The organism is Haloactinopolyspora sp. (assembly GCF_027324685.1).
Lineage (GTDB): Bacteria > Actinomycetota > Actinomycetes > Jiangellales > Jiangellaceae > Haloactinopolyspora.
Map to the genome: position 1 here is coordinate 1 of NZ_DAHVSH010000146.1, position 57671 is coordinate 57671.

Annotated in this window: 43 protein-coding genes and 1 other RNA gene (1 of these 44 running past the window's edge); 15 read left to right on the forward strand and 29 right to left on the reverse strand. The window is 69.3% G+C overall.

What is annotated here, in order from left to right:
* Positions 1-240: 240 nt before the first annotated feature.
* On the forward strand, positions 241-1662 hold the full coding sequence (locus M6444_RS16065) for an MFS transporter (RefSeq protein WP_298329550.1): 1422 nt from the start codon (positions 241-243) through the stop codon (positions 1660-1662).
* A 39-nt stretch (positions 1663-1701) separates the two neighbouring features.
* On the opposite strand, the gene M6444_RS16070 is transcribed toward M6444_RS16065, so the two are convergent.
* A complete protein-coding gene (locus M6444_RS16070; protein ID WP_298329552.1) occupies positions 1702-3528 on the reverse strand; it encodes a hypothetical protein in 1827 nt (608 codons plus the stop codon).
* A 181-nt stretch (positions 3529-3709) separates the two neighbouring features.
* Here M6444_RS16070 and M6444_RS16075 point away from each other — a divergent pair, with 181 nt between their 5' ends.
* From M6444_RS16075 to M6444_RS16085, 3 genes are read left to right on the forward strand one after another with little or no spacing between them, the layout of a single operon-like run.
* Positions 3710-4270 (forward strand): hypothetical protein, encoded by a 561-nt coding sequence (locus tag M6444_RS16075; RefSeq protein ID WP_298329555.1) that lies wholly within the window; start codon positions 3710-3712, stop codon positions 4268-4270.
* Positions 4216-6942 (forward strand): AAA family ATPase, encoded by a 2727-nt coding sequence (locus M6444_RS16080; protein ID WP_298329557.1) that lies wholly within the window; start codon positions 4216-4218, stop codon positions 6940-6942. Before M6444_RS16075 ends, M6444_RS16080 begins: the two co-directional genes overlap by 55 nt.
* A gap of 45 nt (positions 6943-6987) precedes the next feature.
* Positions 6988-7521 (forward strand): hypothetical protein, encoded by a 534-nt coding sequence (locus tag M6444_RS16085; protein WP_298329560.1) that lies wholly within the window; start codon positions 6988-6990, stop codon positions 7519-7521.
* Positions 7522-7595: 74 nt separating this feature from the next.
* Here M6444_RS16085 and ssrA read toward each other — a convergent pair.
* Positions 7596-7967: a transfer-messenger RNA gene (ssrA, locus tag M6444_RS16090) on the reverse strand.
* Between the two features lie 213 nt (positions 7968-8180).
* Between ssrA and M6444_RS16095 the strand changes: the two genes are divergently transcribed.
* Complete coding sequence (locus M6444_RS16095) at positions 8181-10139, forward strand: acyl-CoA dehydrogenase family protein (protein WP_298329563.1); 1959 nt, start codon at positions 8181-8183, stop codon at positions 10137-10139.
* Positions 10140-10186: 47 nt separating this feature from the next.
* Here M6444_RS16095 and smpB read toward each other — a convergent pair whose 3' ends face one another.
* The 6 genes from smpB to M6444_RS16125 form a co-directional block, all read right to left on the reverse strand.
* Positions 10187-10657, reverse strand: a complete 471-nt coding sequence (gene smpB / locus M6444_RS16100; protein ID WP_298329568.1) for an SsrA-binding protein SmpB — start codon at positions 10655-10657, stop codon at positions 10187-10189.
* Positions 10658-10766: 109 nt separating this feature from the next.
* Positions 10767-12218, reverse strand: a complete 1452-nt coding sequence (locus M6444_RS16105) for a peptidoglycan DD-metalloendopeptidase family protein (RefSeq protein ID WP_298329571.1) — start codon at positions 12216-12218, stop codon at positions 10767-10769.
* Between the two features lie 316 nt (positions 12219-12534).
* A complete protein-coding gene (gene ftsX / locus M6444_RS16110) occupies positions 12535-13437 on the reverse strand; it encodes a permease-like cell division protein FtsX (RefSeq protein WP_298329573.1) in 903 nt (300 codons plus the stop codon).
* Positions 13438-13488: 51 nt separating this feature from the next.
* Positions 13489-14178 carry a cell division ATP-binding protein FtsE gene (gene ftsE, locus M6444_RS16115; protein ID WP_298329576.1) on the reverse strand — a complete coding sequence of 230 codons (690 nt, stop codon included), beginning with the start codon at positions 14176-14178 and terminating at the stop codon, positions 13489-13491.
* Between the two features lie 111 nt (positions 14179-14289).
* Positions 14290-15411, reverse strand: a complete 1122-nt coding sequence (gene prfB, locus M6444_RS16120) for a peptide chain release factor 2 (protein ID WP_298329579.1) — start codon at positions 15409-15411, stop codon at positions 14290-14292.
* 123 nt (positions 15412-15534) lie between these two features.
* A complete protein-coding gene (locus M6444_RS16125) occupies positions 15535-16311 on the reverse strand; it encodes a TetR/AcrR family transcriptional regulator (protein WP_298329582.1) in 777 nt (258 codons plus the stop codon).
* 144 nt (positions 16312-16455) lie between these two features.
* On the opposite strand from M6444_RS16125, the gene M6444_RS16130 reads away from it, so the two are divergent.
* Complete coding sequence (locus tag M6444_RS16130; RefSeq protein ID WP_298329586.1) at positions 16456-18720, forward strand: MMPL family transporter; 2265 nt, start codon at positions 16456-16458, stop codon at positions 18718-18720.
* 116 nt (positions 18721-18836) lie between these two features.
* Here M6444_RS16130 and M6444_RS16135 read toward each other — a convergent pair whose 3' ends face one another.
* Together M6444_RS16135 and M6444_RS16140 are read right to left on the reverse strand one after the other, a co-directional pair.
* Entirely contained in the window at positions 18837-23753 is a 4917-nt protein-coding gene (locus M6444_RS16135; protein ID WP_298329589.1) for an NAD-glutamate dehydrogenase, read from the reverse strand.
* Between the two features lie 94 nt (positions 23754-23847).
* The gene (locus tag M6444_RS16140) at positions 23848-24642 is read right to left on the reverse strand and encodes a tryptophan 2,3-dioxygenase family protein (protein WP_298329592.1); all 795 of its coding nucleotides are present in this window, start codon (positions 24640-24642) and stop codon (positions 23848-23850) included.
* 55 nt (positions 24643-24697) lie between these two features.
* Here M6444_RS16140 and M6444_RS16145 point away from each other — a divergent pair, with 55 nt between their 5' ends.
* Positions 24698-25192 carry a DUF2505 domain-containing protein gene (locus M6444_RS16145; RefSeq protein ID WP_298329595.1) on the forward strand — a complete coding sequence of 165 codons (495 nt, stop codon included), beginning with the start codon at positions 24698-24700 and terminating at the stop codon, positions 25190-25192.
* Here the strand turns inward: M6444_RS16145 and M6444_RS16150 are convergent.
* The 4 genes from M6444_RS16150 to M6444_RS16165 form a co-directional block, all read right to left on the reverse strand.
* Entirely contained in the window at positions 25189-25680 is a 492-nt protein-coding gene (locus M6444_RS16150; RefSeq protein ID WP_298329598.1) for a hypothetical protein, read from the reverse strand. The two genes, M6444_RS16145 and M6444_RS16150, sit on opposite strands and share 4 nt — an antisense overlap.
* 133 nt (positions 25681-25813) lie before the next feature.
* Positions 25814-27475 carry an L-glutamate gamma-semialdehyde dehydrogenase gene (gene pruA, locus M6444_RS16155; RefSeq protein ID WP_298329601.1) on the reverse strand — a complete coding sequence of 554 codons (1662 nt, stop codon included), beginning with the start codon at positions 27473-27475 and terminating at the stop codon, positions 25814-25816.
* Between the two features lie 108 nt (positions 27476-27583).
* A complete protein-coding gene (locus tag M6444_RS16160) occupies positions 27584-28564 on the reverse strand; it encodes a patatin-like phospholipase family protein (RefSeq protein ID WP_298329604.1) in 981 nt (326 codons plus the stop codon).
* Positions 28565-28623: 59 nt separating this feature from the next.
* On the reverse strand, positions 28624-31161 hold the full coding sequence (locus M6444_RS16165) for an FAD-dependent oxidoreductase (protein ID WP_298329607.1): 2538 nt from the start codon (positions 31159-31161) through the stop codon (positions 28624-28626).
* A 310-nt stretch (positions 31162-31471) separates the two neighbouring features.
* Here M6444_RS16165 and M6444_RS16170 point away from each other — a divergent pair, with 310 nt between their 5' ends.
* Positions 31472-32104, forward strand: a complete 633-nt coding sequence (locus M6444_RS16170) for an Rv3235 family protein (protein WP_298329609.1) — start codon at positions 31472-31474, stop codon at positions 32102-32104.
* Here M6444_RS16170 and M6444_RS16175 read toward each other — a convergent pair.
* Together M6444_RS16175 and secA are read right to left on the reverse strand one after the other, a co-directional pair.
* Positions 32094-33023, reverse strand: a complete 930-nt coding sequence (locus tag M6444_RS16175; RefSeq protein ID WP_298329611.1) for an SGNH/GDSL hydrolase family protein — start codon at positions 33021-33023, stop codon at positions 32094-32096. The genes M6444_RS16170 and M6444_RS16175 overlap by 11 nt on opposite strands.
* Positions 33024-33302: 279 nt before the next feature.
* Positions 33303-36146, reverse strand: coding sequence for a preprotein translocase subunit SecA (gene secA, locus M6444_RS16180; RefSeq protein ID WP_298329612.1), 2844 nt, complete (start codon positions 36144-36146; stop codon positions 33303-33305).
* A 154-nt stretch (positions 36147-36300) separates the two neighbouring features.
* On the opposite strand from secA, the gene M6444_RS16185 reads away from it, so the two are divergent.
* Positions 36301-37419: a GNAT family N-acetyltransferase gene (locus tag M6444_RS16185; RefSeq protein ID WP_298329708.1), complete on the forward strand. Its 1119-nt coding sequence runs from the start codon at positions 36301-36303 to the stop codon at positions 37417-37419.
* Positions 37420-37686: 267 nt separating this feature from the next.
* On the opposite strand, the gene M6444_RS16190 is transcribed toward M6444_RS16185, so the two are convergent.
* The 6 genes from M6444_RS16190 to mtrA all read right to left on the reverse strand — a co-directional run bounded on the left by M6444_RS16190 (position 37687) and on the right by mtrA (position 44777).
* Positions 37687-38901, reverse strand: coding sequence for a crosslink repair DNA glycosylase YcaQ family protein (locus M6444_RS16190; protein ID WP_298329614.1), 1215 nt, complete (start codon positions 38899-38901; stop codon positions 37687-37689).
* Between the two features lie 77 nt (positions 38902-38978).
* A complete protein-coding gene (raiA, locus tag M6444_RS16195) occupies positions 38979-39626 on the reverse strand; it encodes a ribosome-associated translation inhibitor RaiA (protein WP_298329617.1) in 648 nt (215 codons plus the stop codon).
* A 164-nt stretch (positions 39627-39790) separates the two neighbouring features.
* Positions 39791-40495, reverse strand: coding sequence for a phosphoribosyltransferase family protein (locus M6444_RS16200; protein ID WP_298329620.1), 705 nt, complete (start codon positions 40493-40495; stop codon positions 39791-39793).
* Between the two features lie 124 nt (positions 40496-40619).
* On the reverse strand, positions 40620-42338 hold the full coding sequence (locus M6444_RS16205) for an LpqB family beta-propeller domain-containing protein (RefSeq protein ID WP_298329622.1): 1719 nt from the start codon (positions 42336-42338) through the stop codon (positions 40620-40622).
* Positions 42331-44010: an MtrAB system histidine kinase MtrB gene (gene mtrB / locus M6444_RS16210; RefSeq protein ID WP_363326399.1), complete on the reverse strand. Its 1680-nt coding sequence runs from the start codon at positions 44008-44010 to the stop codon at positions 42331-42333. The genes M6444_RS16205 and mtrB overlap by 8 nt, the downstream gene beginning before the upstream one ends.
* A gap of 89 nt (positions 44011-44099) precedes the next feature.
* Positions 44100-44777 carry an MtrAB system response regulator MtrA gene (mtrA, locus tag M6444_RS16215; RefSeq protein WP_298329627.1) on the reverse strand — a complete coding sequence of 226 codons (678 nt, stop codon included), beginning with the start codon at positions 44775-44777 and terminating at the stop codon, positions 44100-44102.
* A 211-nt stretch (positions 44778-44988) separates the two neighbouring features.
* Between mtrA and M6444_RS16220 the strand changes: the two genes are divergently transcribed.
* The 5 genes from M6444_RS16220 to M6444_RS16240 are packed head-to-tail and all read left to right on the forward strand — an operon-like array spanning position 44989 to position 50555.
* Positions 44989-46296, forward strand: a complete 1308-nt coding sequence (locus M6444_RS16220) for a hypothetical protein (RefSeq protein ID WP_298329629.1) — start codon at positions 44989-44991, stop codon at positions 46294-46296.
* 38 nt (positions 46297-46334) lie between these two features.
* A complete protein-coding gene (locus tag M6444_RS16225; protein ID WP_298329631.1) occupies positions 46335-47000 on the forward strand; it encodes a DUF4129 domain-containing protein in 666 nt (221 codons plus the stop codon).
* The gene (locus M6444_RS16230) at positions 46997-48247 is read left to right on the forward strand and encodes a DUF4350 domain-containing protein (protein WP_298329633.1); all 1251 of its coding nucleotides are present in this window, start codon (positions 46997-46999) and stop codon (positions 48245-48247) included. The genes M6444_RS16225 and M6444_RS16230 overlap by 4 nt, the downstream gene beginning before the upstream one ends.
* Positions 48244-49218, forward strand: a complete 975-nt coding sequence (locus tag M6444_RS16235) for a MoxR family ATPase (RefSeq protein ID WP_298329636.1) — start codon at positions 48244-48246, stop codon at positions 49216-49218. The genes M6444_RS16230 and M6444_RS16235 overlap by 4 nt, the downstream gene beginning before the upstream one ends.
* The gene (locus M6444_RS16240) at positions 49218-50555 is read left to right on the forward strand and encodes a DUF58 domain-containing protein (protein ID WP_298329639.1); all 1338 of its coding nucleotides are present in this window, start codon (positions 49218-49220) and stop codon (positions 50553-50555) included. The genes M6444_RS16235 and M6444_RS16240 overlap by 1 nt, the downstream gene beginning before the upstream one ends.
* Before the next feature lie 9 nt (positions 50556-50564).
* On the opposite strand, the gene M6444_RS16245 is transcribed toward M6444_RS16240, so the two are convergent.
* Positions 50565-51566 carry a stage II sporulation protein M gene (locus M6444_RS16245; RefSeq protein ID WP_298329642.1) on the reverse strand — a complete coding sequence of 334 codons (1002 nt, stop codon included), beginning with the start codon at positions 51564-51566 and terminating at the stop codon, positions 50565-50567.
* Positions 51567-51730: 164 nt separating this feature from the next.
* Here M6444_RS16245 and M6444_RS16250 point away from each other — a divergent pair, with 164 nt between their 5' ends.
* A complete protein-coding gene (locus M6444_RS16250; RefSeq protein ID WP_298329645.1) occupies positions 51731-52675 on the forward strand; it encodes an RDD family protein in 945 nt (314 codons plus the stop codon).
* 309 nt (positions 52676-52984) lie between these two features.
* On the opposite strand, the gene M6444_RS16255 is transcribed toward M6444_RS16250, so the two are convergent.
* From M6444_RS16255 to M6444_RS16280, 6 genes are all read right to left on the reverse strand, one after another.
* A complete protein-coding gene (locus M6444_RS16255; protein WP_298329647.1) occupies positions 52985-53935 on the reverse strand; it encodes a cation diffusion facilitator family transporter in 951 nt (316 codons plus the stop codon).
* A 5-nt stretch (positions 53936-53940) separates the two neighbouring features.
* Complete coding sequence (gene manA, locus M6444_RS16260; RefSeq protein ID WP_298329651.1) at positions 53941-55152, reverse strand: mannose-6-phosphate isomerase, class I; 1212 nt, start codon at positions 55150-55152, stop codon at positions 53941-53943.
* A 53-nt stretch (positions 55153-55205) separates the two neighbouring features.
* On the reverse strand, positions 55206-56243 hold the full coding sequence (locus tag M6444_RS16265) for a S66 peptidase family protein (protein ID WP_298329653.1): 1038 nt from the start codon (positions 56241-56243) through the stop codon (positions 55206-55208).
* A 155-nt stretch (positions 56244-56398) separates the two neighbouring features.
* Positions 56399-57415 carry an SIS domain-containing protein gene (locus M6444_RS16270; protein WP_298329656.1) on the reverse strand — a complete coding sequence of 339 codons (1017 nt, stop codon included), beginning with the start codon at positions 57413-57415 and terminating at the stop codon, positions 56399-56401.
* A gap of 6 nt (positions 57416-57421) precedes the next feature.
* Entirely contained in the window at positions 57422-57598 is a 177-nt protein-coding gene (locus M6444_RS16275) for a Trm112 family protein (protein ID WP_298329660.1), read from the reverse strand.
* An 11-nt stretch (positions 57599-57609) separates the two neighbouring features.
* A protein-coding gene (locus M6444_RS16280) for a phosphomannomutase/phosphoglucomutase (RefSeq protein ID WP_298329664.1) crosses the window boundary here: on the reverse strand, positions 57610-57671 show its 3' portion. Its footprint extends 1351 nt past the window's final position; only the last 62 of its 1413 coding nucleotides appear in the window; the start codon falls outside the window, past its right edge; it ends in the stop codon at positions 57610-57612.

Consider the following 57671-nt stretch of genomic DNA (forward strand, 5'->3'; position numbering starts at 1 on the left):
ATCGGCGTCGAGTAACCGCAATCCGACCTCGACGATCACGTCCTGGGTCAGTCGATCCCGCCGGCGTCGGCTCGTGCGCTGCGGCACCCGCTGCCACGGCGGCGCCGGAATGCCGTCTGATCCGTTCTGCTCCGCGCTCATACGAACACCGTACTACTCACGAACAGTGTTTGACTGACTTCATCACGATGCTAGAACAGTGTTCGATAGCGAACGGTGTTCGTGTAACGAGGAGATGTCATGAACGGCGTACAGAAACCATGGGCAGCCGCGCTCGTCATGATCGCAGCGGTGCTCATGGACATGATCGACATCACGATCGTGAACGTCGCCCTGCCGACCATCGGCATTGATCTCGGCGCGAGTGGATCCGAGCTGCAGTGGGTGATCTCGGCCTACCTGTTGGCCTTCGCCGCAGGGCTCATCACCTTCGGCCGGGTCGGTGACCTGCTCGGCCGCAAACGGGTCTTCGTCGTCGGCGTCGCCGTGTTCGGGTTGACCAGTCTTGCGGCCGGGCTCGCCCAGGACCCGGCCCAGCTGATCGGCGCACGGGTCGTCCAGGGTCTGGCGGCCGCCGCCATGGTCCCCCAGGTCCTGGGAACCTTCCGGGCGATGTTCTCGGGTCCGGAACGGGGCAAGGCCTTCGGCATCTACGGCGCGATTCTCGGCTTCGCCTCGGCGCTCGGCCTGGTCCTGGGCGGCGTGCTCACCGACGCCGACCTGTTCGGATGGAGCTGGCGGCCGATCTTCCTGATCAACGTCCCGATCGCGCTGGTGGCAACGGTCGCCACGATCCGCGTCGTCCCCGAGACTCGGGAACGCTCGGCGGCGCGCCCGGACGTGCTGGGAGCCACGGTGCTGGCGACGAGCCTGGTGGCGATCGCCTACGCACTACTCGAGGGCCGCGAACACTCCTGGCCGGTATGGATCTGGGCGTTGCTGGGCAGCGGGCTGCTCGGGCTCGTCATGCTCGGCGCTGTCGAGTCGCGGCGCCGCCGCACCGACCAGATCGCGCCCCTGCTGATGCCCAGCATGTTGCGCATCCCCGCCTTCTCGGCGGGGTTGGTGGTGATGACGGCGTTCGCCGCCGGCATGCAGGGCTTCTTCATCGCCTTCGCGCTGTGGATCCAGCTGGGCCAGGGGTTCTCGCCACTGGCGGCCGGCTTGGTCACCACCGCCTTCAGCGTCGGCGGCTTCCTGCTCGCGCCGATGGCCGCGTCGGTGGCCCAGCGGTTCGGCCGGACGATCCTCAGCCTCGGCGGGATCATGATGGCCGGCGGTACGGCCTGGGTCGGATCGGCGGCATCGACGATCGGCACCGACGGGCACCACTGGTGGCCCATCGCACCCGGGCTCGTCATCGCCGGCGCCGGCCTGTCCTTGCTGGTGATTCCCCTGGTCAACGTCGTGTTGGCAGCCGTTCCGGCCGACGTGGCCGGTGGTGCCGGCGGGCAGTTCTCCACCGCCCAGCAACTCGGTGGAGCACTCGGCGTCGCCGCCGTCGGCACAGTGTTCTTCTCGGCGCTGGAATCGCGCGGTGACTACACCGACGCCTTCACCGCGGCGATGCCGGTCAGCATCGGCCTGTTCGTGGTCGCGGCGGCCTTGTCCCTGGTCCTGCCGAAGACCGCCGTTTCCGAAGAGGAAGCCATCGCCGTGTGACCGCTGCCGCGTCGACGACCGACGAGCCTGGGGGCGTCCTCAGCCGTGGGCGCGTGCGCGGTGCCGGACGATCATCACCGCGCCGATGATCGTCAGCAGCATCCCGGCGACCAGCCCGACCAGTTCAGCTGATCCCGTGGTGGGAAGCGTCTCGTGGCCGGACTCGTCGGGGGCGCCGGTCTCGGCGTCCGGATCGCTCGACGACGGATCGTCCGGGTCGGTCGTCGGGTCCTCCGGATCGGTCGTCGGGTCTTCCGGGTCGGTCACCGACGGGTCATCGCTCGTCAGGCAGGTCAGCGGAAGGGAGAACCGGGTGATCACCTCCATGACGTGACGGTCGTCGGTGAAGATCGCCACGGACAGCAGGTAGCCGTCCGGGCCGGCGATCGCCCGGTCAGCGTGATCGGCCAGATCGAACCGCCAGGTGCCGTTCGAGCCGGTCGGCGCATGGTTGGACGTGATGACCTCGCCCTCCACGAGCGGTGTCGCGGCCGAGGGGTCACTGCTGAGGGTGTCGCCGGAGACGATGTCGATCTCGGCGGTCCCAGCGCCGATGTCGAACGTCTCGAACGTCAGCACGCAGGTGTCCAGGGGGTGCACCGTCGTGTCGCCGGGGCCGGTGTAGGCGTAGGACGCGAGGTCCTCGCCGTTGACCTCGAATCGCGGCCTGGTCGGAATCCCATCACCGCCACGGTCGACGGTGAACGTCCACGCCGGCGACTCGACCGTCTCGTCCGGAGAGGTGGGTGTGCGGAAGAAGGTCAGCACGACCTTCCAGTACCAGGTGGCATCCGCTGCCGCGGCGAACGACTCGGGCAAGGCGAGGGAGTCGCCGGTGGGGGCGAAGGTGACCGGGGTCGCGCTGAAGTCCGCGCTCGTCGACAGCACCACCTCGGTGCGAGCGACGGTGAAACCGGGATCGATCGAGGTGGCCCAGGTCAGGGTCGGCGTGGCCTCGTTGGTGACGGTTCCGTCGGCGGGTGCGGTCAAGGTGACCGTCGGCTCGTCCGGCGGCGTCACGTGGTCGGTGACGACGACGTCGTCGATGGCGACCACCGCCGTGCTCTCGTCGTCGCAGCTGGCCACCGGCGCTGTCGTCGCGGGCGCGCCGTTGCCGAGCCGATCGATCGCGGTCACGCACAGGTCGTAGGTGCCCGGTGGCAGGGCGCTGAAGTCCTCGATCGAGGTGAACGGCTCCTGGGCGGCGGTGTTGATGTCGGTGTCGTGCCAGTCGTACGGACCACTCGAGGCCCCGTCGCGGACGTAGAAGGCCACCCGCAGCACCCCGGCCCCAGGATCGGAGGCCGTGTAGGTGGCGGTGAAGCCGCCGGCGTACGTGCCGCCGCTGACCGGATTGGCGACGGTCAGGATCGGTGGCGTGCTGTCGTCAGGCACGGGGCCGTTGCTGGCGTTGCGAGTGACGTCGGTCCCGGAGCGGATCTCCCACTCGGTGCTGCCGTCAAAGGTCCGGGCATACGACTCGCCGGGGCCAAGCGGCGGGTAGGTCACGGTGTCGAGGTCACCCGAGGTGCCGCGCAGGGTGATGGTGTCGCCGTCGTCGTCGAGGAAGTCCGGGTCGATCACGTAGGTCACGAAGTCACCGGTCATCGTGCCGCAGCCGCTGGTCTCGTTCCCTGCGGCGTCGACGATCCCGCAGATGGACGCTCCGCTGGTCGGGTCGTAGATCTCCACCCAGGCACTCCCCGTGAGGGGGTTGGCGACGACCTCGTTGATCACCGCGTGGCCGGTGATGATCCCGCCGGAGGCCGGCGTGGCGATCGCGCCCAGCGAAGCCGAGACGGCCAGCACGGCGATCGTCGCCGCGCGCCCCAGGGCGCGCAGCCGAGTCAGGGGGATTCGTCGCATGGGTGTAGCGCTCCTCGCAGCCAAGAACCAGGCAAAAGACCAGGTCACGGTACGGTGACCGGCCCGGGCCGCGTATCCGTGACGACCACCGGGATGTACGGCGCTGGGCTCGCGGAGCCGTTACCGTTCGCCTCGTGGACGTCATGCTCGTCGTGCTCCTGGTGATCATGTCCGTGCCGGCATGGCCTGGATCCACCGTCGCCAGAGCGGCGCGGGGTTCGTCGCCAGGGCGCTGACCCGGGCGACGGCCGCGACGGTCGATTCGGCCTCGGGCCGAGCCGGGACGTCAGTGGCGTTGACCGGGGTCGTACGTGCCGGTGCGGTCGTGCCGGTCAGTGCGGCGACCGGGCGGGCCTACGTGGCCCGAGACCTGCGGTTGCGGCCCTTCGACGGCGCCAGCGCGTCGTCGACCCGCTCGGCGTGTGAAGCAGTCGACTTCCTGCTCGAGGACGACACCGGGGTGGCGTTCGTGCGGGCCGGGCAGGCGATGGTGGTGCTGCCACGCGATGTGCAGGCGCCGACGACCACGCTCGACCAGGCACCGTGGGCCATGGAGCTTTTGCGGCAGACCGGGTATCACACCGGTTCGCCGCAGCAGTGTCGCGTGCCGTCCGGATCGCCATCGTTCCAGGTCAGGGCGGTACGGTCTGCCTACGCCGCGCCACGTCTCGTCCCTAGAATCAGGTCGTGGCACCACCATTGGCTGGCGAGGATGCCTTCGCCGTACTCCAGGATCGCCTGACCCAGGCCGCGGCCGGTCGGGCCCACGTGGTCACGGTGTCCGGACCGCCTGGGATCGGCAAGAGCCATCTGCTGCGCCGGCTGGCGAAAGTCGCCAACGAAACCGCGCTCGTGTTGACCTGCTCACCGCACCCTGCCCAACGCGGCGTGGCCTTCGCCGGGCTGGTGCACCTGCTTCAACGCGCCCGGCCCTGGATGCGGCGACTACCCGAGCCGTACCGGCGCGTGCTGGGGGCGGTACTGCGCGGCGGTGGCATCGGGGCGGACCCGCTCGCTGTCGGGGTGGCCGTACACGCCGTCCTGGCCACTGCCGCCGCGGACCGGCCGGTCCTGATGCTGGTCGACGACCTGCCGTGGCTCGACGATGCGTCGCAGCCGGCTCTCTCGTTCGCCGTGCAGCGCCTGGAAGCCGACAGCGTGCTGACCGTTGGCGCGACCGACCAGGCGGCGTCGCCGCTCGGCGGGGAGAGCATCGTCCTGGCCGGGATGGACGACGACGCTGCTCGGGCGCTGCTGCGGACCACCAGCCCGGATCTCATCACCGCGGTCGCCGAACGGATCATCGCCGACGCCGACGGACTTCCACTGGCACTGGTGGACATGGCTCGTGCCCTGACCCCGGCCCAACGCTCGGGCCGAGCGCCGCTGCCCAGGTTTCTCGACGCCGGGCCCGTCCTGCGCCACGAACAGTTCCACCGCGTCACGGCGTTGCCCCCATCGGCCCAACAAGCGCTGTGCGTCGTCGCACTGGACCGGCTGAGCACCGGCGAACTGCTCGACGCTCTGGGCCGGTTGGGTCTGGACGAGCATGCGCTGACCCCGGCCGAGCGGGCAGGCCTGGTCGCCTGGGACGGCGACCGGGTCGACGTCTCGCATCCGACCCTGCGAGGCGTGGTCGTCGATGCCGTGGGCATCGCTCCACGGCTGCGCGCCCATCAAGTACTGGCTCAAGTGGTCGCCCCGGACCCGTCGCGGGCGGCGCACCATCTTGAGCTGGTGACCGCGGGTGCGGACGAACTGGTGGCGCAGACGTCGATCGCCGCTGCCGAAGCCGCCGAAGCCCGCGGCGCGCTCCCGGTGGCCGGTCAGCACTGGCACGCCGCCGCTCGTCGCCAGCACGGCTCGTCGGCTCGCGCATCGCTGCTGAGAGCAGCTCAGGCGTACTTCCGGGCCGGTACCGGCGAGGCGCTCATGGACGCGCTGTCCGCCCTGGAACACGACCCGTCGTCCGGTCCGGAGGAACGAGCCCACGCCTTGGCGCTGCGGCTGGCCTCCGGCAGTGAGGTGGCCGACCCCCGAGTGCTGCGGGCCCGCCTGGAGGATCTGTCACCTGTCCTTTCGTCGTCGGAGAGCAGTCGCCTGTGGACCCTCTACGGGCTGGTGCTCGGCATGTGTGGTTACCTCGTCGAAGCGGTCGAGGCCGTGGATCGGGCCGCTGCGCTGCACCCGGACCTGGACCCGGCCGCCCGGTTCACGGCCGACGGGCTGCGTCTGCTGGCCGGACGGCCCGGCGCCGGGGAGCTCATCGTGCAGCACGCTCACCAGCTCACGGCCGAAGACACCGTGCTCCAGGCCGACCTACCGGTCTCCCCTGCCGTGACCCATCTGGCCTGGCTCGACGCCGCACCCACCGCGCTGCGCCTGCTGCTGCCGCAACGGCAACGGCTCGAACAGCAGCTTCGTCCCACCGCGCTGGCCCTGTCCTGGGCCCAAGAGGCGGTGGTCCTGGAGATCCTCGGGCGATGGGATGCCGCGGATGCCGCCTTCAGCCGCACGCGTGAGCTGGCCCACACCACGACGCTGCTCGCACTGGCGCCGATGCGGGTGCGTCAGGCCCGTATCTTCGCCGCCCGTGGTCAACGCGAGCGGGTCGAAGCGCTGCTCGCCGACGAGTCGATCACGGCCGCGGCCACCACGCCGATGTATCAGTACCTGGTGCACAGCGCCCGGGGTCTGCTCGAACTCGGCGCCGGAGATCCCGGCCGCGCCCTGGAGCACCTCCAGGCCGCCGAGAAGCAGCGCCAGAGCATGTCGCTGCAGGAATGGGCCTTCGGCGATCACCTGGGCGACCTGTACGAGGCCGCGCACCGCCTCGGCCGGCGAGCCGAAGCACGCGAGATGTTGGAAGAAGCTCGCCGAGACGCCGCCGCGACCGGCCGGGCGAGCACCCTGGCCGTGGTGGCTCGCTGTACAGCACTGGACACCGGCTCGGATGAAGACTTCGAGAAGGCTGTTCAGCACCATCAGGAAGCGCCCCGCGCATTCGAGATGGCGCGCACGTACCTGGCCTGGGGGCAGGCCCGGCGCAGAAACCGTCGCAAGAACGCCGCCCGCGATCCCCTGCACCAGGCACGAGATATCTTCACCCGCCTGCAAGCACAGCCCTGGATCGAGCGGACCGAGCAGGAACTGGCCGCCTGCGGCGAACGGAGGCCGGCCACGACAACGGCGCCACTGGCCCGTCTCACTCCGCGCGAAGTCGACGTCGTCCTCCACGCCGCGCACGACGCCACCAATGCCGAGATCGCCGCTCAGCTCTACCTGTCGCGCCGCACCGTGGAGTACCACCTCGCCAACGCCTATCAGAAGCTCGGCATCGCCTCGCGCCGAGAACTGGCCGCCCTGCTGGCGAACGCAGGACACGATTCCGACCCGCCCGGCACACCCCGGTAGGCCACACGGATACCGATCAGCACCACGACCCCTAGCCTCAGCGCTGTGAGCATTCGTTCCGCACGGGGGTTCCGGCTGCCCCGGATCGCCGCCGCCTGTGTCGGGATCGTCCTCCTGGCCGGGTGCTCCAGCCAGGACCCCGACAGCGACGCTGAGCCACCACCCGAACAGAGCGGCGAGCAGACGCCGGCCAGCGAGCAGAGTCCCGCGAACCAGGACGACCCCGCCGGCGGCGATCACGACACGTCCTCCGGGCCGCCCGACGACGTCCAGATCGGTACCGACCTTCCAGCCGGGTTCCCCGCCGACGACGTGCCCCTGGTCGAGGGGGAGATCGTGAGCGCCGGCGGCACCGAGGCCGAAGGGATCTGGGTCGTGATGGTCCGAACCGCAGAACCCGCGGACGCGGTGGAAGGCCAGGCCATCTCGCTGCTCACCGCAGCCGGCTACGCCGAGTCCGAGGAACTGCCCGGCATGAACGCCTACGTCAACGGCGACCTCAGCGTCACCGTCCGCGCCGGCCAGGCGGAAACAGGCGACGCAACCGTCGTCAACTACACCATCAACCGGCTGACCTGACCTCGGCTGCGCCCGCGTCGAGGTGATCAGACGCAAAGAGCCGTCCCCACCATGGTGGGGACGGCTCTTGACTCGAGTGGAGGTGCCGGGAATCGAACCCGGGTCCTTCGACGCTTCTCCAGGGCTTCTCCGGGCGCAGCCTGCTATGTCTCTACTCGGCTCCGGTGATCACGCAGGCGAGTACACCGTGACGAGCCCAGCCGCGTACATGTCCCTGCCGGTCCCGCGACCGTACCGACAGGTGAGCCTCCTCAATGATGCCGAGCACCGGGTCGGAAGCAACCCCGGGTCGACAGACTTCTAGTCCCTAGCCTCAGGCGGCGAGGGCGAAGTCAGTGCGCTTTTCGTTGGCACTTGTAACGTTGCCGCGAGCGTTTGCGAGATGACGCGACATCCTCGGCCCGCTTCCCCTGGTTCGACGATCGAAGTCGAAACCGCTCACCCCCTCTTGAATTGTCAACACCCGGACCAGCGCTCAGCAAGCCCAAGGCTGACCCAGGATACCTGGTACAACGCCGCATCGGCGAGAGAGATTCCGACCGCATGCCCGCCCACGTCTCCGCGCGGGTGGGCCCGGCGGCTCTCGCCCGTTCAATCATCAGGCGACGAGAAGGCTACTTACGAGTAACATGGAGGTACGCCGACGATGGAGAGGCGCCATGACGGACCTGAAAGACAGCCCCGACCCCCACAACATCGGCGAACGTGAGGCGCGTCAAGTCGCCGAAGCCGCCCGTGAGACCAGGTGGGACAAGCCGTCGTTCGCCAAGGAGCTCTACCTCGGGCGGTTCCGGCTCGATCTGATCCACCCGCACCCGCGCCCCGCGCCCGACGACGCCGCGCGATCCCAGGCCTTCCTCGACCGCCTACGCGCGGTGTGTGAAACCGAACTGGACGGCACCGTCATCGAGCGCGAGGCCCGCATCCCGGACGAGTACGTCAAGGCGCTGGCCCGCATCGGCGTGTTCGGCATGAAGATCCCCGAAGCCTACGGCGGCGCGGGCCTCACCCAGGTCGCCTACAACCGTGCGCTCATGCTGCTCGGCGACGTGCACCCCAGCCTGGGAGCACTGGTTTCCGCGCACCAGTCCATCGGTGTGCCTGAGCCGGTCAAACAGTTCGGCAGCGAAGAACAGAAGCAGCGTTTCCTCCCCCGCTGCGCCGCGGGAGCGATCACCGCCTTCCTGCTCACCGAGCCCGACGTCGGCTCCGACCCGGCGCGGTTGGCCGCTTCGGCGATCCCCGTCGACGACGGCGAGGCGTACGAGATCGACGGCGTCAAGCTCTGGACCACCAACGGCGTCATCGCCGAACTGCTGGTGGTCATGGCCCGCGTGCCCGCGCACGACGGCGGACGCGGCGGCGTCACGGCGTTCGTCGTCGAAGCCGACTCGCCGGGCATCACGGTCGAGAACCGCAACGCGTTCATGGGGTTGCGCGGCATCGAGAACGGGCTGACCCGCTTCGATCGGGTCCGCGTCCCGGCGGCCAACCGCATCGGCCGTGAAGGCGACGGCCTGAAGATCGCGCTGACCACGCTCAACACCGGCCGGCTGTCCATTCCGGCCCTGTGTACCGCGGCGTCGAAATGGAGTTTGAAGATCGCCCGCGAATGGTCCGGGCACCGCGTGCAGTGGGGCCGCCCCGTCGGCCGGCATGCGGCCGTCGCGCACAAGATCTCGTTCATCGCTGCGTCGGCGTTCGCCCAGGAGGCCGTGCTCGACCTGACCGCCCACATGGCCGACCAGGGCCGCCGCGACATCCGCATCGAGGCCGCCCTGGCCAAGCTGTGGTGCAGCGAGACCGCCTGGCAGGTGGCCGACGAACTCGTCCAGATCCGCGGCGGCCGCGGCTACGAGACCGCCGAGTCGCTGCGGGCGCGCGGCGAACGCGCCGTCCCCGCCGAGCAGATCTTGCGTGACCTGCGCATCAACCGCATCTTCGAAGGCTCCACCGAGATCATGCACCTGCTGATCGCCCGCGAGGCGGTCGATGCCCACCTGCAGGCCGCCGGCGACGTCATCGACCCCGACGTCGACCTGCCCGGCAAGGCTCGTGCCGCCGCCAAAGCCACCGGCTTCTACGCCCGCTGGCTGCCACAGCTCGTCGCCGGGAGCGGACATCTGCCAGCGTCGTACGGCGACTTCGGCGAACTCGCCCCGCACGTGCGCTACGTCGAGCGCACGTCGCGCCGGCTGGCCCGCCAGACCTTCTACGGGATGGCCCGCTGGCAGGGCAAGCTGGAGCACAAGCAGGGCTTCTTGGCCAGAGTCGTCGACATCGGCGCCGAGCTGTTCGCCATCTCCGCCTGTTGTGTGCGTGCGCGCATGCTGGTCGACGACGGCGATCCCGACAGCGCCCACGCCGTCCGGCTCGCCGACGTGTTCGCGCGCCAGGCGCGCGTGCGCATCGAGCGGCTGTTCGACGCGCTGTGGCGCAACACCGATGCCGCTGACGAAGCCCTCGCCAAGGGCGTCCTCGATGGCGACTTCACGTGGGTCGAGGCCGGCGTCATCGACATCAGTGAAGGAACCGGGCCCTGGGTGGCCGAACCTGCGCCGTCGGCGAAGACCGAGAACCTCGCGCGGCGCGTGCTTCCGCCGACGACGGCATCGTGACCGCGGGCCTGGGTCGCCGCTGATCGCGCACCGGGATCACCCGGTCCTCAGCGGCGGCGCGCCTGCGCCATCGCGCGCTCGGCCTCGCGCTTGGCTTCTCGCTCGGCGATGGCTTGCCGCTTGTCGTGAGTCTTCTTGCCGCGGGCGAGCGCGATCTCGACCTTGGCGTAGCCATCCTTGAAGTACAGCGACAGCGGCACCAGGGTGACGCCGGTCTCCCGGGTCTTACCGATCAGTCGGCTGATCTCGTCGCGGCGCAACAGGAGCTTGCGCGAGCGCCGGGGCTCGTGGTTGGTCCACGTGCCCGGGTCGTACTCGGGAATGTGGACGTTACGCAGCCACACCTCGCCGTCACGGACTTCGGCGTAGCCGTCGGCCAACGACGCCTTCCCGGCCCGCAGCGACTTGACCTCGGTGCCGGTCAGCACGATCCCGGCTTCGTAGGTGGCGTCGATGTGGTAGTCGTAGCGCGCCTTACGGTTCTGGGCGACCAGGGTCCGCCCGCGTTCTCGTGCCATGCCCCTAGGATTTCATGCCACCTAGGCCACTGACGACTCCGTTTCGTCGGTGATCGTTGGCGCCCAGTGGTGGTCAGGGAAACCAGAACCCGCCAACGATCACCGAACATCAGAGGTAGTTCATCGGATTCGTGAGCGAGCCGCCGACGTAGAGCATGAAATGCAAGTGGCACGCCGTCGAACTGCCGGTGGTGCCGGAGTAGCCGATGGTCTCGCCCTGCGCGACCCACTCCCCCGGGCTAGCGGCGAACCTGGACAGGTGACTGTAGGTCGTCACCATGCCACCGTGGCTGACGGCGACCTGGTTGCCGTAACCAGTGCGGTAGTGCGCCCACTGCACCGTCCCGGCCGCCGCGGCACGAATCGGCGTGCCGCAGTACGCCCTGAAGTCGGTGCCGTCGTGCAGCTTGTACACGCCGGTGACCGGGTGTACCCGCATCCCGTACGGCGACGTGATGTAGGGGTTGGACACCGGGTAGTTCAGCCCGCTGGAGTCGTTGCCGGAGTCGTCGGAGTCCGAATCACTGTCGGAGTCGCTGTCTCCGGAGTCGTCCCTGTCCTTCTCCTTCTCCCGTTCCTTCTCCCGTTCCTTCTCGCGCTCTTGGCGCTCGCGCTCCTCGCGTTCGCGCCGTTCGCGCTCTTCGCGCTCGCGCCGCTCGATCTCGTTGATCTCGGCTTGGATCTTGTCGCGCTCGGCGGCCCATGCTCGTGCCTGGGCGGCGTCCTCGTCTTTGGCCGCCTCGGCCGCGGCGACCGCGTTCTCGCGGGCTGCCACCAAGTTCTCGACGTCGGCCTTGGCCGCAGCCGCGGCTTGCCGGGCAGCCAGCGCTTCGGCCTTGGCGGCCTCGGCTTCGCGCTCTCGACGCTCGGTCTCGGCCAGCCGCGCCGCGGCCTCCTCGCGCAGCACCTCGGCTTCGGCTCGCAGCTCTTCGAGCACCACGCGCTGGTTCGCCAGTTCGGCGCGGTCGTGCTTGAGATCCTGCAGGACGACACTCTCGGCCTGCACGATCGACTGGCTCGCCTGAATGCCCGTGGCCAGCTCCTGCAGATTCTCCGCCTGCATCACCGCGGCGATGCTCGCGAGATCACCGCCGGCGCCGCGCTGGTAGGCCTGAACGGCGACCTGGCTGATCGAGGCGCGCTTGCCATCGATGCGAGCGGTGACGTCGTCGATCTTCGCCTCTTGGATCTCGACCTTCTTCTCGGCCTCGGCGAGGCGGTTCGCCGCGGCCTCGTCAGCCGCGCGGGCTGCAGCCACCTGTCCCCGGACGACTTCGACCTGATGTTCTGCGGCCTGCAGCGCGTCCTGGGCACCGGCCAGCGCGGCTCGCGCCGCCGGCAGCCGGGCCGTCGCGGCTTGATACTCAGCAGTGGCGTCGGCGAGCGCTTGGCTGGACTCCTCCAGCGCCTCACGAGCCTGCCCGAGCCGGGTCTCCACGTCGTCCAACCGATCGCGTGGGTCGGCCCAGGCCTGCCCGAGGCCGGCTCCGAGAACGCCGACAGCGATGACCAGAACGGCCACGCGGCGTACCCACGAGACCTCATTAGTCACAGCTTTCACAGCTGCCCCCTTTGCACCACTCGCCCACGACCGTAACACTGTTCACTCTGGACGCGAAGAGATCCGGGGAAATTCAAAAAATGATCATGTTCAGCAGGCAAATGCCTGTCACAACACCCTTGCAAGGGTGTTGACGCAGCAGAACGCCTCGTGTCGACACGCCAGAACGGCACCTATCGACACAGCTGAAGACGCTCGGATCGCCGGACGAGAACAGCCTCCACCGAGGCAACGCAGCGTCGCGTGTACGGACGCCGAAGAAGTGCCGCAGCCGGCGCCGCCGTGCACACCAGGCACGGCGGCACCGGCCCGCGACCTAGACGCGCAGGTAACGCCGCAAGGTGATGAAGGACGCCACCGCGGAGATCAGCACACCGGTCAGCAATAGCCAGGGCACCGCGGCCCACACGTCGGAACTGTCGACCCACGCCGTGAAGGTCAGATTCGGCGCGATCAGCCGACTGATGATCAATTGCTCCATACCGAACAACGCCAGACATCCCACGATGGATCCGAGAAGTCCGGCTATCGCCGCTTCGAGAATGAAGGGCAATTGAATGTAGAAGTTCGAGGCCCCGACGAGCCGCATGATGCCGGTCTCGCGCCGTCGGCTGTAGGCGGCCAGCCGAATCGTGTTCGCGATCAACAACACCGCGGCGACGACCTGCAGTGCGGCCACGCCGATGGCGCCGATCTGGAATCCACTCAGCGCACGGAACAACGGTCCGAGTAGCTCGCGCTGGTCGGAGACGTCTTGCACACCGGGTAATCCGGCGACGGCGGAAACCACGCCGTCGTACTCCTCCGGATCCTCCAGCGCCACCCGGAACGACTCCTGCAGCTGATCAGGCGTGATGCTCTCGACGATGGAGTCGTCGAACTGCTCTTCGAACCGCTTGTAGGCCTGCTCCTGGTCCTCGTAGAAGACCTCTTGGACCTCGGGGTGCTCTTCGAGGGTCTGCTTGATCGCCTCGCGTTGCGGGTCGGTGACCTGACCGTCGGCGCAGCCGGCCCCGGTGGCGTACTCGTTGCACATGAACACCGAGATCTCGACCTTGTCGTACCAGAAGCCCTTGGTCGTCTCGGATTGTGCTCGCACCAACAGACCGGTGCCGAACAGAGCGATCGAGATCGCCACCGTGATGACGACCGCGATCGTCATGGTCAGGTTACGTCGTAGACCTGTCGTGATCTCCGACAGCACGTACTGGAAGCGCATCGCTCTCTTCCGGGTTGCGTGATGGCCTGAAAGCCGGGTCGTCGTGTACGGCTAGCGGGTGTAGCCGTACACCCCTCGGGACTGGTCGCGGACGAGCTTGCCGTGTTCGAGCTCGATCACGCGTTTACGCATCTGGTCGACGATGGATTGGTCGTGCGTGGCCATGACCACGGTGGTGCCCGTCCGGTTGATGCGGTCGAGCAGCTTCATGATGCCGACGCTCGTAGCTGGGTCGAGGTTCCCGGTGGGCTCGTCGGCCAGCAGGATCAGCGGCCGGTTGACGAACGCCCGGGCGACGGCGACACGCTGCTGCTCGCCGCCGGAGAGCTGGTCGGGCATCCGGTCTTCCTTGCCCTCGAGCCCGACGAGCTCGAGCACGGCCGGGACGTCGCGACTGATCTGCCGCCGCGGCTTGCCGATGACCTGCAGCGCGAACGCGACGTTCTCGAAGACCGTCTTGTTCGGCAGCAACCGGAAGTCCTGGAACACCGTGCCGATGCGTCGCCGCAGGTGCGGGACCTTCCAGTTGGAGAGCCGATGGAGGTCCTTGCCGGCGACCCGGATCCGCCCGGCGGTGGGGCGCTCCTCCTTGAGCGCCAGCCGCAGGAACGTCGACTTGCCGGAGCCGGACGGGCCCACGAGGAACACGAACTCACCCTTCTCGACCTCCATGGAGAAGTTGTCGAGAGCGGGATGAGTCTGTGTGGGGTACTGCTTGCTGACGTTGTCGAATCGGATCACGTTGCCTCGCCACCGGTATGGATGTCAGTCGCGCCCGCAGTTCCTGCCGACCGGACCGAGCACGATTGCGAGTGTACGTCCACGTGCGCAAAGACGTCGGCAAGCGCGCCGTTACGCTTGGTCGCCATTGCCCTGTTCACGCTTGCGCCAGCGGATTCCCGCTTCGAGGAACTCGTCGATCTCGCCGTCGAGGACCGCACTCGGGTTGCCGACCTCGTGCTCGGTCCGCAGGTCTTTGACCATCTGGTACGGGTGCAGCACGTAGGAGCGCATCTGGTCGCCCCAGGACGCCTTGACGTCGCCGGCCATCTCCTTCTTCTGCGCCTGCTCTTCTTCGCGCCGCAACAGCAGCAGCCGGGACTGCAGGACGCGCAACGCAGCCGCGCGGTTCTGGATCTGGGACTTCTCGTTCTGCATCGAGACTACGATGCCTGTGGGCAGGTGGGTGATACGCACGGCGGAGTCGGTCGTGTTGACGCTCTGGCCACCGGGACCGGACGAACGGAACACGTCGATCCGGATGTCGGACTCGGGCACCTCGATGTGGTCGGTCTGCTCGATCAGTGGGATGACCTCCACCGCGGCGAACGACGTCTGGCGCCGGCCCTGGTTGTCGAACGGCGAGATTCGGACCAGCCGGTGCGTACCGGCCTCCACCGACAGCGTTCCGTAGGCGAAGGGCGCCTTGACCTCGAACGTCGCCGACTTGATGCCGGCTTCCTCGGCGTAGGAGGTGTCGAGCACCTCGGTCTTGTAGCCGTGCCGCTCCGCCCAGCGCAGATACATCCGCATCAGCATCTCGGCGAAGTCGGCGGCGTCGACCCCGCCGGCTCCGGCGCGGATCGTCACGACGGCCTCACGCTCGTCGTACTCGCCGGACAACAGCGTACGGATCTCGAGGTCGGCGACGAGCTTGCGCAGATCGTCGATCTCGCGCTCCACTTCGGCCAACGCGTCGGCGTCACCCTCGTCGCGGCCGAGTTCCACCATGACCGGCAGATCGTCCACCCGCCGACGCAGCTCGGTGACCTTGCGCAGTTCGGACTGCGCATGGGACAACTGGCTGGTGACCTGTTGAGCCTTGTCAACGTCGTCCCACAGGTCGGGAGCTGCTGCCTGCTCCTCGAGATCGGCGATGCGCTCAGCGAGCTTGTCCGGCTCGAGCACCTTCTCGATTCCGGTCAAGGTTTCGGAGAGCTCGGCGATCTCGGTGTCTACGTCGCGTGCTGCCACGTCGGTCAAGGGTACGCGTCGAAGCGCCGGTTCCCATACGTTGCCCGTCACCTCCACGTGGAACGACGTGAGCGCCCACGGTGGACGAGCCCTGGGGCGCTCTCGAGATCGCCTCGGGCCGACTCAGCTGATCGTCGTCTTCGGTGCCGGCAGGCCCGCCGAGTCGGCGATGTGGCGCATGCTGGCGATGAACAACGCGTCACGGACGTCCTCGGGCATCCAGTCCAGGTGTCCGTAGGCCTCGAGGCTGACGAAGCCGTGCAGGCTCGCCCAGCAATGCACCATGGCCTGGAACGTCACCGCCGGCAGGTCTGCCTCGTCGCCGAGCTTCATCGGATCCTCGCGCCCGTCGACGAACTGACTCACCGGCCCCGCGTCAAGGTCGAACGTCGGCTCGTCGAGCAGCCCTTGCTCCGCCGCGTCGTAGAACAACGACTTGAGCTGCGCCATCGCTCTGCGCGCGGCCTCGGTGGTGGGCCCTTCCTCGGGTGCTGAGTACCCGGGCACCGGCATGCCGAGGATCAGGGCGAACCGCGTGGGCTCCGAACGGGCCCACCCCCGGTAGGCCTGCGCGACGAGGTGGAACCGTCCGCCGGGATCGTCGCGGGGCACCTGGTCGCGCCTGTCGGCCACGGCGGCACCGAGATCGTCGTAGGCGTCGACGATGAGCGCGGTGAGCAGTTCGTCCCGGTCGGCGAAGTAGCGGTACAGCGCCGGGGCCGTCATGCCCATGATCCGCGCGATGTCGGAGAAGCGGAAGTCGGTCGTCCCGTGCTCGCGCATCAGAGACAACGCGGCCTGCTTGATCTCTCCGACGGTGGCCGCCCGTGCTCGCTCGCGACGGGTGAGCACTCGCTCGGTTGATCCGGGAGCAGACTCCTCGCTCGGTTCTTCCGCCACGTCGTGGCCGCCCTCCCTCGAAGTGACTCAGTTAACTATCTTCACAGACGTTATACCCCTTGACAAGTTAACCCTACTCGTGTTGGTTACGTTGAATAACACTTATGAACCATCATCACGACCAAGGTCGAGGGGGCACCCCGCATGGGCAGCACCACCAGAGCCGGCGAACAGCGACGGTCGGCTCCGCCACGTCCCGGAATCCTCGGGCGCATCGCCGGCGTCGCGTTTCGCAAGCGCGGGACGGTGGTCATCGCGTGGGTCCTGGCCATTGCCGGAGCCGCCGGGCTGTCCAGCGCCTTCGCCGGCGACTTCACCGCTGACTACTCCGTGCCGGGATCGGACTCGAGGCAAGCACAAGACCTGATCGCCGAGCGCTTCCCAGCACAAGCCGGCGACGTCGTGGACGTCGTGGTCCAGGCTGACGAGCCGGTCACCGACGCGCCAGTACGCGCGGAGATCACCACGCTGCTCGACGAGCTGGGCACCATGCCGCACGTGGCCACGGTCGAGGACCCCTTCGCCGCACCGGGCGGCATCTCCCAAGACGGCCGGACGCTGGTCGCCCGTCTCCACCTCGACGTCGAGCTCCCCGACGACATGCCGGTCGCGGACACCGAACGCCTGCTCGCCGCGGCCGAAGCCGCCGAACGCCCGGGCCTGGACATCGCTCTCGGCGGGCAATCGGTAGCCCTGGCCGAGCAGGGCGAGATCGGTTCCGAGGCCATCGGCATCGCAGCCGCGACGGTGATCCTGCTCGTCACGTTCGGCACCGTCGTCGCCGCGGGCCTGCCGTTGCTGGTCGCTGTCGCGGGGCTGGCGCTCAGCGGCACGCTCACCGGACTGATCGCCGCCGTCGTCGACGTCCCGGACTGGTCGACGGCTCTGGCCACGATGATGGGCATCGCGCTCGGCATCGACTACGTCCTGCTGATGGTGACCCGGTTCCGCGAGTGGCGGGCAGCCGGACTGGACAGCCAGGCGGCCACGGTCGCCACGCTCGACACCGCCGGACGCGCGGTGCTGGTGGCCGGCAGCACCGTCATGGTGAGCATGCTCGGCTTGTTCGCGATGGGCCTGTCGTTCATGCAGGGCGCTGCTCTGGTCACGATCGTCGCGGTCTTGGTGGTCGTGGCCGCAGCCATGACACTGTTCCCGGCGCTGCTGGGATACGTCGGCCACTGGGTGGATCGGCTCCGCCTGCCGCTGGGCCGCCAGCGTTCGGCGACGCTCGCACCCGGCGGACACGTCGAACCCTCCCGCGCCTGGTTGCGATGGGGCCGGCTGATCGACCGGCACCGCGTGATCGCCAGCGTCGTCGGCGTGGGTCTGCTGCTCGCGCTGGCCGTGCCCTTCCTGGACGCTCGGTTCGGCTTCCCCGACGCCGGGAACAACACCGCCGACCGCTCGTCCCGGCAGGCCTACGACATGCTCTCCGAGGGCTTCGGCGACGGCGCGAACGGTCCCCTGCTGCTGGTGAGCGAACTGGGCTCGCCATCGGACGTCGATGAGCTGACCGCGCTCAGCCAGACCGTCGCCGCAACCCCCGGCGTCGCCGCCGTCCAACCTCCGGCCGTCAATCCCGCCGGCGACGCCGCCATGGTCACGGTCCTGCCGGACAGCGGCCCGCAAGACGCGGCCACCGAGGACCTGGTGCACACGCTGCGCGACGACGTGCTGGCCATCAGCGACCTGGACGTCCACGTCGGCGGCGTGACGGCTGCCGCGATCGACTCGAACGAGGACACCGCCGAACGGCTTCCGCTGCTCATCGGTGGTGTGGTCACCCTGTCGATGCTGCTGCTCCTGGTCTCCTTCCGCAGCCTGGTCATCCCGATCACCGCCGCGATGATGAACCTGCTGTCGGTCGCCGCCGCCTACGGCGTGGTCGCCCTGGTCTTGGAGGGCGGCTGGGCCGGCCAGCTGATCGGTATCGACACCGAGACGCCGATGCCGGCGTTCATTCCGGTCCTGGTGTTCGCGGTGTTGTTCGGGCTGTCGATGGACTACGAGGTGTTCTTGATCAGCCGGATCCGCGAGTCGTGGATACGTACCGGGGACAACGGCCGGGCGATCGTCGACGGTCTCGCCGGCACCGGGCGGGTCATCACGGCTGCTGCGGCGATCATGGTGGCGGTCTTCGCGGCGTTCATCCCGAGCCCGGAGGTCTTCCTCAAGGTCATCGGGGTGGGCATGGCCGCGGCGATCCTGGTCGACGCCACGATCGTGCGGATGCTGCTCGTCCCGGCGGTGATGCATCTACTGGGACGGGCCAACTGGTGGCTGCCGTCGTGGTTGGACCGCCGGCTGCCGCAGCTGCACGTCGAGGGACGCCCGCAGACGTACCTGCCGCCCGGTGAGCGGGCCGACGGCGATCGCGTTCCGGTCGCGACGTCACCTCCGAACTGAGCGCGTGTCGCTTTCGCCGCGGGCACCACGAGGCATTGTGCTGCGCCACCACCCGTGCATGGGTGGTGACGCAGGCAATTGCCAAGTGAACATGATCATTCCCGACCCCGGGGAGGTCAGGTGGCGTCGGTGCGCTGCAGGCCGCGGACGGCGCGCAGGCCGACCGACAGTCGCGCGAGGTCGAAGCTGTCACTTTCGACGATCTCGAGCAGGATCTGCTGGGCTCGCCCCACCATCACCTCGTCCTGGGCCGCCCAGGTCTCGACCCGGGTCTGGGGGTCGGCGGTCTCGTCGGTGTGCTGGATCACCTGAGCGGTCAGCGCGGCCTGCAGGGCATGCAGGTCGTCGCGCAACGCGGCCCGGGCCATCGTGTGCCAGCGATCATGCCGCGGCAACGACACGATGCGCTCCAGCAACCGGCCCAGCTCGAGGAAGGCGCCCAGGGTGAAGTGCACCCGTGCCACCTCGACCAGGTCGGTGCCGGTGGTCAGCGACGTGTCGACCATGCCGAGCCCGGAATACGCCGGCGGCAGCACAGCCACTCGGGTCGCCAGGCCGTCGGGCACGCCGGCCTGCTGGAGCGATTCCAACCGCTGCGTGAACAGGTCGAACTCGCGCCCGACCAGCACCTCGGGCAGAGCGACCAGCAGCCGCGCGATCGGTTCCTCGAAGAACCCGATCTGCCAGGCGATGTCGATGGGTGGGCGCCGATTGACGCACAGCCAGCGCGTGGCCCGCTCGGTGATCGTCCGGCCGGCCAGGCGCATCTCGGTCTGCACGTCGAAGGCCACGGCGTTGTCCAGATCCCTGACCGCTGCGTACAACTCGGGCATCCGGAACACCACCCCGGCGACGGTGTGCGCTCGCGCGAGGTCCTCGGTGGTGCCACCGGTCTCCATGGCCAACCGGTAGGCGAACGTCGTGCCGGCCTCGTTCACCAGGTTGTTCACCACGACGTTGGAGATGATCTCGCGGCGCAACGGGTGTTCGTCGATCCGGTCGGCGTAGCGTTCACGCAGTGCGCTGGGGAAGTACGCATGCAAGGCGGCCGACAGGTACGGGTCGTCGGGCATGTTCCCGTCCAACAGTTCCTCGTACATGAGGTTCTTGGTGTAGGCGAGAACCACCGCCAACTCCGGTGCGGTCAGCCCGCGGCCGTTGTTCATCCGCTCGGCCATCTGCTTGTTCGTCGGCAGCGCCTCGAGATCGCGGTCGATCTGCCCGGCGGCTTCGAGCTGAGTGAGGTAGGAGCGGTGCACGTGCGCCAGGTTTCCCGCCTGGTGCAGCTCATTGGCCATCGCGACGTTCTGGTTGTAGTTGTTCGCCAGGACCAGTTCGGCAACCTCGTCGGTCATTTCTGCGAGTAGCTCGTTGCGTTGCTTCTCGGTGAGGTCACCGGCGCGGACCACGCTGTCCATCAGGATCTTGATGTTGACTTCGTGGTCGGAGCTGTCGACACCGGCGGAGTTGTCGATGGCGTCGGTGTTGAGGTGTCCGGCGTCGCCGTTGCGCTCGGGTGCGCTCAGCGCGTACTCGATCCGGCCGCGCTGGGTCAGGCCCAGGTTGCCGCCCTCGCCCACCACCAGGCAGCGCAGCTCGTCACCGTTGACCCGGATCGCGTCGTTGGCCTTGTCGCCGACCTCGGCGTTGGTCTCGGTGCTCGCCTTGACGTACGTGCCGATGCCACCGTTCCAGAGCAAGTCGACCGGAGCCCGCAGTACGGCGCGCATCAGTTCCGTCGGCGGCATCGTCTCGACGCCCGCGTCGATGCCGAGAGCCTCCTTCACCTCCGGCGTCAGCGTGATCGACTTGGCCGACCGCGGGTGGACCCCACCGCCGGGGCTGATCAGCTCGGGGTCGTAGTCGGCCCAGGTGGAGCGCGGCAGATCGAACAGCCGGCGACGTTCGGCGTAGGACGTGGCCGCGTCCGGGTCGGGGTCGAGGAAGATGTGGCGATGGTCGAACGCGGCGATCAGCCGGATGTGTTTCGACAGCAGCATGCCGTTGCCGAAGACGTCGCCGGACATGTCGCCGATGCCGACCACGGTGAAGTCTTCGCGCTGGCAGTCCCGGCCGAGCTCGCGGAAGTGCCGCTTGACCGACTCCCACGCGCCGCGGGCGGTGATGCCCATGGCCTTGTGGTCGTAGCCGGCCGACCCACCGGAGGCGAAGGCGTCGCCGAGCCAGAACCCGTAGTCCTTCGCGACCTGGTTGGCGATGTCGGAGAAGGCGGCCGTGCCTTTGTCAGCCGCCACCACGAGGTACGGGTCGTCGCCGTCGTGGCGGACGACGTGCGGCGGCGGAACCACGCTGCGATCCGCTGCGCGGTTGTCGGTGATGTCGAGCATCGCGCGGATGAACGTCTTGTAGCACTCCGTGCCTTCGGCCAGCCATGCCGCGCGGTCGACGGCCGGGTCGGGCAGTCGCTTGCCGACGAAGCCGCCCTTGGCTCCCACCGGGACGATGACGGCGTTCTTGACCGCCTGCGCCTTGACCAGCCCGAGGATCTCGGTGCGGAAATCCTCGCGGCGGTCCGACCAGCGCAGGCCGCCGCGAGCAACAGCGCCGTAGCGCAGGTGCACGCCCTCGACCCGAGGCGAGTAGACCCAGATCTCGTAGGCCGGCCGCGGTTCGGGCAGTTCGGGCAGCGAGCGCGAGTCGAGTTTGAAGCTGGTCGCGTCCTGCGTGCCGTTGGCGCCGAGACGGTAGTAGCTGGTGCGCAAGGTGGCGTTGATCAGGCGCAGGAACGAGCGCAGGATCCGGTCCTGATCGAGGCTGGCCACCTGCTCGAGGGCTTGCTCGATCCGAGTCGAGGTCTTCTCGGCCTCGGCTTCACGAGTGATGCGCCCGGAATCGTCGGAGGTGTAGCGCTGCGGGTCGAAGCGGATCTCGAACAGCTCGACCAGCAGCCGGGCGATGTCGACGTGCGCCGACAGCGATTCCTCCACATAGTTCTGGCTGAACGTCGAACCCGCCTGGCGCAAGTACTTCGCGTAGGCGCGCAGGATCGACGCCTGCCGCCACGACAGCCCCGCCATCGGTACCAGCGCGTTGAATCCGTCGCTTTCGGCCTCGCCGCGCCACACGGCGGCGAACGTGTCCTGGAACAGATCCTTGAGCTGGCCGGATTCGTCGACGTGCAGGCTGGCATAGCGCAAGCCGAAGTCGTAGATGTAGGCCGTGGAATCGCCGTCGGGGCCGCGGCGGACGATCTCGTACGGGCGCTCGTCGACGACTTCCACGCCCATCCTCGACAGGATCGGCAGCACCTGCGTCAGCGAGATCGGCGCGCCGGTGCGGTAGATCTTGAATCGCCGCTCTTCCGGCGGCCCGCCGACGGGCTGGTACAGGTGCATCCCCAGGCCGTCGGTGTCGGGCAGATCCTCCAGACGCTGCACGTCAGCGACCGCCACCCGAGCCGGGAAGTCGGCCTTGTACCCCTCGGGGAAGCTGTCGCGGTACCGGCGCAGCAGCCGCGCCGCGCCTTCCTCGCCGACCCGATCGGCCAGCGCGTCGGACAGTTCGTCGGTCCACGACCGGGTGGCCGCGACCAACTGGCGTTCGAGGCTGGTGACGTCGATGTCGGGCAAGCGCTGGTCGCGGCGCATCCGGATGACGAAGTGCAGCCGGGCCAGCATGGACTCACCGATCTGTGCGGTGAAGTCGATGGAGTCGCCGTCGGTGGCAGCGAGCAGGATGCGCTGGATGCGCTCGCGTACGTCGGTGTTGTACCGGTCGCGCGGCAGGTAGACCAAGAACGACAGGTAGCGGCCATAGTCGTCGCGGCGGACGAACATCCGCAGGTGCCGGCGCTCCTGCAGATGCACCACCGCCAGCGCCGTCGGCAGCAGCTCGTCCACCGGCGTCTGGAACAGCTCGTCGCGGGGGTAGGTCTCGAGCACCTGCAGCAAGTCCTTGCCGGAGTGACTCGTCGGCGCGAACCCGGCGCGATCGATGACCTCCTGGACCTTGCGCCGCAGCACGGGGATGCGCAGCACGCTCTCGGTGTAAGCCGCCGAGGTCAGCAGCCCCAGGAACCGCCGCTCGCCGATCACCTCGCCGCTCTCGTCGAACATCTTGACGCCCACGTAGTCCAAGTACGCCGGGCGATGCACGGTAGCCCTCGAGTTCGCCTTGGTGAGCACGAGAAGGCGCTTCTCCCGGGCCTTGGCCCGCACCTCGGGCGGCAGCTTGCCGAACGAGCCCGACAAGTCTTGATCGGGGCGCAGGATGCCCAGCCCGGTCCCGGTGACCGCACGCAGCACGTCCTCGCCATCGATCTCGTCGAGCAGGTACTCGCGGTATCCGAGGAAGGTGAAGTGGTCGTCGGCGAGCCAGCGCAGCAACTCGCGTGCTTCGTCGGCTTCGGCCTGCGGAACCGGCGGTGTGGGCTGCTCGCCAGAGTCGTCGAGCTCGGCGGCGATGTCCTCGGCACGCTGGCGCATCCGCTGCCAGTCCTCAACGGCTTCGCGGACGTCGCGCAGCACCTGCAGCAGCTGATCCTTGATGGCCCGCTGTTCGCCCGGGTCGTCGGTCCGGTCGATCTCGACATGCATCCACGACTCGACGACGGCGTCGGAGGTCTCGGCCAACCGCGGATCGTTGTCGTTGAAGTCGCAGATCTCGACCAGTTCGCCGGTGATGTCACGGCGAACGACCATCTGCGGGTGGATCACCAGCCGAATCGCGTGGTCGTTCTCGCTGAGGGCCATGGTCACGGAGTCGACCAGGAACGGCATGTCGTCGATGACGATCTCGACGACCGTGTGCCCGGCCGACCACCCGTGCTCGTCGACGGTCGGGGTGAACACGTTCACCACCGCCGTGCCCTGCGGGCGGTGCTGGGCCGCCCGTCGGTGGGACGCCGCGATGCCGTACACGTCGACGACATCGCGGTCGACCAGGTCTTCGGCCGCGACATGGCGGTAGTAGCGCCGGAGGAACGATTCCTCGTCGTCTCGGCGGCCGCGGTCACCGACCACAGCGGCTTTGGCGAGCAGTTCGGCCTTGGCTTCATCGAGCCGGTTGCGCATGGTCTACCACCCCGGGAAACGCTCACCCGCACCTCGTCGTGCGGAACGCCTCAGACACTAGTAGGCCGGACCCGCCCTCCGCTCGCCGAGTCGGCTACAACCAGGAACGAAGCTCCCACAGATCGGGGTAGTACCTCATGTCGAGCCGGCTACGCAGGTACGCCGCCCCGGAAGACCCCCCGGTGCCGGTCTTCGTCCCGATCATCCGCTCGACCATCGTCACGTGCCGCGCGCGCCAGTTGGCGGCGAGCTCGTCGTGCACCAGCAACGCTTCAGCCAGCTCCCAGACCTCGCCGTACGTCCCTCGGTCATGGGCGACGGCCCGCATCACCCGCCGGATGTCACCGTCGTCGGTGGCGAGACGATGATCGCGCAGGACGGCGAGGAAGGCGTCCCACAGCGTCGGCTCGGCCAGCCGTCGGCGCAGCCGAGCGGCCTCGGCCTCGGTCAGCCCGCGGAACCGCTGAACGAATGCCTCGTCCTTCGCTCCGGAGATGAACTCCAGCTCGCGGAACTGCACCGACTGGAAGCCGCTCGCGGGGGCGAGGCGGGCGCGGAACTCGAGAAAGTCCTGCGGGGTCATGGTCTCGAGCACGCCGATCTGTTCGACCAGCACCCGCTCGATCTCGTGGACCCGTTTGAGGACGTGACGAGCCCACCACAACCGCCCGGCGAACATGGCGTCACGTGCGGACTCGACTTCGTGCAGGAGCTGTTTGAACCAGAGCTCGTACACCTGATGGATGGTGATGAACAGCAGCTCGTCGTGAGCGTCGGTCTCGAGCCGCTGCTGATCGAGCAGCTGGTCGAGACGCAGGTAGGAGCCGTAGCTGAGCTTGGCGCCGTCCTCACCGAAATGTGCGGAGGGCGGCTGCGCAGGCTTGGCCACGGATTCAGTGTGGTTGTGTGTCACCGCACCAGGGTATGGGTCAAGATTGACCGTCATGGACCTGCATACGGAGCAACGCTACGACGCTGACCCGGCGGCCGTGTTCGCCATGCTCGTCGATGAGACGTTCATCGCGCGCAAGACAGCCGCCGCCAAGGCGCTGCGGCACAAGGCGACGGTGACGCGCACTGACGACCGCGCCACGATCGAGCTGACCCGCGTCATGCCGCCGGACGTTCCGGACTACGTCCGCCGCTTCGTCGGCGAGACGATCGACGTCAAGCAGGTCGACGTATGGGGACCCGCGGCTCCCGACGGCTCACGTCAAGGCACCATCAAGCTCGACATGGTGGGCGCCCCAGTGACCTGCAGCGGCACGATGACGCTGGCAACCGCGGACGGGAGGACCGTCGTTCGCATCGCGGCTGCCATCAAGGCCTCTGTGCCCCTGGTCGGCCGCAAGATCGAAAGCGCCGTACACCAGGGGCTGTCCGAAGCAGCCAAGATCGAAGAGCAAGTCGGCCGCGCGTGGCTGGCGGGCGAGCGCTAGCGCCCCGGCACCCCGCCGTCCAGCGCTCGCAGCGACACGTTGCGCTCCGCGGCGCCGGCCCGGCGTCCAGTCGACCGGGGCGCAGGAGTCTCGGCGACCTGCTGCCCCGGCGACGTCTCCGAGCTCTCGCGCTCGAGCAGCGCCTCGGCGAGCTCAGCCGGACCGGTCACAGCCATCGCCAGCGCCCGGCCCAGGTCGTCACGGTCGAGCGGCTCCTCCGCGGTGCGCCGCAGCCGGTCGGACAGATCGATGACCTTGTCCGCCGAGCCCAGCGTCGCCCGCGCGGAGGTGAGGTGGCTGCGCTGGAGCGGACGACCGGCGATCATCAGCGCGAGAGCCTCGGCGGTGTCGTTCCAGTCCGACTCCGGCGCCTGCTCCCCGATGAGGCCGGCGACACCGGTCATCACCCGATCGGATGCGGCCACGAGGCGCTCGGCCGTCTCGCTGTCGCTGTCGAGCGCAGCGAGACGCAGAGCTACTGCGGTCACCAACGCACCGTCAGCCGGGCTGCGGCGGGGCTGCGAGAGCAGCCGCACCGCTCGAGCTACATACGGCCTGGTAGACAGCCGATCATCCATCACGCTTGACACCTCGTGTTCACTTCTTCCTCGATCCGGGCAGTCACATCTGAGCGCGTTGCATGTGTGGGTACTCGTGTGTCACGGGGGGCACGAAGGTCTCCTTGACAGCTCGAGTACTGGTCCACCGTAGAAGATTCTGCACCGAACCGGCCTTGTCATTCGTCCCACTGGCCCGACTTCCACCGAATGGCTGCTGCCCGACGACCGAACCGGTGGGTTTGTCGTTGACGTAGAAATTGCCTGCGGCGAAGCGCAGCGCCTGGGTCGCCTGAGCGATGGCAGCACGGTCCTGAGCGATGACAGCGCCGGTCAGCGCGTAGTCGGAGACACCTTCCAACTGCGTGGTCACCGCGTCGAAGTCGGCGTCGTCGTACACGTGGACGGCGAGGATCGGCCCGAAGTACTCCGTGACGAACACGTCGTTCTCGGGGTCGGTGCATTCCATCACGGTAGGCCGGACGAACCAGCCTTCGCTGTCGTCGAGTACGCCGCCGGCCACGATGTCGACCGACGGGTCGGCCTTCGCGCGCTCGATGGCCGCGGAGTGCTTGGCGAAGGCGCGGTCGTCGATGACGGCACCGAGGAAGTTCGACAGATCGGTGACCGGGCCCATCGGCAACGACTCGGTCAGCGAGAGGAAGTCGTCGCGCATCCGCGCCCACACGCTGCGCGGCACATAGGCGCGCGAGGCGGCCGAGCACTTCTGCCCCTGGTACTCGAAGGCGCCGCGGACCAGCGCGGTGCGCAGGACGTCGACGTCGGCGCTGGGGTGCGCCAAGACGAAGTCCTTGCCGCCGGTCTCGCCGACGATACGCGGGTAGTTGCGGTAAGTCTCGATGTTCTCGCCGAGGGATCGCCACAACATGCGGAAGGTCGCAGCCGAACCGGTGAAGTGCAGCCCGGCGAGGTCGCGTTGGGCCAGCACGACCTCGGAGACCGCGCGGCCGTCACCCGGCAGCATGTTGATGACGCCGGGAGGCAGCCCGGCCGCTTCGAGCAGGCGCATCGTCAGATGCGCCGACAGCTGCTGGGTGGGGCTGGGCTTCCAGATCACAGTGTTGCCCATGAGCGCCGGTGCCGTCGGGAGGTTGCCCGCGATCGCGGTGAAGTTGAACGGCGTGATGGCGTAGACGAAGCCGTCGAGCGGACGGTGATCGAGCCGGTTCCAGATGCCCGGGGCGTGAGCAAGCGGCTGTTCGGCCAAGATGTCGCGGCCGAAGGACACGTTGAACCGCCAGAAGTCGATCAGCTCGCAGGCGGCGTCGATCTCGGCCTGGATCGCGGTCTTCGACTGTCCGAGCATGGTGGCGGCGTTGATGGTCTGGCGCCACGGGCCGGAGAGCAGTTCGGCTGCCTTGAGGAAGATCGCCGCGCGGTCGTCGAACGACAGCGCTCGCCATCCGGGCGCTGCCTGCCGGGCCGCTTCGACCGCGGCACGCGCGTCGTCGGCCCCGGCGGTGCCGAAAGTGCCCAGGACGTGCGCCCGCGCGTGGGGCTGGACGACGTCGACCTCAGGACCGCTGCCATACCTCTGCTCACCGCCGATGGTGCAGGTGAGCTCATGACGCTTGGCCGCGAGATCGGTCAGAGCGCGCTCGAGTTCGGCCCGTTCCGGAGACCCGGGCGCATAGGACAACACCGGCTCGTTGACCGGCGGTGGGACGTGGGTGACGGCATCGAAGGCACCAGGCGTGGGTTGCACGGTTCGACAGCTCCGATCATCGATCGTTGACATGTGTCGTCAGCTTGTGGCCGACTGATGCGCCCAGTATCCACTGTGCGCGGCGGTTGTTCGGACTCTGCTTCGGGCTCAATTGGCGTCGGCGCGACGGCGGGCGGTGTCCAGAGCCTCCGCGGAGGTCCGCATGGAGGTCTCCAGCACCTGCAGCCGGCGGCTGGTGTCCATGACGTTCGCGCCGATCGCTTCCAGATCCGCCGGGCCGGGCCCGAGGATCGTGACCTTCGTGCCCTCGGCGCGCAGCTTGCGCGCCTCGCGCACACAGCGTCGGGTACAGCGGACTCGCCATCGCCGTTCGAGCCGGGACAACCACGGCTTGGGCCGGTCGAGCACGAACGACACCATCGGCGCCACGACATACACCTCGTCGAGGCCCAGTCCGGCGAGCAGGTCGACCGACGTCGCCGAGCACGCCCCACCGTCGACGTAGCGATGCCCGTTGATCGGTACCGGCGCGAACCACCCGGGTATCGCACAGGAGGCCATGACGGCCTCGGACAGGCCCGCCGGAGGTGCGTCCGGGCGGCCGAAAGCCACCCGGCGACCGGTGTCGTAGTTCATCGCCACCACGGCCACACCCGGATGGGCACACCACTGACCGGCTGGCGTGACGGCCTCCACGAGCTCGCCGATGCCCTCCAACGAGCCGCGGCCGAGCGGAGTCAGCGCCGCCAGCACCGCCGTCGGCGGCATCTTGCGCAGCCGGCGAATGTTGCGGCGGATCATCGTCGGCGAGCCGAGGCCGAACCGGGGCCGCTGCGGATGCGACCCGCCGGTGGACTTGTCGTAGTCCCAGGGGTGATCGGCCAGCGGGCCCTCGACGGGGCGGCCGAGCTGATGATCACGCAACGTCGCGACGTCCACCCCGGATCCGATCAAGGCCGCGAGTACCGAGCCCGCGGACGTGCCGAGGATGTGGTCGAACGTCCGGACGTCGACGCCGGTGGCTTCCTCGACCGCGTTCAGCGCGCCGAGCATCCAGGCCGCGCCGAGGACTCCGCCGCCGCCGAGCACCAGCCCCCGTCGTGGCGTCGAGTCGTACGTCGGGTCCATACCGACCATCATGAGGCACCCCCAGGACCCTACGCATCAACTCGCCGCAGCCCGGGGCTTCACGACTGAGTGATCTCGAGATTCTCGAACACGGCGAGGCCGAGCACGGAGTCGGCGTGCGAACAGCACAGCACTCCGACGTCCTGCTGCTCGGCAACCGTGGGCACGTCGGCGTCACCGACGTCGTGCCATTGCACGCCGTCGAGACTGTAGGACGCGTGGAAGGTGCTCTGGCTGCGCTCCAGGCGTAGGTGTACCGGGTACGGAGTCGGGTTCAGCACCGTGCGTTCGACCGACTCCACGAGGCCGTTGCCGTCAGCGTCCCACAACAGCAACAAGCCGTTCTCAGGCTTGGCGACCAGCATCACGTAACCACCCGACCCGCCGGCGGCGGTGAGGTCGTTGCGGACCACCAAGCCCGCTCGCGCCTGGGGATCGCTGGGTTCCTGCTCGACCAGGGTCACCTGGGCGACGACGCCCGAGGTCGCCGCAGCCGGATGAAACACGGCCCCGTACTGGTCGTTGCCGGTCCACACGTCCCTGCCGTTGCTCAGGATCGCGAGTTGTTCGCCCAGCTGGCCGAAGTAGGCCTCGGTCGAGGCGGCGACCGACAGCGGCGGCTGGACCGGGTGGGAGACCGCGACGGGATGTTCATGCGTATACGAGCTCGGGTCCGGCTCGTCCGGCAACGTGAAGGCGACCGCGGCCGTCAGCGTCGACCGGTCGAGAGCGTTCTGCGGGGTGCCGGCCGTGACCGTCCACGTCACCTCGAACGACGCGCCGGGATCGAGCACCTCGACGCCCGTGGGCGACGCGGGCTGGACCGACCACGGTCCGGGCACGTCGATGGTGATCTCGACGTCGCGAACGGCCACGCCCTCGTCGTTGGTGTACGTCGTCGTCAGTTCGCCGCTCTCGCCGGCGGCGAACCCCGTCGGCCCGTCCACGACGAGCGGGCCGCGTCCGGGCGGCCAGGTCAGAATGGCCTGCTCGGCGCGCAGCCGACGGCGAAGCTCGGCGTAGGCGACGTCCTGCACGGCGCAGTCCTGCTCGAGCGCGACGTGGGCGGCCACGGCCGCAGCGTGGCCGATCGCCATGAAGACCGGTTCCATCCGCACCGAGCCGAAGGCGATGTGCGAAGCAGACACCGCACACGTCACCAGCAGGTTCGCGCACTCACCCCGCGCCGGTGTGATCGAACGGTACGAGACGCCGTACGGGCCGGCCGGCGGCACTTGCACGTCGCCCTCGTTGCGGGCGAACCCGTCGACGACCACACGCGCGCAATTGTGCGAGTCCATCGTGTACGACGCGAGAGCGATCGGGTCGGCAGCCTGCCGGTCCCATCGACAATCGTGCTCGGTGATCACGTAGTCGGAGACCATGCGGCGCCCTTCGCGGACGTAGAGTTCGTGTGACCAGCCCCCGGTCTCGGGGAACTCATCCGGGGCCAGCCCCCAGCCGTTGACCTCGTCGCGGATCTCTGCCGGAACCCTGGGGTCGTTGGCCAGGAACCACAGCAGGCCCTGCTGGTAGGTCACGTGGTCCTGGAACACCGCCTCCCGGGTGGCGTAGTCACCTTCGGGCCAGGCGTAGTTGCGCCCGATGTTGTCGGTACTGACCGCGCCATGATTGTTGAGGTCGGTCTTGCCGTTCGGCATGGTCGAATTGAGTCTCATCGCGTCCCAGACACCGGCCTGGATGTAGCGCAAGAGCAGTTCGTAGCGCGCGGGGTCATAACCGGCCGGGCGCGGGAACGGCCTGCGTTCGGGTGAGCGGGTCAGGCACAGCCGGAAGTTGTAGGCCTGGATCCGGTGGTCGCCTTCGCCCGGCGTGCCGGGCTCGGCGTTGCTGATGCCCTGCAGCAGACCGCTGGCCGGATCGCCGGGCACCACGTAGGGATCGATCTGGCGGAGAAACTGATGCCCGCTGCGGAATTGGACGCCGTTGATCGTTTCGCCGTAGGTGTCGTTCGACTCGCGGCCCACGGTGAACGACACCCCTGCTGCCGCCAGCAGATCACCCTCGTACGAGGCGTCGATGAACATGTCGGCCATGAACACCTTGGCGTTCTCGGTCCGGAGCACGTGGATGCGCTCGCCCACCGTGCGCACGCTCGCCAGCCGGTGCTCGGTGAACACCTGCACCCCGGCTTCGGCGACCCACTGCTCGAACACCGCCGCTGCGACGTGCGGTTCGAAGGCGAAGGCGTCATCGCGGCCGTAGTGCTGGCCGAGGCGCCGGTAGAATTCGCGGCTGAGTCCACCGATCGCGTCGATCTTGCCGGTGTCGGTCGCGCCGAGCCCGGCTGCGGTGACTCCGCCGAGATGCCGCCCGAACACGACCAAGGCCACGGTGAGCCCGGCTTGGGCTGCCCGGACGGCGGCCACGACGCCGGCCGAGGTTCCTCCGTACACGCAGACGTCGGTGCGCACGATGCCCGGGTCGCGAGGCACCGGGTAGTAGTACCGAAGTCCCGGGTTGGTGTCGGCCGAATGAGCGGCCCGCTCTGCCGCCGAGGCGCCGACGCCCGGCCACCAGGCGATGGCGGCGCCTCCGGCGAGCACGGTGCGCCGGGTCACGCGTCCACGAGACATACCGAACCTCCACGTTGTCGTGCGGGACACCGGAAACGCGCGCTGAAGGCTCGAGACGTGGTGCCCGGCATGGACGATTCGACATGTCGTTGCAGCGAAGATTACTCAGCTCGACTTGTGGAGGAAAGGTCTGATCCACCGGAAGATCGACAATTCATCACATCCATGCCGAAACACGGGCCATGGACTCGGCCGTGGGGCTTGCCCACTACGGCGGGCAACCAGGCCCCCGCTGAGCAGCTGTTGATCGCAGCCCGTCAGCGAGCTTCGATCGGCGTCTAGCAGCGAACCGACCGACTGGAAGGCACTGATGGCTGAAAGCGCCGAGCCCATCGGCTCATCCGAACCTGCTGCCAAGGTGCGGCGGCTGCCAGTGCCGGTCAGCTTGCCGCCGTACGACGACGAAACCGGCGCGGTCGGGCACCACGGCGTCGGGCACCGCGATGTCGGGCACCACGATGTCGGGCACCACGGCGTCGGGCACCACGGCGCGGCGCCGGCCGAGCCCGCTCGCCCGGCTCTGCGCCTGGTCGATGCCGCCGGCGAGCCCACCGCTGTCACCCCTGCCGTCACCCCTGCCATTGCCCCTGCCGTTGTCTCTGGACTGCCCGACCCGCGGCGCTGGGTGGCCAAGCTGTCGCAGGCCGCTCTCGAGTGCCTCTACGGTCAGCGACCCGTCCAGCAGCTGACCCGCTGGACCGACGAAGCCGTCTACGCGGCCTTGGCCCGCCGGGTCGGGCGTCGGCAGGCGCGCTCGGCGATTCGGCCACGGATTCGGGCCGTTCGGGTCTGCCAAGTCAGCGCCACTGTCATCGAAGCGACGTCGATCTCGCAGCTCGGAGCGCAGACCCAAGCACTGGCCGTGCGGTTGGAAGCCGACGGCCAGCGCTGGGTGTGTACGGCGTTCGAGCTCGTCGAGCGGCCCCGGGCCGTCAGCCGTTGAGCCACACCTGTTCGAAGGCTGCGGCGTAGCCGGACTGTCCGGCGACGGTCGGATGGAAGGAGTTGCTCACGAAACCGGCGACGACCTCCCATTGCTGCTCGTACGACGCCGACGGGCCGGGCCCGGCCGTCGAGCCGTCCGCAGCAGCCCACGGCCAAGAGATCTTCAAGCCGTACAGCCAGTCGTCAGCGCCATTGGCACAGGCCTCGTGGCCGTCGAACCCCTGCTCGAGCTCCGTCGCCGCCGATCGCACGCCGGCCGCGCTCGCCGCGGCGTCGATCGCGTCGTTCAGCGCGACCCCCAGCCGCCGGATCATCTGCCGTTCGGCAGTCGACAGCAGACCGGTCAGCGCAGCGCAGTCCGAGCGCACGGCCGGGTCGGGCACCAGCATCGGATACCCGCCGACGATCACCTCGTCGCCCGGCGCTGCGGCTTGAATGGAGGTGTACACGTCCACGAGCGGATCGTGCAGGGCATCGATGCGTTGGGTGATCACCGCCTCGCGGTCCAGACACGACACGAACGGCGTCAGGCAGTTGATCAGCTCATCGGCGAATCCCACGTCGTTGCCGCCGACCGTCAGGGTGATCAGTCGTCCGCCGGACTCCCCCGGCAGTTCGGCCAGCTGCTCGATCTGGGCGCGGACCTCGGGTATCTGCGCGCCGGAACAGGCCAGCAACGTGCGGTCGGTCACCGCCTCGCCGAAGATGATGTTTCCCCAGGCGCGCGGCGTGCGGTCGCAGTCGTCCTGGTAGTCCCCGGCGCCGAGGCCGGAGGAATAGGAATCACCGAGCGCGATGACCGCGTCGGGTGCGGCGGACACGGCGGTGACCTCCTGGCCAGCCGCGGCCTGGGGTTCGGCGTCGGTCGCCGCGCTCGCCGGTGCGGCTGCGCCGGTGGCGACGACGAGGGCCGCCACGATGAACGTGACGGCCCTGGTGAAGGTACGAGTCCGGTGGCGTTGCCAGGTGCGAAGTCGGGGTGTGCGGGGATGGTGAGCTGATCGGTGTGCCATGGGCGATGCGCGGCCGCGGCCGCTCCTCCGTCCGCTGTCCGAGACTCTCGTCGAGCACCAATACTTTCGGTAAACTCAACCGTCACAACGGACGATAGCGGACGGAAGCGACGTACGGACCACTTTCCAGCAACAAATGATCAGTCGCCCGGCCGACCCGCGGCCGGACGATCGATCACGTCTTCAGCTGGCTGATTGCTCCTGGTCGACGCGGTTCTTCGGGTCGCCATGGCAGCGCTTGAACTTCTTACCCGAGCCGCACGGACACAGCGCGTTGCGCGACACATTGCTGAAGTCGATCTCCTCAGCCTCGCCCGCGCTCGCCGCATGGGCGCCGCGCTGACCATCTGGCCCAGAGGCCACCGGGCGTGGAGCGCTGCGCTCCACCCGGCGTTGCACGCCGGCGTCGCCGTCCACCGTGGGCGCGGTGTACTGCAGCTGCCGCGGGCGCTGATCGCCGATCAACCCCTTGGCCTCGAGCAGCGGAGCGCCGGGAGCCTCAGAGCCCGCCGCCTCTTCGTCGGGCTTCTGCTTGACCTGCACCTCGAGGTTGAAGAGCAGACCGACGGACTCCTCCTTGATGCCCTCCATCATCGCCGCGAACAGGTCGAACCCCTCACGCTGGTACTCCACCAACGGCTGCTTCTGCGCGAACGCGCGCAGACCGATGCCCTCACGCAGGTAGTCCATCTCGTACAGGTGCTCGCGCCACTTGCGGTCCAGCACCGTCAACAGCACCCGACGCTCCAGCTCACGCATGACGTCCGAGCCCAGCTCCTGCTCGCGCCGGGCGTAGGCGGCTCGGGCATCTGCGACGAGATGCTCGATCAGGGCGGGGGCGTGCAGCTTGTCGCGGCCGCCCACCCGCTGTTCGAGCTCTTCGACCGTCACACCCACCGGGTACAGCGTCTGCAGCGCCGTCCAGAGCTGATCGAGATCCCACGTCTCGGGATAGCCCTCGGCCGTGGCACCCTGCACGTAGGCCGTGACCGCATCGTCGATCATGGCCATGATCTGATCGTGCAGGTCCTCGCCTTCGAGCACGCGGCGGCGCTCATCGTAGATGACTTGCCGCTGCCGGTTGAGGACGTCGTCGTACTTCAAGACGTCCTTGCGCATCTCGAAGTTCTGCGCCTCACGCTGGGTCTGCGCACTCTTCACGGCGTTGCTGACGCGCTTGTGCGAGATCGGGACGTCGTCGGGCTGGTTGAACGTCCGCATGATCATCTCGACCCATTCGCTCTTGAACAACCTCATGAGGTCGTCCTCGAGCGAGAGGTAGAACCGCGACTCACCAGGGTCGCCCTGCCGACCGGACCGACCACGCAGCTGGTTGTCGATCCGGCGCGACTCGTGTCGCTCGGTGCCGAGCACATACAGCCCGCCAAGCTTGCGGACCTCTTCGCGCTCGGCGGCGACCTGCGCCTCGAGCTTCTCGAGCACCGCACTTTCGGCGGCGTTGTACTCCTCGGGGTTCTCCACCGGGTCGAGGCCCCGCTGCTTCAGCTCGGCCTGGGCCATGAACTCGTGGTTGCCGCCGAGCATGATGTCGGTACCGCGACCGGCCATGTTCGTCGCGACGGTCACGGCTCCCTTCCGCCCGGCCTGCGCGACGATCGCCGCCTCGCGGTCGTGTTGCTTGGCGTTGAGCACCTCGTGCGGCACGCCGCGCTTGCGCAGCAGCTGGGACAGCCGCTCGGACTTCTCGACGCTGGTGGTGCCCACCAGCACCGGCTGGCCCTTCTCATGCCGGCTCACGAGGTCTTCGACGACCGCGTTGAACTTGGCTTCCTCGGTGCGGTAGATGACGTCGTCCTGGTCGATGCGGGCCAGCGGCCGGTTCGGCGGAATGGGCACGACGCCCAGGCCGTAGATCTTGTCGAACTCGCTGGCCTCGGTCATGGCCGTACCGGTCATGCCGGACAACTTCTCGTACAGGCGGAAGAAGTTCTGCAGGGTGATCGTCGCGAGGGTCTGGTTCTCCTGCTTGATCTCCACCCCTTCCTTCGCTTCGACCGCCTGGTGCATGCCCTCGTTGTAGCGCCGCCCGCCGAGGATGCGGCCGGTGTGCTCGTCGACGATCAGCACCTCGCCGTCCTTGACGACGTACTCCTTGTCCCTGCGGTACAGCTCCTTGGCCTTGATGGCGTTGTTGAGGAACTGGATCAGCGGCGTGTTGGCGCTCTCGTAGAGGTTGTCGATACCAAGCCAGTCCTCGACGCGCTCGATGCCCGGCTCCAGGATGCCGACCGTTCGCTTCTTCTCGTCGACCTCGTAGTCGGTGTCGCGGCGCAACCGTTCGGCGACCTTCGCGAACTCGCTGTACCACCGGGTCGGCTGGTCGGCGGGGCCGGAGATGATCAACGGTGTACGGGCCTCGTCGATCAGGATGGAGTCGACCTCGTCCACGATGACGTAGTGGTGCCCGCGCTGGACCCGGTCTTCGGCCCGCTGGGCCATGTTGTCGCGCAGGTAGTCGAAGCCGAACTCGTTGTTGGTGCCGTATGTGATGTCGGCCGCGTACGCCTGGCGGCGCTGGGGGGGCGTCATTCCGCTGAGGATGACGTCGACCTCGAGGCCCAGGAAGCGGTGGACCCGCCCCATCCATTCGGCGTGGTAGCGGGCCAGGTAGTCGTTGACGGTGACGATGTGTACGCCGCGACCGGACAACGCGTTCAGGTAGGCCGGCAGGGTCGCGACCAAGGTCTTACCCTCACCGGTCTTCATCTCGGCGATGTTGCCCATGTGCAGGGCAGCGCCACCCATGAGCTGCACGTCGAAGTGCCGCTGGCCGAGCACGCGTACGGCCGCCTCGCGAACCGTCGCGAAAGCCTCGGGAAGCAGCGAGTCGAGCGACTCACCGGCGTCGATACGCTCCCGGAACTCGTCGGTCATCGCGCGCAGCTCGTCGTCGGACAACGACGTGAAGTCCTCTTCGATGCTGTTGATCTGGTCCACGATCGCTTGAAGGCGCTTGAGGATCTTGCCTTCCCCGGCGCGGAGGATCTTGTCGAGCAGAACTGGCACGCGGGTCAACTCCTAGACAGCGGGCATGGTGCGACGCAGGTTCGCGTTTCAGTGGGGCCACGTCGAGACGTCGCTCCGAGGAAACCATGGTACGTCGGTCGTGGCAAAGGTCACGGGTCGACCAATCGGGCCGGTGACCGGCAGGATACTCGTGATGCAACCGTTCGAGCTCCGCGGTTCCGGAATCCTGCTCGCCGTACCGACGGCAGAAGACGTCGACCGGGTGACCGCCATCTGCCAGGACCCCGAAGTCCTGCGTTGGACCACCTTGCCCATGCCCTACCGGCGCGAGCACGCCGAAGGGTTCATCGAGGACCACGTCCCCAGCGGGTGGGCCGAGGAGCGTGAGCTCACCTGGGCGATCCGCGACCCGGCCGACCGAGCGGTGCTCGGCCTGATCGGTCTGCGCCTGCCCGGCAACGGCCGCGGCGAGGTCGGCTTCATGTTGGCTGAGGAAGCGCGTGGCCGCAACGTGATGTCACGGGCGCTGCGCCTGGTGGCCGAGTTCGGCTTCGCCGACGAAGGGCTGCAACTCTCTCACCTCGGCTGGCAAGGTTTCGTCGGCAACTGGGCCTCACGCCGGGTCGCCTGGGCCACCGGTTTCCGGATGGAGGGTCGCATCCGCGGAGGGCTCGCACAGCGTGGCGAGCGTCGAGACGTCTGGGTCGCCACGCTCGCCGCCGGCGAACCGATGAAGCCGGCGACACCGTGGCTGGCCACGCCGACGTTGAGCAGTGATCGTGTGCTGCTTCGCCGGTTCACCCGGTCCGACGCCGACGCCGTGGTCGAAGCGTGCAACGACCCCGAGACCCAGCACTGGCTCGGCGGGCTGCCGTCGCCGTACACCCGGGAGATCGCACTGCGATACATCGACGACCGCGAGGAGGAAGCTGCGGCGGGACGAGGGGTGTCGTGGGCCGCCACCCTGCCTGACGGTGGCCCGGCCGTGGGCTCGTTCTCGCTCATGGGCCTGCACTCGCACGACGGCGGCGCCGAGGTGGGGTACTGGATGCACCCAGCCGCCCGCGGCAACGGCCTGGCCACGACCGCCGTACGCATGCTGGCCAGGCACGCCTTCACCCCCGAGGAACACGGCGGGCTCGGCTTGCGCCGACTGGTCGTCGCCCACGTGAGCGGCAACGACGCCTCGCGCAAGGTCATCGAACGAGCCGGATTCACCCCGTGCGGCGTGGAACGCGCCGGCGATCGGATCCGCGGCGGCACCATCGTCGACCTGCACTGGTACGACTTGCTCAGCGATGACATGCGGTGAGGGACCGATTCCGAGCGGCCGTGAAGATCGTCGTGGGACCTACACCTGATCCCCAGCGGCCGTGAAGATCGTCGTGGGACCAACGCCCGATCTGCGGTCGTGAAGATCGTCGTGGGACCAACAGCCGACCTACACCGCACCGAACCCCACGACGATCATCACGACCCCGATCCCAGCCGCTCCCGGCTCAGAAGCGTGCTGGCCGCTGCCCTCGCGGGGTTGTCGAAGAGGTAGTCGACGAGGTGCGCCGAGACGGCGGTGAGCCCCTCACACCCGCTTGCGTACGGCGGTCGTCAGCGCAGGGGCGAGATCGCCGCGGCCGTTGACGACCACGTCGTCGAGGCTCATCCACTGCGCCATGGCGCTCAGCTCGGCAGCGAGCTCATCAGCGGTCTCAACCGGTGCGTCCGGCTCGGCCCACGCCGCCTGGACCCGCAAGATGCGCGCCTGTCGGTCGGCTTTGAGGTCGACCCGGCCCACGAGCCGGTCGCCGAGCAGGAACGGCAGCACGTAGTAGCCGTGCACTCGCCGGGCGGCCGGGATGTAGATCTCCAGGCGGTAGCGGAAGTCGAACAACGCGTGCGCACGCGAGCGCTCCCACACCAGGGAGTCGAACGGGCTCAACAGCGCACGAGCGTTGACTCGACGTGGCACGCGTGCATCGCGGTGCAGATAGGCCTGCCGCTTCCACCCGTCGACGGTGACCGGTACCAGTTCGCCGGCGTCGACGAGTTCGTGCACGGCGGTGCGGGCAGGCTCCACCTCGAGCCGGAAGTAGTCGCGTAAGCACGGCAGCGACGCCACGCCGTGTGCCCGCGCCGCGATCCGGATCAGCTCGCGGTGCGCCTCGGCGGGGCTGGGCGTCGGTGCGGCCACGACCTCAGGCGGCAGCACGCGTTCGGGAAGGTCGTAGGTACGCGCGAATGCGGTGTCGCGACCGGCCGAGGTGATCCGACCGGCCCAGAACAAGTACTCCAGGGCGCGCTTGACCTGCGACCAATTCCATCCCCAGCCCGACGTCGGACGCGGAGCGTCGTGTTCGATCTGCGCTGCGGTGACCGGCCCGAGACGTTTGACCTCCTCGAGCACCCAGTCCACGAACTCAGGCCGCTCGTTGGCGATTTGAACCATCCCGCCCCACGCCTCACTGGACGCACGGGCCATCCGCCAGCGCAGCAGCGGGTGGTACTGCACCGGAAGCAGAGAAGCCTCGTGCGCCCAGTATTCGAACAGCAACCGGGGCGACCGGGTGGACGCCCGGTCCAGCAGATCATGCGGGTAGGCGCCCACCCTGGAGAACAACGGCAGGTAATGCGAACGCGACAGGACATTGACCGAGTCGATCTGGATCACACCGACACGGTCGATCACCCGGCGGAGGGCTCGGCGGTCCGGCCGAGCGGGACGGGGATCCGCGAACCCTTGGGCCGCTAGCGCGACCCGGCGGGCAGCCGGGCGGGAGAGCCTTTCACGTGGCGCCATGGGCGGAAGTTACCAACCCGCACCGACAACTTCCGGCTCCGGCCGTCGTTGGTTGCCGCCCGCCGGCACACAGGCGGCTACACGTCGAGGCGGATCACGCCGTAGTCGTAGCCGCGGCGGCGATAGACCACACTCGGCATCTTCGTCTCGGAGTCGACGAACATGTAGAAGTCGTGTCCGACCAGCTCCATCTCGTACAGGGCCTGGTCGAGCGTCATCGGGCTGGTCCGGTGGGTCTTTTCCCGTACCACCATCGGACCCCGCTCCTGCACCGCTTCGTCCGGCTTCTCCTCGGTCAGCGCTCCAACGCCTCCAGCGGAGGACGTCGACGCTGGCATTTGCGCCGGTACGGGCGACGACGTCGGCGCGCCATCGAGATGGGCTGTAGCGGCAGCCACCGACATGGGTGTGCGAGAGCCATGGTGGACTCGGCGCCGATCGGCGGCCTTACGCATGCGGGCCAGGAGCCGGTCGGTCGCCAGATCGAGCGCGGCATACCGATCGGCTGCCGCGGCTTCTGCTCTGATGACTGGTCCCTTGGAGTGAACCGTCAACTCGACCCGGTCGGAACGGTCAGCCAGTCGCGGGTTGGACTCGGCGGTGACCTCGACGTCGATTCGAATGACCTTGTGGTCGAGCTTCTCCAGTTTCGCGAGCTTCTCGGACACATGAGTCCGGAACCGCTCTGGCACGGACGTGTGACGTCCCTTGACGACGATATCCACTCGGAACCTCCCGGTCAGATGGTCGAGGGCAGACACCCGGGGGACCCCCGCGACCGGGGCTTGGCACCCCGGTCTTCCTCTACGATCCGAGGGCGGGTGAGGGGTGCCATGCTTCAAACGTTAGCCGTTCGTTGCGCCTCATACACGTCGATCTCGTCGAATCGTCACTTCGCCATGGCAATGGCGGCAACACCGCACGGCACGGTTCCCGCCGCGCGCAAGGCTCGCGCGGCTTCGCGGACGCTGGCCCCCGTCGTGACGACGTCGTCGACCACCACGACGCAGCGGTCCTGGAGCAGCCTGAGCGCCGGACGGCGTACCGCCATGGCGTCGACCAGGTTCTGCTCCCGCGCGGCTCGCCCCAGTCCGCCCTGGTCACCGACCCGTCGTACGTGGCGCAGTCCACGCACCAGGTGAGCATCCTGGCCGGACTTGCGCAGTGTCCGGGCTGCCCGCCGTGCGGTGCGTGCGGTGGCGTCCTGGCCGCGGCGGCGTACGGCTGCTCGAGCGGATGGCACCGTGACCAGTGCCAGCTCACGGCCGAGGCCGTGCGTGCAGCCGCCGGCCTCGGCGATCAGCGCGGTGACGGCGACGGCGAGGGAGTCGCCCAGCGGCGCCGCTAGTGGCAGCCGGCCGTGATCTTTGTGCCCGATCACGACAGCGCCGACGTCGCGGTAGTCCGCGGCAGCAGCCAGGGCGAGCTCTGGGGCTTCCGGCACCGTCGAGATCACCCTGGCCGGACCGGCGAGCATGTCCCGGCACGGTGAGCACAGCAGGCCCGGATGCTCGCCGCAGCCTGCGCAGGTGCTGCCGAGGGCGAGGTCGGCGGCGGAACGGGCCAACGCGGTGACGGCGGGGTGCAGGTGCATGGGTGCATGGTGACGCACTGTGGCCTCAGGATGGCGGCACCACTAGGTGTTGTGCTGCATCACCAGGCGTGCACGGGTGCTGGGGCAGGGAGTTGGGTGCTGAACATGATCATTCAAGAGACGGTCAGCCGGGGTAGGCGGGGGCTCGGCCGGTGGTGATCTCGCTCCAGCGGTTGCCGGGACGCTGTTCGAGCAGGACGCCGGCTGCGGTTTCGAGGATGATCCGGCGCTCGGTCGGCGGGGCCGTGGCCACTCGCGTCGCGTTCTCGACGGCCAGTCCGCGGGGCTCGGTGACCTGCCCGGACAGCCCGACGATGTACGGCAACGGCTCGTCACCACCGGTGGCCAGCAGGACGACGACGCTGTCCGCGGCGTTCCAGCCGACGTCGATCGCCTGTCCCTCGGGCCCGAGGGGCCGCAGTTCGTCCAGCCGGATCGCCGAGCGCGCGTCCACGTCCCGGATGATGGTGCCGACGTACGCTCGCCCGTCGACGATCATGGCGACCCGGGTGCCGTCCAGCGACACCGCGAGCCGGTCCACGTCGCGTCCCTGCAGGCCAGGGGCGATGAGCTCGACGCTCTCGCCGTTGGGCCGGTTGACTCGCACCCCGGGACCCTCGACGCCGTGGTCGACGGCCCAGACGAGGCCGGCTCGATCCCAGGACGGCGAGGACAGATCGATGCCCTGAGCCAAGGTCTCGACGACCTCGTCGGCACCGAACGAAGCCACCTGCAGTTCATCGCCGGCCGCGCTCACCACGACGGCCCGGTTGCCGCCGACGTTCACGGCGAACTCGCGGATGTCGGCCATCTCACCCAGGGGCCCCTGCACGGGTCGTGGCTCCCCACCGGCCAGGGTGGCGATCCCGTCGTCGCTGATGAAGTACAGCGGGGTCTCCAGTGACAGCACCGGCGGCGCGAACTTCGCCATGGTGCCGTCCTCGGTCGACACCGCTCGCCCGCCCTGCGGCAGCGGGACGTCGCCGGACAACACCTCGACCTGATCGACCTCAGGCAGCTCGCTGAGCGTCCACACCAGTTGGGCGGTCATCAGTTCGCGCTCCTCCGGCGTCGCCAGTCCGGCGTCGCCGCTGAGCTTGACCGTCGCGGTACCCGCACGCACCGGCACCGCATCCACACCGAGCTCGGTCGATTCGGGGAACGACGTACGCACCGCCGCCGCCAGCCAGTCCGAGGGACCGGCCAGCAGCCGCTGGGCGAGCAGGGTGGCGGCGTTCTCGTTCTGCGGCAGGTAGACCGGATCGGGCACCAGCACGTTGAGCCCGGGGTCGAAGTAGTACACGTTGTGCGGCTCGTACTCACGGCCGAAGGTGAACTCGGCGACGATGAGGCCGTCGGGCAGGTCGCTGATGCGCCACTCACCGTTCACCCGCTCGGTGCCGAACTCGATGGTCTTCGTGGTCCCCGCCGGTGCCGCTTCGTACGTGCCGTCGACGCCCACGGTTCCGGTGACGTTCATCGTCACCCGGACGCCGCCAGGGATCTCCTTGATGTCTGGCCGAGCGCCGCCGTAGACGGTGATGCCGGCCGTGGCGTTCCACGACAGGGCGGCGTCCTCGGTCAGGAACAACCGGGCGGTCTCGAAGCCGGCTTCGTAGGACCCCATGGCCTCGATGAGCCCGTCGGCGATCTCGGCCGGTTCGGCTCCCTGCGCCGGCGGCGGCGCCTGCACCTGAATGAACGGCGGCTGCTGGTCCGCTGGCTCGATGGGCTCGCCCCCGACGACCGGGCCGGAGGTCGGGATCTGCGCGCATCCGGCCGCGAGCACACCCAGCGCCACGAACGTGGCGGCGGCCGCAGCGCCGCGTACCCGCTCACCCATGCCGGGTCACCTCCGGTGAACTCGGATGCTCGGCGGTGCCGGGCTGCTCCGGCGTGTCGAGCCGGCGGTACGCACCGCCCACCCCGTTCGCCTGGGTCGCGGCGTCACCGGCGTCGTCCGGCACCAGTGCGAGCGGAGACGAGCGTAGTTCGTCGCCGGCCGAACGCGGCAGGGTGAGGCGGAACTGCGAGCCCTCCCCCGGGTCGCCCCAGGCCTGCAGCCACCCGCCGTGCAGCCGGGCGTCCTCCAGCGAGATGGACAAGCCGAGCCCGGTGCCGCCGGTCGTGCGGGCCCGTGCCGGGTCGGCCCGCCAGAAGCGGTGGAAGACCAGGGAGGACTCGCCTGGTTTCAGCCCGACGCCGTAATCACGTACGGCCACCGCCACCGCGTGCTCGTCGACGGCGATCCGCACCCGCACGTCGCGCCCTTCGCCGTGCTCGATGGCGTTGACCACGAGGTTGCGAACCACCCGCTCGACCCGGCGCGCGTCGACCTCGGCCACGCACGGCTCCACCGGCACGTCGGCGATCAGCTGCCCGCCCTTGTCCGCGGCCAGCGGCGCGGCGGAGTCGATCACCTTGTACACGATGTCGCGAACGTCGTGGCGCTCGGCGTTGAGGACCGCGGCGCCGGCGTCGAAGCGGCTGATCTCGAGCAGGTCGGTGAGCAGCGCCTCGAACCGGTCCAATTGCGCCTGCAACAGCTCCACGGAACGCTGCACCACCGGGTCGAAGTCGTCTCGCGATTCGTACAGTACGTCAGCGGCCATCCGGACCGTGGTCAGCGGCGTCCGCAGTTCGTGCGACACGTCGGAGACGAACTGCTGCTGCATCCGCGACAGTTCTTCGAGCTGGCCGATCTGATGCTGCAGGCTGGCGGCCATCTGGTTGAAGCTCAGCGCCAACCTGGCCAGGTCGTCACGGCCGCGGACCGCCATTCGCTCGGACAGTCGGCCGGCGGAGAACCGCTCGGCGATCCGAGCCGCCAGCCGGACGGGCGTGACGACCTGGCGCGCCACCAGCCACGCCAGAGCGCCCAGCAGCAACACCAGCAGCACTCCCGCGGTCGCCAGCGCGGTGAGGACGACGTCGATGGTCTGTTGCTGCTCGGTCAGCGGGAACAGGTAGTACAGCTCGTACTCGCCGCCGGTCGGGTCGATGACCTGGCCACCCACCACCAGCCCCGGCACGTTCTGCCGGTCCGGGTATTCGATCAAGGTGTAGGTACGGAAAACTCGCGGCTCGGTGACCACCTGGTCACGCAGGTCATCGGGCACGCTGGTGTAAGTCGGCCCGGACGAGAACGACGAACTGCGCACCGAACCGAGCAGAACGACTTCATAGAGCGGGTCGGTTCCGGTGGTCCCGCGAGCGGCCGCGTCCTCGGCGACCTGGCGCAACACCTGGCTCAGCGTGCCGGGTTCCTGCTCGACGGCGGCGTCGAGCTGGCCCTGCGCCGTGTCGATGCCGGCCGCGGCATCGGCGACGGCCGCCTTGGCCTGCGCCTGCAGCAGCCCATCGGTGATCTGGCGCGCCAACGTGATCCCGAGCAGGGACACGACGACCACCGACAACGCGAGCGTCGCGGTGATGACCCGCAGCTGGATCGAACGCCGCCAGGTGCTTCGCACCAGCCGCCAGGGCCGCATCACCGCCTGCACGAGCCGTGGCATCGCGCGCGACACGAAGTCCGCACCGGCCGGCACGGAAGTACCGGGCGCGCCGTCAGCCCGGTCGGAGCCTTCTGCACCGGCCACCGGACTCACCCAGGACCGGCCTTGTACCCCACACCGCGGACGGTCACGACGATCTCGGGGTTCTCAGGATCATGCTCGATCTTGGAGCGCAGGCGCTGTACATGCACGTTGACCAGCCTGGTGTCGGTGGCGTGGCGGTAGCCCCAGACCTTTTCGAGCAGTTCCTCTCGAGTGAACACCTGCCACGGCCGGCGAGCCAGGCACGCGAGCAGGTCGAACTCCAGCGGAGTCAGCGACACGGGGTTGCCGTCACGTTTCACCGAGTGCCCGGCGACGTCGATGACGACATCGCCCACCTGCAGCGTCTCGGGCTTCGGATCGTCGGTACGACGCAACCGGGCCCGGACTCGCGCCACCAGCTCCTTGGGCTTGAACGGCTTGACGACGTAGTCGTCCGCCCCAGATTCGAGGCCGACGACGACGTCCACGGTGTCGCTCTTGGCAGTCAGCATCACGATCGGCACACCGGACTCACTGCGGATCTCTTTGCACACGTCGATGCCGTCACGACCGGGCAGCATCAAGTCGAGCAGGACCAGGTCCGGCTTGAACTCGCGGAACGCAGGGAGAACCTCGTCGCCCCGGGTGATGATGGCGTGCTCGTACCCCTCCCCGCGCAACACGATTCCCAGCATCTCGGCCAGCGCGGTGTCGTCATCGACGATGAGCACACGTCCTTTCATGTCCATATCGTGACACCGAAGTGCCCCTGCGTCGAAACGCCACCGCAGATCTGCCCGTTCGATCGCATGGACAGCCTTCGCCACCACCGGAGGTGAACGTGGCACGATGTCCGAGTCGGCACCGACGTTTCCGCCCAGGAAGCAGCACCGGTCGCGACATCCACGGATCTTGAGCGTCGTACGCGGCACTGGCTGAGAAGGAGACCATCGAATGCCCGGGACCGCAGGGCCGCCTCCCCCGGAGGACCGGCCCGAGACCGAGGCCGACGAGACCCCCTCGCCGCCGTATCCCGGCTGGTCCACGCAACAACCCGAACGGCGTGGCTGGGGTGACCCCGGCGGTTGGCAGCAGCCGGGCGGGGCCCAGTCGCCCGGCGCGCCACCCCCCTCCGGCGGTGCCCAGACACCGGGCGGGTCACCTCCCGCCGGCGGGTGGCAGCAGCCCGGGGGCTCGCCGTCGGGACTGCCCGGCGGTGCTCCGGCCAGCGGCGGCTGGACCGCGGCCCCCGGCCCGGCGTGGCAGGTGCCCGACGCCAAACCCGGCGTCATCCCGCTGCGCCCGTTGGGCGTGGGCGAGATCCTCGACGGCGCGGTCACGACCATTCGCCGCAACCTCGGCGCCATGCTCGGCCTGTCCGCTCTGGTCGCCGCCGTCACGCAGCTGCTGTCGACGGCCAGTCTGGTGTGGATGTTCGGCGAACAGGTGACCGAGCCCGCGTTCGGCCTGACCGACGATGTCGAACAGATCGACAACGTCGCCACCGGCATCCCCGCGGCACTGCTGAGCTCGTTCATCACGCTCATCGCCACGGTCTTCCTGACCGGAGTGCTCACCGTCGTCGTCGGCCAAGCCGTGCTCGGCCGCCGTCTCAGCGCCGCCCAGGCCTGGCGCGAGTCCAAGGGGCGGCTGCTGCGCCTGCTCGGGTTGACCCTGCTCTACACGGTGATCTGGGTCGGTCCGCTGATCGCGTGCCTCGTCCTCGCGGTCGTGCTGGCCAGCGTCGGGGCCGGCGCCGTGGTCCTCATCGTGGTCGGAGGCATCATCGTCGCCGCCGTGGTGGGGGTCTGGCTCTATGTCCGCTTCGCGCTGGCCGTGCCCGCGTTCATGCTCGAGACCGCGCCCGGCCCGGACGGACGGGCCCGCCCCATCCGGGTGATTCCCGCGCTGCGCCGGTCGAGCGCACTGGTCCGCGGCTCGTGGTGGCGCACGTTCGCCATCCTGCTCCTGATCACCTTCATCGTCTGGCTCATCGGCCAGGTCGTGGCGGTGCCGCTGGGCGTACCCGGACTGTTCAGCGGTGCCGACAGCGGCGGCAGCGTGGTCACCTGGTTCATCCTCAACACACTGGCGGGCATCATCGCCGCGACCATCAGCGCGCCGTTCTCCGCCGCGGCCACCGCACTGCTCTACGTCGACCGCCGGATCCGTCGTGAAGGCCTCGACATCGAGCTGGCCCGCGCGGCCGGTGTCGACCTGCCCGGCTACCGCGGCCCCGGAGGGCCGCCGCGCTCCTCGTGATCGGCGCGGCGCTGCGCGGGTGGCCGGCGTCGGTGTCCATGCGCTCGACGTCAACCGGCGACCTCCCGGTCGACCTGGGCCGAGACGAGGCACGCGAGCTGGCCCGCCAGGAACTGTCCAAGCCGTCCTACGACCGCGACACCCCCATCACCACCCGGGTGATCCAGTGGATCGCCGAACGGATCGAGGACCTGCTGGCCGCCGCCTCCGGCACCTTCTCCAGCGGCCTGGCCATCGCGGTGATCGTGGTGATCGTCGTGGCGCTCGCCGTCCTCGTGGTCCTGCGCACGGGGCCGTTGGCACGCCGCGGTGCTCGACGTGCCGCGCCGGTACTACCCGATCAGCGACGCACCGCGTCGGACCACCGCGCCGCCGCCGACGACGCGGCCGGTGACGGCGACTGGAACACCGCCGTTCTGGAACGGTTCCGCGCGGTCATCGCCGGACTCGAAGAACGCGGTGTGCTCGACACTCGCGCCGGTCGTACCGCCGACGAAGCCGCGGTCGAGGCCGGCGCGGTGCTACCTGGCGTGGCCGAGATCCTGCGAGCGGGCGCGACACGCTTCGACGCCGTCCGCTACGGCGCCCGGCACGCCGGGCCTGCCGACGACGCCGCGCTGCGCGAACTCGATGACGCTGTGACGACGGCCCGGCCCGGTCGGCCCACCGAGGCCGGCGCGGCGGAGTTCGCGGTGCCTCGATGAGCCGACTGGTCACCCACGAACGGCCGCTGCCTCGACCGAGCCGCGGCGACGAACCGAGCGCGCCGGAACCATTGGCCAGCCGATGGCGACGGTGGCGGCTGCCGGCCGCCGTGATCGCGCTGGTGCTGGTCACCGCGGTGATCATCGGCATCGTGCAGAGCTCGATGAGCCGCGGAACGCTGGATCCCGAGGGCATCGACGCCCAGGGCGCCCGCGCTCTGGCCCGGTTGCTCGACGACCAGGGCGTAAAGATCACGCCGGTGCGGACGACCGAGGCCGTGCTCGAGGCGACCAGTCCCGGCGACACGGTGCTCGTCACCGTACCCGACCTGCTCACCGCCGGTCAGGTCAACGACGTGGTCGACACCGGAGCACGCCTGGTCCTGGTGGCACCGCAGGCGTCGGTGGAGCAGTTCGCACCGGAGCTCGACCCTGTCCGGGTCGGCCCGCCGGAGGTCGTCGAACCCGCGTGTGACCTCCCCGAGGCCCGCCGGGCCGGGCCGGCCAGGCTCGGTGGGCTGGGCTACGAGGGCGAGCTCAGCCGCACCCACGGCGCTCGGTGCTACACCGTCGGCGACAGCGCCACGCTGGTGACCACTGCCAGCGCGGGAGGCAGCCCGGTCACCCTCATCGGCTCCGGCGACCCGCTGACCAACGAACATCTCGACCAGGACGGCAACGCCGCCTTGGCGCTGGGTCTGCTGGGCCACAGCGACCACCTGGTCTGGTACCGCCCGGTGCCCGAGTCCGCCGAGGGCGGGACCGTGTCGCTGACCGACCAGCTGCCCGACTGGGTCGGCGCCGCTGCGCTCCAGCTGGCGGTCGCCGTGGCACTGGCCGCCGCATGGCGGGCGCGGCGGCTGGGTCGCTTGGTGCCCGAGCAGCTTCCCGTCGCTGTGCGCGCAAGCGAGACGACCGAGGGCCGGGCCCGGCTCTACCGGCGCGGGCACGCCCGGGAACACGCCGCTGCGCTGCTGCGCGAGGCCAGCCTCCGTAGGCTCGACCGCATGGTGGGGCGCCGCTCGAGCACACCGTCGCCGGCCGCGGTGGCTGAACTCGCCGCAGTCGTCGCCGAGCGCACGGGTCGCCCCGTCGAACAGGTCGAGACTGTGCTCGGTGGCCCGCCACCTGCTGACGACGCCGGGCTCGTCCGGCTGGCCGACGAGCTCGACACGCTCGAGGCCGAATGCTCTGTCCGCCCGGCCGGCGCCGCGCCGCCCACACGAAAGGATTCCGGCATACCGTGACCGACGCGCCAACCACCGCCTCCGACCAGGCCAGAGCCGCACTGACCAGCGTCCGGCACGAGGTCGCCAAGGCCGTCGTGGGGCAGGACTCCGCCGTCACCGGCCTGGTGATCGCCGTGCTGTGCCGTGGCCATGTGCTGCTCGAAGGGGTGCCGGGCGTGGCCAAGACGCTGCTCGTGCGGACCCTGGCGACCACGCTCGACATCGACACGAAACGCGTGCAGTTCACCCCCGACCTGATGCCCGGCGACATCACCGGCTCGCTGGTGTACGACGCGCGCACCGCAGAGTTCTCGTTCGCGCCCGGCCCGGTGTTCACGAACCTGCTGCTGGCTGACGAGATCAACCGCACGCCGCCGAAGACTCAGGCCGCGCTGCTCGAAGCCATGGAAGAGCGGCAGGTCTCGGTCGACGGTCAGCCCCGGGCGCTGCCGGACCCGTTCGTCGTGGCCGCCACACAGAACCCGGTCGAATACGAGGGCACGTATCCCCTGCCCGAGGCGCAGCTCGACCGGTTCCTGCTCAAGCTCACCGTCTCCCTGCCCGAGCGGGACGACGAGATCGCGGTACTACGCCGGCACGCCGACGGCTTCGATCCGCGCGATCTCGGCGCAGCCGGGGTCGGTGTGGTCGCCGGACCGGAGGATCTGCGGGCCGCTCGCACGGCGGTCGACGGCGTCCGCGTCGACCCGGACGTACTCGGCTACGTCGTCGACGTGTGCCGGGCCACCCGCGTGTCGCCGTCGGTGCAGCTCGGTGTGTCGCCAAGGGGTGCCACGGCGTTGCTGCGGACGTCGCGGGCCTGGGCATGGCTGTCCGGCCGTGAGTACGTGACCCCGGACGACGTCAAGGCGCTGGCCCGGCCCACTCTGCGGCACCGGATGACCCTGCGACCCGAGGCGGAGATGGAGGGCGTGACACCGGACTCCGTGCTCGAGACGGTGCTGTCCACCGTCTCGGTGCCGCGCTGATGGTGCTGACCGGCCGCGTGGCGGTCCTCGCGGCACTCGGCGCGGTGATCGTCGCCGTTGCCGTGCCATCGGTCGTGGGTGTCGTCGTCGTGTCCGGCGTGGTCCTGGCAGTGACCGGCGTGGACGCGGCACTGGCCGGCGCACCACGCGCTCTGCACCTGGACCGCGGTGGCGACCACGCCGCCCGGCTGGGTGAGCAGGCGCACGTACAGCTGAGCGTGCGAAACGACGGCACTCGCCGGGTACGTGGCATCCTGCGCGACGCGTGGTCGCCGTCAGCGGGCGCGACCGGCGAACGGCACCGCCTGGATCTGGAGCCCGGAGGTCGCCACGTCGTCGAGACGGTCCTGCGCCCGACCCGCCGCGGCGACCGCCATGCCGACCGGGTCACCATCCGCACGTTCGGCCCGCTGGGCCTCGGTGGCCGGCAGAGCTGGCGGCACGTCCCCTGGTCGGTGCGGGTGCTGCCGGCGTTCCGCGCCCGTCGGCACCTGCCGAGCCGGCTGGCCCGCCTACGCGAGATCGACGGGCGCTCGGCCGTGCGGACCCGTGGTGCCGGCACCGAGTTCGACTCGCTGCGCGAGTACGTCATCGGCGACGACACCCGGTCCATCGATTGGCGCGCCACAGCCCGCGGCGGTGGCGTCGTCGTCCGTACCTGGCGCCCGGAGCGCGACCGCCACGTGCTCATCGTGCTGGACACCGGGCGGACCTCCGCCGGCCGAGTCGGCACAGCTGGTATCGACGGTGCCGCCGTGGGCGGCACCGGACGCGACGAGCCGCGCCTGGACGCCGCCATGGACGCTGCGCTGCTGCTGGCTGCTCTGGCCAACCGCGCCGGTGACCGAGTCGACATGATCGCCTACGACCGCCGCGTTCGTGCGTCGGTCACCCGGCCCCCGCCGGGCGCAACCCTCCCGAGGCTGGTGGACGCACTGGCGCCGGTCGAGCCCGAGCTGCTCGAAACCGATCACCGAGGGCTGGCCGCCGAGGTGATGCAGCGCGCCGGCCGGCACGCGTTCGTCGTGGTGCTGACCGGCCTGGATTCCAGCGCCGTCGAGCTGGGGCTGCTGCCGGTGATCGGCCGGCTCACCCATCGGCACACGGTGCTGATCGCCTCGGTCGCCGATCCTCGCCTCGAGCAGCTCGCCGCCGGGCGCGGCGACACGCACGCGGTCTACGGCGCGGCAGCGGCCGAGCACGATCGGCTGGCCCGCGCCCGCGTCAGCGAGCAGCTGACCCGGCGTGGCGCGCACGTCGTCGATGCGCCGCCGGGTGATCTGCCGCCCGCCGTGGCTGACGCCTATCTCGACCTGAAGGCCGCCGGCCGGCTTTGACCTGCGGCGTCAGGCGGCCACCGGCAGGACGTCGCCGCGTACGTCCTGGTCGACGTCGCCGACCTCACCGGCTTCGACCGCCCGCCGACCGTACACCCACACGTAGGCCAGGAAGGCGAGCTCGGCGACCACCCCGATGGCGATACGCGCCCACGTGGGCAGCGCCGACGGCGTCACGAACGCCTCGATGACCCCCGAGACGAGCAACACGCCGGCCAGCCCCACCGCCAACCCGACGGCCGAGCGGCCCGCTGCAGCCAGCGCGTCGCTGCGCCGCTGGGGCCCGGGGTCGATCACCGTCCAGCCGAGCCGCAGACCCGCACCGGCGGCCACGAACACGGCGGTGAGCTCGAGCAGACCGTGCGGCGTGATGAGGCCGAAGAACACGTCGAGGCGACCGGCCGCGGCCATCAGCCCTGCCGATGCCGCCAGATTCACCACGTTCATCCACAGCGCGTAGACGACCGGGATGCCGAGGAACACGCCGAGCACCAGGCATGTGGCGGCCACCCAGGCGTTGTTCACCCACACGCGGGCGGCGAACGAGCCCGCTGGATTCTCGGAGTAATAGTTCTCGAAGTCGTGCTCGACGAGTTGCCGGATCTGCTCGGGTGCGCCGAGCGTGGCCTGCACCTCCGGGCTGGCGGCCACCCACCACGACACGGCGACCGACACCGCCACGAACACCAGAGCGGTACTGACCCACCATCGCCGGTTGAGATAGACCGCCGCCGGAAAGCTCACGGTCAGAAAGCGCACGACATCGCGCCAGCCCGGATCGTGCGAGCCAGCGACCGCGGTGCGCGCACGTGCCACGAGCGCAGACAGCTTTCCGACGACCGCTGGGTCCGGCGCAGCCGAACGCAGCGTGGACAAGTGCGTCGATGCGGCACGGTAGAGGGCGACCAGTTCGTCGGCCTCGGGTCCGGACAGCTTCCCGCGACGACGGACGAGCGCGTCGAGCCTCGCCCACTCGTCCCGATGCGCGGCGACGAAGGCGTCGAGATCCACGCGCCCGCCTCCTTCCGCGGCACGGCAACGACGACATCGACGATAAGCTGCCGGGCCCTGCTGGTGCTGGCGGGGTACGGATCACGGTGGGGCGCGCAGGCTACGTGCTCAGCGCCGAGGGACCACGTTCGGTGTTGAAGCGGCGGCTGCGGCAGACTGAACCGATGAGCGATCTGGTGACCGGCGAGGCTGTTCCCCTGGAAGTCCGCCGGGCCAAGCTGCCGTCGCGCGCGTTGTCGTTCACCCTGGATGCGCTCCTGCTCGGCGCCGTGGCCATCGGGTTCCTGCTCCTGCTGGGCCAGATCGTTCCCGACGTCGACGAAGCCCTGGCTGCCGCGCTCGTCATCGCTTCGACCGTGTTCGTCCTGGTCGTTCTGCCGACGACCATCGAAACCCTGACCCGGGGCAAGTCCCTGGGCAAGCTCGCCCTGGGCCTGCGAGTGGTGCGTGACGACGGCGGGCCGATCAGGTTCCGGCATGCCCTCGTCCGCGCCCTGGCCGGCGTGTTCGCCGACTTCGTCATCACCGCGGGGCTGGGAGCGGTGCTGTGCTCGCTGCTCAACTCGCGTGACAAGCGCATCGGCGACATCATGGCGGGAACCATCGTGGTGCGAGAGCGGATACCGGCGGTCAATGCTCCGCCCCCGGCTGTCGATCCCGCCCTGGCCGGCTGGGCGAGCACGCTGGAGCTTTCCCGGCTGCCGGACGAACTCGCGCTGGCCGCCCGGACCCTCCTCGCCCGTGCCCCGCAGCTGGCTCCGGAGGTCCGCGAACGGCTCGCGGCCGACCTCGCCACCCAGATGGCTCAGGTCGTCACCCCGCCCGCGCCTTCGGGCGTCCCCGCGCTGACGTATCTGGCCACGGTGCTGGGCGAACGGCGGCGGCGCGACAGCCTGCGCTACGCCGAACAGGTGCCGCAGTCGGCCGGACCATCAGGGCCAGCGCAGGCTGGACCATCGCCGACCGGGTCGCCTTTTCCGGAACCGTCTTCGCCTACGGATCGGTCCACGCCTCCTGCTGAGTCAGCTTCGACGCCGACCGAATCAGCGTCGCCCCCGCCACCAGCTCCCCCGCCACGGCCCGACAGCGGATTCGCTCCACCGGGCTGATGCTCGACCGTGGGGTGAGCCCGAGCCGGGCGCAAAGCTCATCCCAACCGGTCGGGTGAACATCTGCCCGCTGAATACCGGCCGTGAAGATCGTCGTGGGAAAAACAACCGCTGAACACCGGTCGTGAAGATCGTCGTGCGGAGATCCGCGCACTATACCGGCATTTTCGCGCACGAAGATCTTCACGACCCGCCTACGCAAGCACACGCCACCAGAACCACGCACGACGATCATCACGACCGGCCCGCGGAGCTGCTCACGACCGGTTTACCGGGTCACGGCCAGAACCGGCACGACGCCGGCGACGCTCACTCCCGGGCCGTTGCCGACCGGTCCAGGTCGGGTTCGAGGTAGATGTGCACGGCCTCGGGAACGGCGGCACGGATGCGCGCCTCGGCGTCGTCGATGGCCGCGGCGATGTGCCCGCCACCTTGATCGGCCCGAACCGCGATCTTGGCCGCCACCAGCAGTTCCTCGGGGCCGGTGTACAGGGTGCGGATGTGGATCACACGGTCGACACCGTGGGCCTCGCGCACGGCTGCCACGATCGCGTCGACTTGCTCCCGGGACGCGCCCTCGCCGATCAGCAGGCTGGACATCTCCATGGCCAGGACGACGGCGATGATGACCAACAGGATCCCGATGGCTGCCGTACCCGCGACGTCGAAGTAGGCGTTGTCGGTCAGCAGCGCCAAGCCGACGCCACACAGCGCGAACACCAGGCCGAGCAGCGCGCCGATGTCCTCGAGCAGCACGACGGGCAGCTCCGGCGACTTCGACCGCTTGACGAACTGCACCCACGACGACCCGCCGCGCACCTTGTCCGACTCGATGACGGCGGTGCGCAGCGAGAACGACTCCATGGCGATGGCGGCCAGGAGCACCACGATGGGAACCCACCACCAGCGGCTTTCGAGCAGCTCGTTCGGGTGACCGGCGCGCACCTCGTCGAACTTGTGGTACGCCTCGTAGAGCGCGAACAGGCCGCCCACGCTGAACAACACGATGCTGACGATGAACGCGAAGACGTAGCGCACCCGCCCGTACCCGAACGGATGCTCCGACGTCGCCGCGCGCTGCGCGCGCCGCCCGCCGACGAGCAACAGCACCTGGTTGCCGGAGTCGGCGACGGAGTGGATCGCTTCGGCGAGCATCGACGACGCACCAGTCAGCGCCCAGGCGACGAACTTGGTGATGGCGATCCCCAGGTTCGCCAGCAGCGCTGCGACGACGGCTTTGGCCCCGCCGTGACTCGCCATGTCGGTCAGGCTCCTTCGGCGTTGGCGTCGTGGTGCTCGACCGTCGCGGCCGACCCTGACCCGGTGGTCACCGCGAACGCGACGCCGTCACCGTACAGCCGCGGCGAGCGGTCCGCAGCCGAAACGAAGACCGCCTGCCCCTGCCCTACCTCGAGCGTGGACTCCGACGTCGTCAGCGTTGCCGTGCCGGCTACCACAAGGACGACCCCGGGCGTCCGCACCGGCGTCCCGGCCGCCGACAGGTCGATCGACGAGAGCACGAACTCGTCGAGGCCGGGCACCGGGTAGACCTGCTCGCCCGCACCGCCCGCCCGCGGCTGGATCGGCATCGCGCCGTCGGGCTCGTAGCGCAGCAGCCGCAGGACCTCGGCGGTGTCGACGTGCTTGGCCGTCAGCCCGGCACGCAGCGTGTTGTCCGAGCTGGCCTGCGGTTCGATGGCGACCCCGGACAGGTAGGCGTGCGGCACCCCGGCCGGGACGAACACCGCCTCGCCGGGCTGCAGCCGGACGTGGCGCATCAGCAGGGCGAGCAGCAGGCCACGGTCACCCGGATACTCCTTCGCCAGCCGATGCACCAGGCCGAGGTGTCCCTCGTCCGTGCGCGCTGCGGCCTCGCTGGTCATGTCGGCGACGAGGGCATCGACCTCGGCGTCGGGCAGGCTCAGCCACTGGCGAACCAGCCGCTCGAGTCCACCGGGCGAGCGCAGCACCGTACCGGCGTGCACCAAGGCCTCGGAGCGGCACGAGCGCAGCAGCTCGGCGCGGGCCAGCGGGTCGGCGAAGCCGAGCAGCGCCTCGAACTCCGTGCGGGCGACGACCATCTCGGGTTTGTGGTTGCGGTCGCGGTACGAGCGTTGTGGGGAATCCAGCGCGATGCCAGCGGCATCTTCGGCGGCGTACCCCTCGCCGGCCTGCTCGATCGTCGGGTGCACTTGAACCGACAGTGGGCGTTCGACGGCGAGGATCTTCAACAGGAACGGCAGGCGCGGGCCGAAGCGCCGCACGACCGCGTCGCCGAGCGTCGCTTCCGGCGCGGCAGCGATGTAGTCGTCGAGGGTGCGCCCCTCGCCCACGACGGTGGACGGTGCTCCCGGGTGGGCACCCACCCAGAGTTCGGCCTCGGGCTCGCCGGACGGCGCACGACCGAGCAGCTCGGCAAGGACGGTGAGTGAGCCCCAGGCGTACGAACGCACCGGGTTGTCGAGAAGTACGGCCACGGCCGCCACCCTATCCACGCCCGCCTGGGGCGATGACCGCCGGTTTGGCCGTCTCAATAGGTGACGGTGATGGTGCCGGCCGGCCCGTCGACGCGGACTCGGCCGCCGTAGGGGATGACGACCTGCGGGTCGGTGTGCCCGAAGTCGACGTCGAAGACGATCATGGTGTCCGGCGCGTACTCACCGAAGGCGTGTAGGACGGCCTGGCGCTGGCCGGCGACGTAGGCCGCGCGTTCGGCCGGCGTCGTGCGCCGGTCGATCGACCATCCCTTGGCCCGCCCGATCAGCGCGGCAGGGAACTGCTGCAGCAGGCCGCGTTCGCCCATGTTGCGTAACACCCGGTAGACCTCGTCGGAGCTGGGCATCTCTTCGGACGTCTCCAGCAGCAGGACGCCGCCGGTGTAACGCTCGGGCGGGCCGACGGCGCGATCGGCCATGAGCAGCCACGACACGATTTCGAGACACCCGCCCCAGGACTCCCCCTCGACGACGCGGTCGGCGTTATGCCAGCTCCACCCGTCGCACGGCAGCTGCGGCGGCTCGCGGGTGTCGAACTCCGGGTCGACCCACTCGGGCTGGTCGACGTCGCTGTAGGCCCACACCTGCGGCAGCTCGTACGGGCCGGAGGTGAACAGCGCGGCTCGCAGCGACGCGGCCGTCACCGGGTGCATCGCGGCCGACCGGCCGAACGCCGTCATGACCGCGCCGCCGTAGCAGCCGGCGATGCCGAGCGAATGCAGGTAGGCCAGGACGTTCGTGTTGTCGCTGTAGCCGAAGAAGAGCTTCGGGTTGGCCCGCATCAGCTCGGCGTCGAGGTGCCGCAGGACGGTGATCTGATCGTCGCCGCCGATGCTCGTGATCACCGCCGTGATGGTCGGGTCCGCGAACGCGGCGTGCAGGTCAGCGGCGCGGTCAGCCGGTGCGGCCCCCATCACGCGCGTCGTCGGGTACTCGACGGGGACCAGGCCGAAGTCGTCGCGAAGACGACGCAGCCCCAGTTCGTACGGGCGCGGGAAAAGCCCCGGCAGCCCGGCCGACGGCGACACGATCGCGACACGATCGCCCGGCTTCGGCTTCGACGGCGTGATCATGCTGCGTACGGTAACCATTCACGGCCGTACCTACGCCAGCGAATTTCCCGCTCGTCCACTCACCAGGCGTGCGCACCACCAGGCGTTGTGCAGCATCACCAGGCGTGCACGGGTGGTGTGGCTGGTGACTACCTAGTGAACATGATCATTTCGCCTCAGTACGGCGAGCGGCCCAGCCCCAGAGCCAGGTACGCCGCCACGTAGCGCCCGGTCGCCAGCAACGCCGCGAACCTGGCGATGCCTGGGCCACGCACCGCGCGCATCTCATGGACCCGGACCTCCGCCCGGCCCGCTGCATCGTCCAGCCGGGCCCGAGCAGCGGCCGACGCGTCGTCGTCGCTGCCGTCGTCCAGCACCACCAGCACTGGGCGCGACGTCGTCGGAGCGTCCTCGAACGGGTCGGCGAAAACGTCGGGCCGGGGCGCGGCGGCCAGGAGCGGCACGAGCTGCGTGTCGGAGCCGGCTACGACCGGCCGGCCACTGGCCGCCCGCAACACCTCGGCCACCCGCCGCGCCGCCCTGGCAGCGAGCACCGAGCCACCCCACACGACGGGGACATCGTCGGCGAGGCTCAGCGCCAGTTCCTTGGCCGGGTTCTGATCGGTCGGCACCCGGGGCCCGCACCGTTCGGCGACGTCGTCGAGGGCCGAGGCCACCGGTTCAGCCTCCACCGCGGGGCCGAGCCCGATGGAGTGCAACGCGGCGAGGACGGGCACCGCGACCGCCGTGGCATCGGTGCTGCCTGCGGGGATGAAGATCGTGTCGCGCCCGGCCGAGACCTCGCGCACCGCCGAACTCGGCGGTGCCGCCACGAGCAGCGTGCATCCGCGCCGCCGCGCCTCGGCCACCACGTCGACCTCGTCCTGCAAGTTGCCGTTCATGCACATGACGATGACCAGGTCGAGCGGACCGGCCCAGCCGGGCAGTCCCGCGTGCGGCCACGCCACGAACGGCACCGGGCAGCTCACTTCGAGCACGGCCCGGAACAACCGGCCGTCCGGGCCGCCGGCCACCACCGCACGCGGCCGGTCGCCCGCACGGATACCGCTCAGCACATCGGCTGCGACCGTACAGGACCGCCGGACCTCCGCACCCCAGCCCGCGATCTCGCGCAGCACCCGATCGATGCCGACCAGGGCGGTGTCGTCGTCGAGCGAGGCGTCGAAGAACACGTGCGGCTACGCTCCGTTTCGGGACCGGGCTTCGTCGACCAGCAGGACGGGGATGTCGTCGCGCACCGGATACACCAGGTCGCAACCGGTACACGCCAGCTCGTTCGCGGCGTGATCCGGCTCCAGCGGGCTCCGGCAGGCCGGGCAGGCCATCACCTCGAGCAGAGTCGGGTCGAGTTCCATCGAGTTGCCTCCTACCGGGCGCGGACCACGTGCAAGACGTCGTCGCGAACCCGCTCCATGGTGCCACGGTCGG

Bases quoted from the DNA above. Each gene is read 5' to 3' on its own strand.
- M6444_RS16190 (WP_298329614.1), bottom strand. From the start codon at position 38,901: ATGGCGCCACGTGAAAGGCTCTCCCGCCCGGCTGCCCGCCGGGTCGCG.
- M6444_RS16185 (WP_298329708.1), top strand. From the start codon at position 36,301: ATGCAACCGTTCGAGCTCCGCGGTTCCGGAATCCTGCTCGCCGTACCG.
- M6444_RS16135 (WP_298329589.1), bottom strand. From the start codon at position 23,753: ATGCGCAACCGGCTCGATGAAGCCAAGGCCGAACTGCTCGCCAAAGCC.
- M6444_RS16250 (WP_298329645.1), top strand. From the start codon at position 51,731: ATGAGCGATCTGGTGACCGGCGAGGCTGTTCCCCTGGAAGTCCGCCGG.
- M6444_RS16065 (WP_298329550.1), top strand. From the start codon at position 241: ATGAACGGCGTACAGAAACCATGGGCAGCCGCGCTCGTCATGATCGCA.
- M6444_RS16130 (WP_298329586.1), top strand. From the start codon at position 16,456: ATGGGCAGCACCACCAGAGCCGGCGAACAGCGACGGTCGGCTCCGCCA.
- M6444_RS16265 (WP_298329653.1), bottom strand. From the start codon at position 56,243: ATGATCACGCCGTCGAAGCCGAAGCCGGGCGATCGTGTCGCGATCGTG.
- M6444_RS16275 (WP_298329660.1), bottom strand. From the start codon at position 57,598: ATGGAACTCGACCCGACTCTGCTCGAGGTGATGGCCTGCCCGGCCTGC.
- M6444_RS16200 (WP_298329620.1), bottom strand. From the start codon at position 40,495: ATGCACCTGCACCCCGCCGTCACCGCGTTGGCCCGTTCCGCCGCCGAC.
- ftsX (WP_298329573.1), bottom strand. From the start codon at position 13,437: ATGCGCTTCCAGTACGTGCTGTCGGAGATCACGACAGGTCTACGACGT.
- M6444_RS16070 (WP_298329552.1), bottom strand. From the start codon at position 3,528: ATGCGACGAATCCCCCTGACTCGGCTGCGCGCCCTGGGGCGCGCGGCG.
- M6444_RS16205 (WP_298329622.1), bottom strand. From the start codon at position 42,338: ATGGGTGAGCGGGTACGCGGCGCTGCGGCCGCCGCCACGTTCGTGGCG.
- mtrB (WP_363326399.1), bottom strand. From the start codon at position 44,010: ATGCCACGGCTCGTGCAGGCGGTGATGCGGCCCTGGCGGCTGGTGCGA.
- M6444_RS16160 (WP_298329604.1), bottom strand. From the start codon at position 28,564: ATGGACCCGACGTACGACTCGACGCCACGACGGGGGCTGGTGCTCGGC.
- M6444_RS16165 (WP_298329607.1), bottom strand. From the start codon at position 31,161: ATGTCTCGTGGACGCGTGACCCGGCGCACCGTGCTCGCCGGAGGCGCC.
- M6444_RS16170 (WP_298329609.1), top strand. From the start codon at position 31,472: ATGGCTGAAAGCGCCGAGCCCATCGGCTCATCCGAACCTGCTGCCAAG.
- M6444_RS16240 (WP_298329639.1), top strand. From the start codon at position 49,218: ATGGTGCTGACCGGCCGCGTGGCGGTCCTCGCGGCACTCGGCGCGGTG.
- M6444_RS16075 (WP_298329555.1), top strand. From the start codon at position 3,710: ATGGCCTGGATCCACCGTCGCCAGAGCGGCGCGGGGTTCGTCGCCAGG.
- smpB (WP_298329568.1), bottom strand. From the start codon at position 10,657: ATGGCACGAGAACGCGGGCGGACCCTGGTCGCCCAGAACCGTAAGGCG.
- mtrA (WP_298329627.1), bottom strand. From the start codon at position 44,777: ATGAAAGGACGTGTGCTCATCGTCGATGACGACACCGCGCTGGCCGAG.
- M6444_RS16095 (WP_298329563.1), top strand. From the start codon at position 8,181: ATGACGGACCTGAAAGACAGCCCCGACCCCCACAACATCGGCGAACGT.
- M6444_RS16230 (WP_298329633.1), top strand. From the start codon at position 46,997: ATGAGCCGACTGGTCACCCACGAACGGCCGCTGCCTCGACCGAGCCGC.
- M6444_RS16225 (WP_298329631.1), top strand. From the start codon at position 46,335: ATGCGCTCGACGTCAACCGGCGACCTCCCGGTCGACCTGGGCCGAGAC.
- M6444_RS16255 (WP_298329647.1), bottom strand. From the start codon at position 53,935: ATGGCGAGTCACGGCGGGGCCAAAGCCGTCGTCGCAGCGCTGCTGGCG.
- M6444_RS16220 (WP_298329629.1), top strand. From the start codon at position 44,989: ATGCCCGGGACCGCAGGGCCGCCTCCCCCGGAGGACCGGCCCGAGACC.
- M6444_RS16145 (WP_298329595.1), top strand. From the start codon at position 24,698: ATGGACCTGCATACGGAGCAACGCTACGACGCTGACCCGGCGGCCGTG.